At 64.4% G+C, this 55,963-nt stretch carries 52 protein-coding genes, 1 other RNA gene and 1 pseudogene (1 of these 54 cut by a window edge); 17 read left to right on the top strand and 37 right to left on the bottom strand.

What is annotated here, in order from left to right; genetic code table 11:
- From CCOS865_RS27725 to CCOS865_RS27715, 3 genes are all read left to right on the top strand, one after another.
- Nucleotides 1-318, top strand: the 3' portion of a protein-coding gene (locus CCOS865_RS27725; RefSeq protein WP_119146959.1) for a hypothetical protein. It extends 9 nt beyond the left edge of the window; only the last 318 of its 327 coding nucleotides appear in the window; the start codon falls outside the window, past its left edge; its stop codon occupies nucleotides 316-318.
- A gap of 205 nt (nucleotides 319-523) precedes the next feature.
- Complete coding sequence (locus tag CCOS865_RS27720) at nucleotides 524-2,203, top strand: GspE/PulE family protein (RefSeq protein WP_119146957.1); 1,680 nt, start codon at nucleotides 524-526, stop codon at nucleotides 2,201-2,203.
- Between the two features lie 89 nt (nucleotides 2,204-2,292).
- Nucleotides 2,293-2,607 (top strand): DUF2388 domain-containing protein, encoded by a 315-nt coding sequence (locus CCOS865_RS27715; protein WP_119146955.1) that lies wholly within the window; start codon nucleotides 2,293-2,295, stop codon nucleotides 2,605-2,607.
- Nucleotides 2,608-2,722: 115 nt separating this feature from the next.
- Here CCOS865_RS27715 and gcvP read toward each other — a convergent pair whose 3' ends face one another.
- From gcvP to CCOS865_RS27665, 10 genes are all read right to left on the bottom strand, one after another.
- A complete protein-coding gene (gcvP, locus tag CCOS865_RS27710) occupies nucleotides 2,723-5,596 on the bottom strand; it encodes an aminomethyl-transferring glycine dehydrogenase (protein WP_119146953.1) in 2,874 nt (957 codons plus the stop codon).
- Nucleotides 5,597-5,674: 78 nt separating this feature from the next.
- Complete coding sequence (gene gcvH / locus CCOS865_RS27705; protein WP_119146951.1) at nucleotides 5,675-6,058, bottom strand: glycine cleavage system protein GcvH; 384 nt, start codon at nucleotides 6,056-6,058, stop codon at nucleotides 5,675-5,677.
- A gap of 52 nt (nucleotides 6,059-6,110) precedes the next feature.
- The gene (gene gcvT / locus CCOS865_RS27700; protein ID WP_119146949.1) at nucleotides 6,111-7,193 is read right to left on the bottom strand and encodes a glycine cleavage system aminomethyltransferase GcvT; all 1,083 of its coding nucleotides are present in this window, start codon (nucleotides 7,191-7,193) and stop codon (nucleotides 6,111-6,113) included.
- A 124-nt stretch (nucleotides 7,194-7,317) separates the two neighbouring features.
- A complete protein-coding gene (locus CCOS865_RS27695; protein ID WP_119147023.1) occupies nucleotides 7,318-8,940 on the bottom strand; it encodes an ABC transporter permease in 1,623 nt (540 codons plus the stop codon).
- 120 nt (nucleotides 8,941-9,060) lie between these two features.
- Nucleotides 9,061-10,062 (bottom strand): extracellular solute-binding protein, encoded by a 1,002-nt coding sequence (locus tag CCOS865_RS27690; RefSeq protein ID WP_119146947.1) that lies wholly within the window; start codon nucleotides 10,060-10,062, stop codon nucleotides 9,061-9,063.
- Nucleotides 10,063-10,162: 100 nt separating this feature from the next.
- Nucleotides 10,163-11,380, bottom strand: coding sequence for a 2-octaprenyl-3-methyl-6-methoxy-1,4-benzoquinol hydroxylase (locus tag CCOS865_RS27685; RefSeq protein ID WP_208644576.1), 1,218 nt, complete (start codon nucleotides 11,378-11,380; stop codon nucleotides 10,163-10,165).
- 9 nt (nucleotides 11,381-11,389) lie between these two features.
- Nucleotides 11,390-11,872: a DUF4442 domain-containing protein gene (locus CCOS865_RS27680; protein ID WP_119146943.1), complete on the bottom strand. Its 483-nt coding sequence runs from the start codon at nucleotides 11,870-11,872 to the stop codon at nucleotides 11,390-11,392.
- Nucleotides 11,869-13,068, bottom strand: a complete 1,200-nt coding sequence (gene ubiH / locus CCOS865_RS27675; RefSeq protein ID WP_119146941.1) for a 2-octaprenyl-6-methoxyphenyl hydroxylase — start codon at nucleotides 13,066-13,068, stop codon at nucleotides 11,869-11,871. Before ubiH ends, CCOS865_RS27680 begins: the two co-directional genes overlap by 4 nt.
- Nucleotides 13,065-14,399: a Xaa-Pro aminopeptidase gene (pepP, locus tag CCOS865_RS27670; RefSeq protein ID WP_119146939.1), complete on the bottom strand. Its 1,335-nt coding sequence runs from the start codon at nucleotides 14,397-14,399 to the stop codon at nucleotides 13,065-13,067. The genes ubiH and pepP overlap by 4 nt, the downstream gene beginning before the upstream one ends.
- Nucleotides 14,400-14,425: 26 nt before the next feature.
- Nucleotides 14,426-14,980 (bottom strand): YecA/YgfB family protein, encoded by a 555-nt coding sequence (locus CCOS865_RS27665; RefSeq protein ID WP_119146937.1) that lies wholly within the window; start codon nucleotides 14,978-14,980, stop codon nucleotides 14,426-14,428.
- Nucleotides 14,981-15,133: 153 nt separating this feature from the next.
- On the opposite strand from CCOS865_RS27665, the gene CCOS865_RS27660 reads away from it, so the two are divergent.
- From CCOS865_RS27660 to CCOS865_RS27645, 4 genes are all read left to right on the top strand, one after another.
- Entirely contained in the window at nucleotides 15,134-15,343 is a 210-nt protein-coding gene (locus tag CCOS865_RS27660) for a TIGR02449 family protein (RefSeq protein ID WP_119146935.1), read from the top strand.
- Nucleotides 15,340-15,657 (top strand): cell division protein ZapA, encoded by a 318-nt coding sequence (locus tag CCOS865_RS27655; RefSeq protein WP_119146933.1) that lies wholly within the window; start codon nucleotides 15,340-15,342, stop codon nucleotides 15,655-15,657. Before CCOS865_RS27660 ends, CCOS865_RS27655 begins: the two co-directional genes overlap by 4 nt.
- 17 nt (nucleotides 15,658-15,674) lie before the next feature.
- A non-coding RNA gene (ssrS, locus tag CCOS865_RS27650) (6S RNA) lies at nucleotides 15,675-15,854 on the top strand.
- Between the two features lie 82 nt (nucleotides 15,855-15,936).
- Nucleotides 15,937-16,545: a 5-formyltetrahydrofolate cyclo-ligase gene (locus CCOS865_RS27645; protein WP_119146931.1), complete on the top strand. Its 609-nt coding sequence runs from the start codon at nucleotides 15,937-15,939 to the stop codon at nucleotides 16,543-16,545.
- An 18-nt stretch (nucleotides 16,546-16,563) separates the two neighbouring features.
- Here the strand turns inward: CCOS865_RS27645 and CCOS865_RS28265 are convergent, their stop codons facing one another.
- Complete coding sequence (locus CCOS865_RS28265; protein WP_167469117.1) at nucleotides 16,564-16,713, bottom strand: hypothetical protein; 150 nt, start codon at nucleotides 16,711-16,713, stop codon at nucleotides 16,564-16,566.
- A gap of 175 nt (nucleotides 16,714-16,888) precedes the next feature.
- Between CCOS865_RS28265 and CCOS865_RS27640 the strand changes: the two genes are divergently transcribed.
- Nucleotides 16,889-17,341, top strand: a complete 453-nt coding sequence (locus tag CCOS865_RS27640) for an EVE domain-containing protein (RefSeq protein WP_119146929.1) — start codon at nucleotides 16,889-16,891, stop codon at nucleotides 17,339-17,341.
- An 80-nt stretch (nucleotides 17,342-17,421) separates the two neighbouring features.
- On the opposite strand, the gene CCOS865_RS27635 is transcribed toward CCOS865_RS27640, so the two are convergent.
- Nucleotides 17,422-17,826 carry a flagellar basal body-associated protein FliL gene (locus CCOS865_RS27635; RefSeq protein ID WP_119146927.1) on the bottom strand — a complete coding sequence of 135 codons (405 nt, stop codon included), beginning with the start codon at nucleotides 17,824-17,826 and terminating at the stop codon, nucleotides 17,422-17,424.
- Nucleotides 17,827-17,983: 157 nt separating this feature from the next.
- Between CCOS865_RS27635 and CCOS865_RS27630 the strand changes: the two genes are divergently transcribed.
- On the top strand, nucleotides 17,984-18,961 hold the full coding sequence (locus CCOS865_RS27630; RefSeq protein WP_119146925.1) for an NADPH:quinone oxidoreductase family protein: 978 nt from the start codon (nucleotides 17,984-17,986) through the stop codon (nucleotides 18,959-18,961).
- 111 nt (nucleotides 18,962-19,072) lie between these two features.
- Here the strand turns inward: CCOS865_RS27630 and CCOS865_RS27625 are convergent, their stop codons facing one another.
- From CCOS865_RS27625 to trxA, 5 genes are all read right to left on the bottom strand, one after another.
- The gene (locus CCOS865_RS27625; RefSeq protein ID WP_119146923.1) at nucleotides 19,073-19,723 is read right to left on the bottom strand and encodes a gamma-glutamylcyclotransferase; all 651 of its coding nucleotides are present in this window, start codon (nucleotides 19,721-19,723) and stop codon (nucleotides 19,073-19,075) included.
- 255 nt (nucleotides 19,724-19,978) lie between these two features.
- Nucleotides 19,979-20,947: a CDP-6-deoxy-delta-3,4-glucoseen reductase gene (locus CCOS865_RS27620; RefSeq protein ID WP_119146921.1), complete on the bottom strand. Its 969-nt coding sequence runs from the start codon at nucleotides 20,945-20,947 to the stop codon at nucleotides 19,979-19,981.
- Entirely contained in the window at nucleotides 20,947-22,413 is a 1,467-nt protein-coding gene (ubiD, locus tag CCOS865_RS27615; protein WP_119146919.1) for a 4-hydroxy-3-polyprenylbenzoate decarboxylase, read from the bottom strand. The genes CCOS865_RS27620 and ubiD overlap by 1 nt, the downstream gene beginning before the upstream one ends.
- Before the next feature lie 167 nt (nucleotides 22,414-22,580).
- On the bottom strand, nucleotides 22,581-23,840 hold the full coding sequence (gene rho / locus CCOS865_RS27610; RefSeq protein WP_119146917.1) for a transcription termination factor Rho: 1,260 nt from the start codon (nucleotides 23,838-23,840) through the stop codon (nucleotides 22,581-22,583).
- 228 nt (nucleotides 23,841-24,068) lie between these two features.
- On the bottom strand, nucleotides 24,069-24,398 hold the full coding sequence (gene trxA, locus CCOS865_RS27605; RefSeq protein ID WP_119146915.1) for a thioredoxin TrxA: 330 nt from the start codon (nucleotides 24,396-24,398) through the stop codon (nucleotides 24,069-24,071).
- Between the two features lie 244 nt (nucleotides 24,399-24,642).
- On the opposite strand from trxA, the gene ppx reads away from it, so the two are divergent.
- Nucleotides 24,643-26,145, top strand: coding sequence for an exopolyphosphatase (gene ppx / locus CCOS865_RS27600; RefSeq protein WP_119146913.1), 1,503 nt, complete (start codon nucleotides 24,643-24,645; stop codon nucleotides 26,143-26,145).
- Here the strand turns inward: ppx and ppk1 are convergent.
- Together ppk1 and hemB are read right to left on the bottom strand one after the other, a co-directional pair.
- Nucleotides 26,132-28,399 (bottom strand): polyphosphate kinase 1, encoded by a 2,268-nt coding sequence (ppk1, locus tag CCOS865_RS27595; protein WP_119146911.1) that lies wholly within the window; start codon nucleotides 28,397-28,399, stop codon nucleotides 26,132-26,134. The genes ppx and ppk1 overlap by 14 nt on opposite strands.
- A 19-nt stretch (nucleotides 28,400-28,418) precedes the next feature.
- The gene (gene hemB / locus CCOS865_RS27590; protein ID WP_119146909.1) at nucleotides 28,419-29,429 is read right to left on the bottom strand and encodes a porphobilinogen synthase; all 1,011 of its coding nucleotides are present in this window, start codon (nucleotides 29,427-29,429) and stop codon (nucleotides 28,419-28,421) included.
- 207 nt (nucleotides 29,430-29,636) lie between these two features.
- Here hemB and CCOS865_RS27585 point away from each other — a divergent pair, with 207 nt between their 5' ends.
- Together CCOS865_RS27585 and elbB are read left to right on the top strand one after the other, a co-directional pair.
- On the top strand, nucleotides 29,637-30,281 hold the full coding sequence (locus CCOS865_RS27585; protein ID WP_119146907.1) for a DedA family protein: 645 nt from the start codon (nucleotides 29,637-29,639) through the stop codon (nucleotides 30,279-30,281).
- A gap of 130 nt (nucleotides 30,282-30,411) precedes the next feature.
- On the top strand, nucleotides 30,412-31,080 hold the full coding sequence (elbB, locus tag CCOS865_RS27580) for an isoprenoid biosynthesis glyoxalase ElbB (RefSeq protein ID WP_119146905.1): 669 nt from the start codon (nucleotides 30,412-30,414) through the stop codon (nucleotides 31,078-31,080).
- 51 nt (nucleotides 31,081-31,131) lie between these two features.
- Here the strand turns inward: elbB and CCOS865_RS27575 are convergent, their stop codons facing one another.
- Both CCOS865_RS27575 and CCOS865_RS27570 read right to left on the bottom strand, forming a co-directional pair.
- Entirely contained in the window at nucleotides 31,132-31,584 is a 453-nt protein-coding gene (locus CCOS865_RS27575; protein WP_119146903.1) for a YaiI/YqxD family protein, read from the bottom strand.
- A gap of 145 nt (nucleotides 31,585-31,729) precedes the next feature.
- Nucleotides 31,730-33,289 (bottom strand): annotated as a pseudogene (locus tag CCOS865_RS27570) (FTR1 family protein); the annotation flags it as partial.
- A 273-nt stretch (nucleotides 33,290-33,562) separates the two neighbouring features.
- Here CCOS865_RS27570 and CCOS865_RS27565 point away from each other — a divergent pair.
- From CCOS865_RS27565 to CCOS865_RS27550, 4 genes are read left to right on the top strand one after another with little or no spacing between them, the layout of a single operon-like run.
- Nucleotides 33,563-34,960, top strand: coding sequence for a COG3014 family protein (locus tag CCOS865_RS27565; RefSeq protein WP_119146899.1), 1,398 nt, complete (start codon nucleotides 33,563-33,565; stop codon nucleotides 34,958-34,960).
- Between the two features lie 15 nt (nucleotides 34,961-34,975).
- Nucleotides 34,976-35,344 (top strand): YcfL family putative periplasmic lipoprotein, encoded by a 369-nt coding sequence (locus CCOS865_RS27560; protein ID WP_119146897.1) that lies wholly within the window; start codon nucleotides 34,976-34,978, stop codon nucleotides 35,342-35,344.
- A gap of 21 nt (nucleotides 35,345-35,365) precedes the next feature.
- Complete coding sequence (lpoB, locus tag CCOS865_RS27555) at nucleotides 35,366-35,953, top strand: penicillin-binding protein activator LpoB (protein WP_119146895.1); 588 nt, start codon at nucleotides 35,366-35,368, stop codon at nucleotides 35,951-35,953.
- A gap of 3 nt (nucleotides 35,954-35,956) precedes the next feature.
- Nucleotides 35,957-36,700 (top strand): penicillin-binding protein activator LpoB, encoded by a 744-nt coding sequence (locus tag CCOS865_RS27550; protein ID WP_119146893.1) that lies wholly within the window; start codon nucleotides 35,957-35,959, stop codon nucleotides 36,698-36,700.
- 134 nt (nucleotides 36,701-36,834) lie between these two features.
- On the opposite strand, the gene CCOS865_RS27545 is transcribed toward CCOS865_RS27550, so the two are convergent.
- From CCOS865_RS27545 to CCOS865_RS27500, 10 genes are all read right to left on the bottom strand, one after another.
- Nucleotides 36,835-37,533 (bottom strand): nucleotidyl transferase AbiEii/AbiGii toxin family protein, encoded by a 699-nt coding sequence (locus CCOS865_RS27545; protein WP_119146891.1) that lies wholly within the window; start codon nucleotides 37,531-37,533, stop codon nucleotides 36,835-36,837.
- A gap of 1 nt (nucleotide 37,534) precedes the next feature.
- Nucleotides 37,535-38,200, bottom strand: a complete 666-nt coding sequence (locus tag CCOS865_RS27540) for a MarR family transcriptional regulator (RefSeq protein ID WP_208644575.1) — start codon at nucleotides 38,198-38,200, stop codon at nucleotides 37,535-37,537.
- Nucleotides 38,201-38,305: 105 nt separating this feature from the next.
- Complete coding sequence (locus CCOS865_RS27535; RefSeq protein WP_119146887.1) at nucleotides 38,306-38,554, bottom strand: DUF3077 domain-containing protein; 249 nt, start codon at nucleotides 38,552-38,554, stop codon at nucleotides 38,306-38,308.
- 25 nt (nucleotides 38,555-38,579) lie between these two features.
- Nucleotides 38,580-38,828 (bottom strand): hypothetical protein, encoded by a 249-nt coding sequence (locus tag CCOS865_RS27530; protein ID WP_119146885.1) that lies wholly within the window; start codon nucleotides 38,826-38,828, stop codon nucleotides 38,580-38,582.
- 485 nt (nucleotides 38,829-39,313) lie between these two features.
- A complete protein-coding gene (locus CCOS865_RS27525; RefSeq protein ID WP_119146883.1) occupies nucleotides 39,314-40,735 on the bottom strand; it encodes an efflux transporter outer membrane subunit in 1,422 nt (473 codons plus the stop codon).
- Entirely contained in the window at nucleotides 40,732-41,607 is an 876-nt protein-coding gene (locus CCOS865_RS27520; protein ID WP_119146881.1) for an efflux RND transporter periplasmic adaptor subunit, read from the bottom strand. The genes CCOS865_RS27525 and CCOS865_RS27520 overlap by 4 nt, the downstream gene beginning before the upstream one ends.
- Nucleotides 41,604-41,816: a DUF1656 domain-containing protein gene (locus CCOS865_RS27515; RefSeq protein ID WP_119146880.1), complete on the bottom strand. Its 213-nt coding sequence runs from the start codon at nucleotides 41,814-41,816 to the stop codon at nucleotides 41,604-41,606. The genes CCOS865_RS27520 and CCOS865_RS27515 overlap by 4 nt, the downstream gene beginning before the upstream one ends.
- The gene (locus tag CCOS865_RS27510) at nucleotides 41,813-43,900 is read right to left on the bottom strand and encodes an FUSC family protein (protein WP_119146878.1); all 2,088 of its coding nucleotides are present in this window, start codon (nucleotides 43,898-43,900) and stop codon (nucleotides 41,813-41,815) included. Before CCOS865_RS27510 ends, CCOS865_RS27515 begins: the two co-directional genes overlap by 4 nt.
- On the bottom strand, nucleotides 43,897-44,349 hold the full coding sequence (locus CCOS865_RS27505) for a MarR family winged helix-turn-helix transcriptional regulator (RefSeq protein ID WP_119146876.1): 453 nt from the start codon (nucleotides 44,347-44,349) through the stop codon (nucleotides 43,897-43,899). Before CCOS865_RS27505 ends, CCOS865_RS27510 begins: the two co-directional genes overlap by 4 nt.
- Before the next feature lie 211 nt (nucleotides 44,350-44,560).
- Nucleotides 44,561-45,373 (bottom strand): tetratricopeptide repeat protein, encoded by an 813-nt coding sequence (locus CCOS865_RS27500; protein WP_119146873.1) that lies wholly within the window; start codon nucleotides 45,371-45,373, stop codon nucleotides 44,561-44,563.
- A gap of 206 nt (nucleotides 45,374-45,579) precedes the next feature.
- On the opposite strand from CCOS865_RS27500, the gene CCOS865_RS27495 reads away from it, so the two are divergent.
- The gene (locus CCOS865_RS27495; RefSeq protein WP_119146871.1) at nucleotides 45,580-46,137 is read left to right on the top strand and encodes a WCX domain-containing protein; all 558 of its coding nucleotides are present in this window, start codon (nucleotides 45,580-45,582) and stop codon (nucleotides 46,135-46,137) included.
- A gap of 109 nt (nucleotides 46,138-46,246) precedes the next feature.
- Here CCOS865_RS27495 and CCOS865_RS27485 read toward each other — a convergent pair whose 3' ends face one another.
- The 6 genes from CCOS865_RS27485 to CCOS865_RS27460 form a co-directional block, all read right to left on the bottom strand.
- A complete protein-coding gene (locus CCOS865_RS27485; protein WP_119146868.1) occupies nucleotides 46,247-47,110 on the bottom strand; it encodes an ABC transporter permease in 864 nt (287 codons plus the stop codon).
- 12 nt (nucleotides 47,111-47,122) lie between these two features.
- Nucleotides 47,123-47,986, bottom strand: coding sequence for an ABC transporter ATP-binding protein (locus CCOS865_RS27480; RefSeq protein WP_119146866.1), 864 nt, complete (start codon nucleotides 47,984-47,986; stop codon nucleotides 47,123-47,125).
- Nucleotides 47,987-47,992: 6 nt separating this feature from the next.
- The gene (locus CCOS865_RS27475; protein WP_119146864.1) at nucleotides 47,993-49,015 is read right to left on the bottom strand and encodes an ABC transporter substrate-binding protein; all 1,023 of its coding nucleotides are present in this window, start codon (nucleotides 49,013-49,015) and stop codon (nucleotides 47,993-47,995) included.
- Between the two features lie 18 nt (nucleotides 49,016-49,033).
- Nucleotides 49,034-49,933 (bottom strand): TauD/TfdA dioxygenase family protein, encoded by a 900-nt coding sequence (locus CCOS865_RS27470; protein WP_119146862.1) that lies wholly within the window; start codon nucleotides 49,931-49,933, stop codon nucleotides 49,034-49,036.
- Between the two features lie 197 nt (nucleotides 49,934-50,130).
- Nucleotides 50,131-50,472 (bottom strand): tryptophan synthase subunit beta, encoded by a 342-nt coding sequence (locus CCOS865_RS27465; protein WP_119147021.1) that lies wholly within the window; start codon nucleotides 50,470-50,472, stop codon nucleotides 50,131-50,133.
- Between the two features lie 249 nt (nucleotides 50,473-50,721).
- The gene (locus CCOS865_RS27460; protein WP_119146860.1) at nucleotides 50,722-55,875 is read right to left on the bottom strand and encodes an immunoglobulin-like domain-containing protein; all 5,154 of its coding nucleotides are present in this window, start codon (nucleotides 55,873-55,875) and stop codon (nucleotides 50,722-50,724) included.
- Between the last annotated feature and the right edge of the window lie 88 nt (nucleotides 55,876-55,963).

The following is a 55,963-nucleotide window of genomic DNA, read 5'->3' as shown; positions in this document are numbered from 1 at the left end:
CTCGAACGGCCCCATACCCTACCCCGCGCCGATGCCTGGGCCGCCAGCGCCGCCCATAGCAACGTGCGCTATCGCCTGCTGGCCGAGGCTGAGCCCGACAGCCTGTGCCGGGTGCTCAACCTGTTTGCCCTGCAATTTCTCACGCCCAACAGTGTGCAGATGAGCCAGCAGGGAGAATGGCTGGACCTGGAGATTGGTATCGGCGGGCTGAGCTGGCACCGCGCCGAGGTGATCGCGCAGAAGTTGCGTAACCTGGTGTGTGTGGCGGATGTGCAGTTGGCCAACCTGCCCCAGCTGCAGGAGCTGGCCACGGGTTGATCTACTGCGCCAGCACCGGCCTCTTCGCGGGTAACCCCGCGCCTACAGGGACCGAGCAAATCTCCAGAAAAACGCCATCCCTGTGGGAGCGGGTTTACCCGCGAAAGGGCCAGCAGTTGCACCGAAAAATCCAGCAACCCTTCACTGCCTCCCTGCGCCCACCGTGCGGCTAGCCTTCCAGCAACCCCTGGCAAGGACGCCGCTCATGCACACCGCCGACCACCACGACCTCGACCTCAACCGCCTGCTCGACGCACTGCTGGCCGATCACCGCCTGCAGCCGAGCGACGCCCTGCTGATCCTCGAACGCGCCTCGGAGCCACCCGAACACCCGCTCGAGGCCATCGCCACCCTGGCCTTGGCAGACCGTCAGCACCCCGGCCAGCGTCTGGACCTGGACACCCTCTGCCAATGGCTCGCCGACAAGGTCGGGCAACCCTTCCTGCGCATCGACCCGCTGCAACTCGACCTGGCGCAGATCAGCGGCCTGATCCCCCGCGGCTTCGCCAACCGCCACGGGATTCTGGCCGTTGCCGTCGATGCGCACAGCGTCACCGTCGCCAGCGCCCAGCCGTACCAACGCGAATGGGAGGCCGACCTGACCCGCAGCCTGGGTAAAGCCGTGCGCCGCGTGCTTGCCAGCCCGGTGCAGATTCGCCAGCTCGGCCACAGCCTGTTTCGCCTGGCGCACTCGGTGCAGGGCGCAGGCCAGCAAGCACACACCGGCCTGGGTGACCTGGAGCAGCTCCTGGAACGGGGCAAGCGCCAGGCCGAAACCAGCGCCGACGACGCCCACATCGTGCACATCGTCGATTGGCTGCTGCAGTACGCCATCGAGCAGCGCGCCAGCGATATCCACCTCGAGCCGCGCCGCGAACAGGGCCAACTGCGCTATCGCATCGATGGGCTGCTGCATACCGTGTATGCCTTTCCGGCAGGCGTCACCCTGGCCCTGGTCAGCCGTCTCAAGCACTTGGCGCGCATGGACGTGGCCGAAAAACGCCGGCCCCAGGATGGCCGCCTGAAGAGCCACCTGGCCGGCGATATCGAGGTGGAGCTGCGCCTGTCGACCTTGCCCACGCCGTTTGGCGAAAAACTGGTGCTGCGCCTGTTCGACCCGCAGCAACTGCACGAGGACTTCGACCGCCTGGGCCTGGATGGCGAAGTGCTGGAGCAATGGCAAGGGCTGCTGCGCCAACGCCAGGGCATCATCCTGCTCACCGGCCCGACCGGCTCGGGCAAGACCAGCACCCTCTATGCCAGCCTCAAGCGGCTGGCCACCCCGCAGGTCAACCTGTGCACCATCGAAGACCCGATCGAGCGCCTGGAGCCGGCCTTCAACCAGTTGCAGGTGCAGCCAGGCCTCGACCTGGGCTTCGCCAATGGCGTACGCGCGCTGCTCCGGCAAGACCCGGACATCATCATGATCGGCGAGATCCGCGACCGCGAGACCGCCCAGGTGGCGGTTCAGGCAGCGCTCACCGGGCACTTGGTGCTGTCGACCTTGCACACCAACGACGCCTGCGGCGCGATCACGCGCCTGCAGGAGCTGGGTGTCGCCGATTACCTGATCAAGGCCACCTTGCTCGGGGTCATGGCGCAGCGTCTGGTGCGCACCTTGTGCCCAGGCTGCCTGGGCTCGGTGATCGATCAAGGCAGCACCTGCCGCCAGTGCCGGGGCACCGGCTACCACGGCCGCACCGGGCTGTTCGAGTTGCTGATACCCAGCGAAGCCTTGCGCGCGGCAATTGGCCCGCAGACCGACCTGGCCAGCCTGCGCCAGCATGCCCTGCGGGAAGGGTTGCACGATCTGCGGCACAACGGCGAGGCCAAGATCGCCCGCGGGCTGACCAGCCTGACGGAGCTGCTGAGGGTCTGCGGTTGAGGAAAAAACCCTTGTAAATAGGGAACTTGCGGTACTCGAACAGGATCGAATCGGGCATTCTCAGCCCTCACCATTCGAGGTGATTCACCATGCGTCTCAAAACAGCCATCGTCGCCGCTGCCCTGCTGTCACTGCCCGTCGGCGCCGCCATGGCCGACCCGTTCTGGCGCAACGTCATTTCCTCCGGTGCGACCACCGCATCGACCTACCTGACGTTCAAGGACCACAAGATGATCGTCGCCGCGCAGGACGATGCGGGCAGCTTCGTGGCCAGCGAAGGCGCTATTCGCGGGCCGTTCCTGGAAGCCGCGATGCGTCAGGTACGTGCGGACAACCCAGGGGTTGAGGCCAGCGACATGGAGCTGGCCAACGCGATCCTGGCGAAGAACGCCGTCGCCGAATAAGGCTGCGGAACCTGCGAGGGCTTCGCCCTCGTTTCGCGACACAGGGCCGCTCCCACAGGGATCAGCGCCAGGCTTTGTGTCGCGATGGGCCGCAGAGCGGCCCCAGGACCGTGCCTCAGCGATAGGCCTCGACCGGCACGCAGGCACAGAACAGGTTACGGTCGCCGTACACGTTGTCGACCCGGTTCACTGCCGGCCAGTACTTGTGCTGACGCACATGGGCACTCGGCGCAATGCCCTGCTCCAGGCTGTACGGCCTGTTCCACCCCGCCAACACATCCGCCAGGGTATGCGGTGCATGCTTGAGCGGGTTGTCCTCGACCGGCCAGGTGCCCTCCTGTACCTGGGCGATCTCTTCGCGAATCGCCAGCATCGCCTCGATGAAGCGGTCCAGTTCGGCCTTCGACTCACTCTCGGTCGGCTCGACCATCAGCGTACCCGGCACCGGGAACGACATGGTCGGCGCATGAAAGCCGTAATCCATCAGGCGCTTGGCCACATCCTCCTCACTGATCCCGGTCTGCGCCTTGAGCGGTCGCAAGTCGAGGATGCACTCATGCGCGACCCGCTGGTTACGCCCCCGGTAAAGCACCGGGAAGGCCCCGCCGAGCTGGCTGGCCAGGTAGTTGGCCGAGAGAATCGCCACCTCGCTGGCATCGGCCAGCTGCGGGCCCATCATGGCGATGTACATCCAGCTGATCGGCAGGATGCTCGCGCTGCCCCAGGGCGCCGCGCTGACCGCGCTGTTGTTCGGGTCCAGGCCAGGCACCGGTACCACCGGGTGGCTGGCGACGAACGGCGTCAGGTGCGCACGCACGCCAATCGGCCCCATGCCGGGGCCTCCGCCACCGTGCGGGATGCAGAAGGTCTTGTGCAGGTTCATGTGCGAAACATCCGCGCCAATGTCGGCCGGCCGCGCCAGGCCGACCTGGGCATTGAGGTTGGCACCGTCCATGTACACCTGGCCGCCGTGCTGGTGGACCACCTCGCAGATCTCGCGAATGCCTTCTTCGTAGACACCGTGGGTCGACGGGTACGTGACCATCAGGCAGGACAGCCGCTCCCCGGCCGCCTGAGCCTTGGCCTTGAGGTCGGCAAGGTCGATGTTGCCGTCCTCGTCGCACTCGACGATCACCACCTCCATGCCGGCCATCTGCGCCGACGCCGGGTTGGTGCCATGCGCCGACGAAGGGATCAGGCACAGCGTGCGCAGCGGTTGCTGGCGGCTGCGGTGATAGCGGGTGATCGCCATCAGCCCGGCGTACTCACCCTGGGCACCGGAGTTGGGCTGCATGCAGATGGCATCGAAGCCGGTGATCGCGCACAGCCAGCACTCCAGCTCGTCGATCATCGCCTTGTAGCCCACCGCCTGCGCGGCCGGGACAAACGGGTGCAGGTTGGCGAACGCCGGCCAGGTAATGGGGATCATCTCGCTGGTGGCGTTGAGCTTCATGGTGCACGAGCCGAGCGGGATCATCGACTGGTTGAGGGCCAGGTCCTTGTTTTCCAGCTGCTTGAGGTAGCGCAGCATCTCGGTTTCGCTGTGGTGCAGGTTGAACACCGGATGCACCAGGATCGGCGTCCGCCGCACCAGCGCCCCCGGGATGCCTTCGGGGTGCGCCAACCGGTCGAGCGTGGCGATGTCCAGGCCATGGTCGACGCCGAGGAAGACGTCGAACAGGCGCAGCACCGTGGCTTCGTCGCAGGTCTCGTCCAGGCTCACGCCCAAGTGCCCGCGGCCCAGGATGCGCAGGTTGATCTGCGCCGCTTCGGCGCTCTCGATGATCGCCGCCTGGGTGCCACCGACGTCGAGCGTCAGGGTATCGAAGAAGTGCTGGTTGAGCCGGGTGATGCCCTTGGCCTCAAGGCCCGCGGCCAGGATGAACGTCAGCCGGTGCACCCGCTGGGCAATCCGCTGCAGGCCTTCAGGGCCGTGGTAGACAGCGTAGAAGCCGGCGATGTTGGCCAGCAGCACTTGCGCGGTGCAGATGTTGGAGTTGGCTTTCTCCCGGCGGATATGCTGCTCGCGGGTCTGCAGCGCCATGCGCAGCGCAGTGTTGCCCCGAGCATCGCGGGACACACCGATGATGCGCCCGGGCATGGCCCGCTTGAATTCGTCGCGACAAGCGAAATACGCCGCATGCGGGCCACCGTAGCCCATCGGCACGCCGAAGCGTTGGGTGGAGCCGAGCACCACATCGGCGCCCAGTTCGCCCGGCGGCGCCAGCACCACCAGGCTGAGGATGTCCGCAGCCACGCAGGCCAGCGCCTGCTGCGCATGCAATTGATCGATCAGCGGGCGCAGGTCGCGCACCTCACCGTGGGTGTCAGGGTACTGCAGCAACGCACCGAACACCTGGTGCTTGGCCAGGTTATCCACCGCGTCGACGATCAGTTCGAAGCCAAAGCCCTCGGCACGGGTCTTGAGCACCGACAAGGTCTGGGGATGGCAGTGCTCGTCGGCGAAAAACGCATTGCTCTTGCTCTTCGCCACGCGCTTGGCCAGGGCCATGGCCTCTGCGGCGGCAGTGGCCTCGTCGAGCAGCGAGGCATTGGCCAGGGGCAAGCCGGTCAGGTCGATGACCATTTGCTGGAAGTTCAGCAAGGCTTCCAGGCGCCCTTGGGCGATTTCTGGCTGATAAGGCGTGTAGGCGGTGTACCAGCCGGGGTTTTCCAGCACGTTGCGCAGGATCACCGTAGGCGTGACCGTGGCGTGGTAACCCATGCCGATCAGGCTGGTCCATAACTGGTTGCGGGCCGCGTGGGCAGCGAGCTTGGCCAGGGCAGCCTGTTCATCCAGGGCCGGCGGCAAGTCGAGGGGGCGGTTGAAGCGAATGCCGGGCGGCACGGTCTGCTCGATCAGCTCGCTGCGGCTGGCGACACCCAGGGCGTCGAGCATGGCCTGCTGCTCCGAGGCATCGGGCCCCAGGTGACGGTGCAGAAACGGGTTGAGCGCTTGCAGTTGACTCAGGGATGGCGACTGGGACATGGCGACGATCTCTTCCTGGACCAGGCTCTCATGGAGACTTACAAGTCTAGGAAGGGATCGTCGATGCTGCGGGAAAACTTACTCGCCGATGGCGGCGGCGTAACCTGCAGCGTCCAGCAGTTTTTCCAGCTCAGCCGGGTTGGCAGGCTTGAGCTTGAAGATCCACGCGGTGTACGGCGCGTCGTTGAGCTGCTCCGGGCTGTCGGCCAGGTCTTCGTTGACCGCGATCACTTCGCCGCTGACCGGCGCATAGATATCCGAAGCGGCCTTGACCGACTCGACCACGCCCGCAGCGTCGCCTGCGGCGAACACCTTGCCGACTTCTGCCAGTTCGACGAAGACCACGTCACCCAAGGCTTCCTGGGCGTGGTCGCTGATGCCCACGGTGATCGTGCCATCGGCTTCCAGGCGTGCCCATTCGTGGCTTTCGGCAAAACGCAGGTCGGCGGGGATGTTGCTCATGTCGTGTAGTCCTCGGTATTGGGGTCAGCGGTCGGGCCGCCAGAAAAAGGGTTCAGATCAGAATCTTGCCCTGGCGCACGAAGGTCGGCTTGACCACCCGCACCGGGTACCACTTGCCACGAATCTCGACCTCGGCTCGGTCGCCGGTGGCCATCGGTACGCGCGCCAGGGCAATGGATTTGCTCAGCGTAGGAGAGAAACTACCACTGGTGATCTCCCCTTCGCCAATCCCCGCGACACGGACCACCTGATGAGCGCGCAATACACCGCGCTCTTCGAGCACCAGGCCGACCAGTTTTTCCTGCACGCCGTGCTCGATTTCCGTGAGCAGGCCGGCGCGGCCAATGAAGTCGCGCGCGGCCGGCTCCCAGGCGATGCACCAGCCCAGGTTGGAGGTTTGCGGGGTGTGCTGTTCGTCGATGTCCTGGCCATACAGGTTCATCCCGGCTTCCAGGCGCAGCGTATCGCGGGCGCCGAGGCCACTGGGGGCAATGCCGGCGCCGACCAGGTCGTTGAAGAAGGCCGGGGCCTGATCACCCGGCAGGATGATCTCCAGGCCATCTTCACCGGTGTAGCCGGTACGGGCGACGAACCAGTCGCCTTCGACCACGCCTTCGAACGGCTTCAGCTCGCGGATCACCGCGGCCCGCGAGGCGCTGACCAGCTCGGCGACCTTGGCCCGGGCGTGCGGGCCCTGGATGGCGAGGATGGCCAGCTCGGCGCGCTCCTCGAAGCCGACCGCAAAATCGCTGCTGTGTGCCTGCAGCCACGCCAGCACCTTGTCACGGGTCGCCGCATTGACCACCAGACGGTAGCCACCCTCGGTGCGGTAGACGATCAGGTCGTCGACCACCCCACCCTGTGCATTGAGCATGGTGCTGTAGAGCGCCTTGCCGGTGCCGTCCAGGCGGGCCACATCATTGGCCAGCAAATATTGCAGCCACGGCGTGGCCGCACGGCCGTCGACATCGATCACCGTCATGTGCGAGACGTCGAAGACGCCGCAGTCACTGCGCACCTGATGGTGCTCGTCGACTTGCGAGCCATAGTGCAGGGGCATGTCCCAACCACCGAAATCGACCATCTTGGCGCCTAGCGCCAGGTGCAGGTCGTACAGAGGCGTGCGCTGTCCCATGGGTTTCTCCTTCCGGGCGTGGCGAAGCGGCGGCGGTCGGCGACGTTGATGTGTCACCTGTTGTTGTAGGAGCCGCCGCAGCGAATGCCGCGCATTGTAGCGGCAAGGGCGCGGGCTGGCATCCTCAGTGAGTGTGACCGGCACGCCGCGCCGAACGGCGAATCAGGCCGATGACCGGCAGCAGGCCGACCAGCACCAGGGTCAGTGCCGGCAGCGAGGCGCGGGCCCACTCGCCTTCGCTGGTCATCTCGAACACCCGTACCGCCAGGGTGTCCCAGCCGAACGGGCGCATCAGCAGGGTCGCCGGCATCTCCTTGAGCACGTCGACGAACACCAGCAATGCGGCGCTCAATGCCCCAGGCACCAGCAGCGGCAGATAAACCTTGAAAAACAATCGCGGCCCACCGACCCCGAGGCTGCGCGAGACTTCGGGCAATGACGGCCGGATGCGCTCCAGGCTGCTTTCCAGCGGGCCGTAGGCGACCGCGATAAAGCGCACCAGGTAGGCCACCAGCAAGGCCGTCAGGCTGCCCAGCAGCAACGGTTTACCCGCGCCGCCGAGCCACTGCGACAGCGGCACCACGAGCTGGTTGTCGAGGTAACTGAACGCCAGCATGATCGACACCGCCAACACCGAACCCGGCAAGGCGTAGCCGAGGTTGGCCAGGCCGACCCCGGCACGGATCCCGGCAGTGGGCGCCTGGCGGCGGGCGAACGCCAGCAGCAAGGCCACGCTGACCGTGATCAACGCGGCCATCGCGCCCAGGTACAGGGTGTGCAGGACCAACCCGACATAGCGTTCGTCGAGGTCATGCCGACCGCGCTGCCAGAACCACACCAGCAATTGCAGCAGCGGGATGACAAAGGCGCAGGCGAACACCAGCAGGCACCAGCCACTGGCCGCCAGCGCCTTGACCCCACGCAAGTGGTACAGCGCCTGGCCGCGCGGGCGCTCGTTGGCAGTGCGGCTGGCGCCGCGCGCACGGCGCTCGCCGTACAGCACCAGCATCACCACCAGCAGCAACAGGCTGGCCAGCTGGGCCGCGCTGGAGAGGCTGAAGAAGCCGTACCAGGTCTTGTAGATCGCCGTGGTGAAGGTGTCGAAGTTGAACACCGCCACGGCGCCGAAATCCGCCAGGGTTTCCATCAGCGCCAACGCGATGCCGGCACCGATGGCCGGCCTGGCCATGGGCAGCGCCACCCGCCAGAACGCTTGCAGCGGCGACAGGCCGAGGACCCGTGCAGCTTCCATCAGGCCCTTGCCCTGGGCGAGAAAAGCGGTGCGCGCCAGCAGGTAGACGTAGGGGTAGAACACCAGCACCAGGACGATGATCACCCCGCCGGTGGAGCGCACCCGCGGCAGGCGCAGCGGCCCGAACACCTCGCGCAGCGCGCTTTGCACCGGCCCGGCAAAGTCCAGCAGGCCGACGAAGACGAACGCCAGCACGTAGGCCGGGATGGCGAACGGCAGCATCAGCGCCCAGTCCAGCCAGCGCCGCCCCGGGAACTCGCAGAGGCTGGTGAGCCAGGCCAGGCTTACCCCGAGCAGGGTCACGCCGATGCCGACCCCCAGCACCAGGGTCAGGGTGTTGCCGAGCAGGCGGCTCATCTGCGTGTCGAGCAGGTGCGACCAGATCTGCACGTCGATCGACTGCCAGGACAGCAGCAGCACGCTCAGCGGCAGCAGGACCAGGGCGGCGACCAGGGCGACAGGGAGGTACCAGCGGCGTTGCGGGGCGTGGGACAAATCTAGGATCTCGGTTGCGATGGCGCGTTCGCGGGTCAACCCCCTCCCACAAGATCCCTGCAGGAGCGGGCTTGCCCGCGAAAGGGCCCTAAAGAACCCCAGAAGGATAAAGCCTGGTGCTTAGTTCCAGCCAGCCCGATCCATCAAACGGATCGCCTCGGCCTGACGCTTGCCTGCGACTTCCACCGGGATGCTGTCGGCCTTGAAGCTACCCCAGGCCGCGACTTCGGCGGAGGGCTTGACCTTCGGGTTGGCCGGGAACTCCTGGTTGATGTCGGCAAACAGCTTCTGCGCCTCTTCGCCGGTCATCCACTCCACCAGCTTTTTCGCCGCCTCAGGGTGCGGCGCATGCTTGGTCAGGCCGATACCCGACAGGTTGACGTGCACGCCACGGTCCGCCTGGTTAGGCCAGAACAGCTTGATCGGCAGGCTCGGCTGCTGCTTGTGCAGGCGACCGTAGTAGTAAGTGTTGACCACACCGACGTCGCACTGACCCGCTTCGATCGCCTGCAGCACGGCGGTATCGTCGGAGAACACATCGGTGGACAGGTTGTTGACCCAGCCCTTGATGATCGCTTCGGTCTTGGCCTCGCCATGGTTCTCGATCAGGGTGGCGGTCAGCGACTGGTTGTAGACCTTTTTCGCGGTGCGCAGGCACAGCCGGCCTTCCCAGTGCTTGTCGGCCAGGGCCTCGTAGGTGCTCAGCTCTTCAGGTTTGACCCGATCAGTGGCGTAGGCGATGGTCCGCGCGCGCAGGCTCAGGCCGGTCCAGTCATGGGACGCGGCGCGGTACTGGGCGGGGATGTTGGCGTCGATCACGTCCGACTTGATCGGCTGCAGGATGCCCATCTGCTCGGCCTGCCAGAGGTTGCCGGCATCGACGGTGAGCAGCAGGTCGGCCACGCCGTTGTCGCCCTCGGCCTTGATGCGCTGCATCAGCGGGGCTTCCTTGTCGGTGATGAACTTGATCTGCACACCGGTCTTGGCGGTATAGGCGTCGAACACCGGCTTGATCAGCTCGTCGATGCGCGAGGAATACACCACCACTTCGTCCGCCGCCTGGACGGTGCCGCCGAACAGGGTCAGGGCCAGGGCGGCCAGGAGGGGCTTGCGTGGCAACATCGGGAATTCCTCGCGGGTTTGAGAGGTGCAAATGGTAGTGAATACCATTAAGCAGCTCACCCACCTAGCCGTTACCGGATGTTGCCAATACGGCCAACGCTCAGGCTTTGGCCAGTTCCGGCAGATCACCCGACAAGCCCAGCGCCTGACGCACGAACAGCGCCTTGGCCTCGGGCATCTGCTCGACCAGCTTCAGGCCACTGTTACGCAGCCAGCGCAGCGGCAGCGGATTGGCCTGGAACAACCGCTCGAAGCCCTCCATCGCCGCCATCAGCGCCAGGTTGTGCGGCATGCGCCGGCGCTCGTAGCGGCTGAGCACCTTCACATCCGCCAGGCGCTCACCGCGCTCGCAGGCATGCGCCAACTCCTCGGCCAGCACCGCCGCATCGAGAAAGCCCAGGTTGACACCCTGCCCGGCCAGCGGGTGAATCACATGGGCCGCATCGCCGATCAGCGCCAGCCCTTCATCCACATAGCGCTTGGCATGGCGCTGACGCAACGGCACGCAGACCCGCGGATCAGCCTCCAGGACCTGCCCCAAGCGCCCTTCGAAGGCCCGCTCCAGCGCCGCACAAAAGCCTTCGTCATCCAGCGCCATGACCTGCTCGGCCTGCTCCGGCGTGGTCGACCAGACAATCGAACACCAGGTTTGGCCGCCGTCGCGTGCCAGCGGTAGAAACGCCAGCGGGCCCTCGTCGGTAAAGCGCTGCCAAGCCGTGGCCTGGTGCGCCTCGGAGCAGCGCACACTGGTGACGATGGCTTGGTGCAGGTAGTCCCACTCGCGGGTTTCGCAGCCGGTCAGGCGCCGTACGGCGGAGTTGGCGCCATCAGCGGCGACGACCAGCGGCGCACGCAAGCGGCGGCCGTCGGCCAGGGTCAGCAGCCACTCGTCACCGGAGCGGCGCATCTGCTCCAGGCGGGCATTGGGCAGCAGGCCGATGTCGCTGTCGTGCAAGCGGTCCAGCAGCGCGTCCTGGACCACCCGGTTCTCGACGATGTGGCCCAGCACCTGGGCATGCACGCTGGCGGCCGAGAAGTGGATCTGGCCGGTACCGCTGCCGTCCCACACGTGCATGTCCGAATACGGCGACGCGCGCCGCCCGGCTATCCCTTCCCAGGCGCCGAGGCGCTCGAGGATGCGCTGGCTGGCCGCCGACAGGGCACTGACCCGCGGCTCGAACGGCGACTGCGGGTCAAACCGCTTGACCGACAGCGGGCCGCCGTCGAGCAGGAGAATCTCCAGGCCGCTGTGGCGCAACGCCAGGGCCAGTGCGCTGCCGACCATACCGGCACCGACAATCAATAGATCTGCGCGCATTTCCATGCCTTACGCCTGCCTCGCTTGCGGCTTGAGCCGTACATAAAGGGTTTTATCGACCCGCGCCACCAGCTCGCCGGTACCGTCACGGATGTCGACCTGCAGCCGGGGCAGGTACTTCTTGCCGCTGGCGGTCTGCTGGCGGATGTCGTCGAGCAACCCGTCATCGACGTGGAACTCGGCATACACCGGGCCTTTGCCCGGGGAGATGAAGTCGATGCTGGCGGCCTTGTCCCAGACGATGTAGCCGCTGCCCAGCCGCTCGATCAGCAGGAGCATGTAGAACGGGTCGACCATCGAATACAGGCTGCCGCCGAACTGGGTGCCGACGTAGTTGCGGTTCCAGCGGGTGAGCTTCATGCGCACCTTGATGCTGCTCATGTCCGGGCTGATGTGCTGCACGCGGATACCGGCACCGAGGTAAGGCGGGTAGCAGTTGAGCAGCCAACGCAGCATGCGGGCCTTGCGCGCGAGCTTGCGCGAGTCGCTCATGCGCGACCCCGCAGGTCGGGCCGCGTGCCCAGGCCCATCGCCTGGCGCGCGAACCAGCGCTTGGCCGGTGGCAGCAGGTCAAGGCCGAGCAGGCCGAGGTTACGCCCCGCCGCCAGCAGTGGCTGGCCGCTGCCGAACACCCGCGTGACCTGGTCGGAGAAGCCGATGGTCAGGGCCTGGTCCAGCCGTTGCCGTTGGTGATAGACGCGCAGGGTCGCCAGGTCACCGGGGTGCTGCGGGCCCGCCAGCAGGCCTTCGGCCAGCGACTGCACATCGCGCAGGGACAGGTTGAAGCCCTGCCCGGCAATCGGGTGCAGGCTGTGCGCGGCGTTGCCGAGCACCACCAGGTGCGGGCGCACCTGTTCGTCGGCCTCGACCAGCGCCAGCGGATACAAGTGGCGCGCGCCGACCTGGCGCAGCGCACCGAGGCGGTAGCCAAAAACGTCCTGCAACTCGCGCAGGAAACTCCGCTCGTCAACCTCGGCGAGGCGCTGGGCGTCCATCCCCTGGCGGGTCCAGACCAGCGCGCAGCGGTTTTCCGGCAAGGGCAGCAAGGCCATCGGGCCCTGTTCGGTGAAGCGCTCGAAGGCTTGGCCGCCATGCGCTTCGCCCGGGCTGATATTGGCGATCAGCGCGCTCTGCTGGTAAGGGCGGCGATGCACATGGATGCCCAACTGCTCGCGCAGGCCCGAGCGCCCGCCGTCGGCCAACACCGCCAGATCGCACTCAAGGCTGGTGTCGTCATCCAGTTGCAGGCGGTAGCCGCCCTCTATCGGCTGCATCGCCTTGACCTCGGCCGGGCACCGCCAGCTGACCACGTCGGCGTCCAGGCCTTGCCACAGGCACTGGCCCAGCCAGGCGTTTTCCACCACATAACCCAGCGCCGGCACCCCTTCTTCGCTGGCATCCAGGCGGGTCATGCCAAAGCGGCCACGGTCAGACACATGGATCTGCCGGATCGCTTCGGCGCGGCGCTCGATGGCCTGCCACAGGCCCAGGTGTTCGTAGATCTGTCGGGTACCGAATGACAATGCCGAGGAGCGCGCATCGTAGCTTGGCTGAAAGCTGTCGCCAGGAGCGAACGGCTCGATCAGCAGGATCTTCCAGCCGCGCGCCTTGGCCCCGGCCTGCAGCGCCAGGGCCAGGCTGGCACCGACCAGGCCACCGCCGATGATCGCCAGGTTGACCCGGCTCATGCCACGGCCCTGCGCGCATCGGCCATCAGCGCCTCGATCTCGGCGACCGTGCGCGGCACGCCCGAGGTAAGAATTTCACAGCCCTGCCGGGTCACCACCACGTCGTCCTCGATTCTGATGCCGATGCCGCGCCATTTCTTCGCCACGGCCTGATTGTCGGCGGCGATGTAGATGCCCGGTTCGACGGTCAGCGCCATGCCCGCTTCGAGCACCCGCCACTGGCCGCCGACCTTGTACTCGCCGACATCGTGTACATCCATGCCCAGCCAATGCCCGGCACGGTGCATGTAGAAGGCGCGGTAGGCCTCGCTGTCGATCAGCGCCTGCACCTCGCCCTTGAGCAGCCCCAGTTCCACCAGGCCCTCGGTGATGACCCGCACGGTCGCCTCGTGGGCGTGGTTCCAGTGCTTGCCCGGGGCGATCTCGGCAAACGCCGCTGCCTGGGCCTTGAGCACCAGTTCGTAGATCGCTTTCTGCTCGGCCGAAAAACGCCCGCTGACCGGGAAGGTGCGGGTGATGTCGCTGGCATAGCAGTCGATCTCGCAACCGGCGTCGATCAGCACCAGGTCACCGTCCTTGAGCAGCGCGTCGTTCTGCTGGTAGTGCAGGATACAGCCGTTGCGCCCAGCGGCGACGATCGAGCCGTAGGCTGGCATCTTCGCCCCGCCCTGGCGGAACGCGTAGTCCAGCTCGGCTTCCAGGCTGTACTCGTGCAGGCCCGCACGGCAGGCCTGCATCGCCCGCACATGGGCGCCCGCGGAAATCTCTGCGGCGGCGCGCATCACTTTTACTTCCGCCGCTGACTTATACAGGCGCATGTCGTGCAGCAGGTGATCCAGGGCAACGTATTCGTTCGGCGGCTGGGCGCCGAGGCGCGCCTTGGAGCGGATCACGTTGATCCAGTCCATCAGCCGACGGTCGAACTCGGGGTTGCTGCCCATGGCGGTGTACACCCGGTCGCGACCTTCGATCAGGCCCGGCAGGATCTCGTCGATGTCGGTGATCGGGAAGGCATCGTCGGCGGCAAAATCGCGCACCGCGCCTTCCTGGCCGGCCCGCAGGCCATCCCATTGCTCGCGCTCCGGGTTGCGCTCACGGCAGAACAACACGTACTCGCCATGCTCGCGCCCAGGGATCAGCGCGATCACCGCCTCAGGCTCGGGAAAGCCGCTGAGGTACTGGAAATCGCTGTCCTGACGGTACACATGCTCGACGTCGCGGTTGCGGATGGCAACCGCGGCGGCCGGCAGGATAGCGATGCTGTTGGGGACCATCTGCGCCATCAGCGCCTTGCGCCGACGGGCATACTCGGCCTTGGGTATGTGGCTCATGGGCAGGACTTACCCCCAGGGGTTGATCAGTGCAGCGATGGCTTGGGCGCGGGCGCGGCAGGCGCGTTCAGCTCGGTGAACAGCAGCAGCGGTGCGACGCGCAGGTATTCGGTGACTTCCATGTAGTCGCTCTCGCCGTCCTCGGATTCCTCCAGGGCGTCCTGGACCTGGGAGATGGACACCAGGTCCTGGAGGACTTCCTTGGCATCGCTGGAGAGGTCCTTGCCACCGACGTTCAAGCCAAAGCCGGTGATGAAGCCTTGGCACCACTGGCCAAGGGCGGCGGCGCGATCGGTCAGCGCTTCCTCGTCGCCGGGCAGCAGCAGGACCAGGGCGACGTCATCGCCGGTCAGCTCGGCCTTGACCATTTCTTGCAGGCCGATCAGGGCGTTGCGCACGGCGTCGGCGGGGTCGTTTTCGAGCACACCGGCGGCGTCAGCCAGCCAGGCGTCGGCATCGAAGCCGGCACCGGCGCAGCTGCGGCCGATCAACAGGCCGTGCAACTCGGCGGGGGAGACAGGGTGGCCATTGCTGGAAAGCAGCGTGGCGAAGGCGGTATACGGCGATTGGGTATTGGGCATGGGCTGCTAGGCGCCAGACGGCGCAATGTCTAGAATGAAGACCTTGTATCCTAGCACCGGCAGGCGCGCCAAGACCATCGGCACTGGCCTCCGGGGGCTCGGCACAGGCATGATCGCCAGGCCGTCAACGAGGGAGCGAACCGAGTGCAACCCATGCAAGACAACGACCTGCAAGCGCTGATGAGCCGATTCGAGTTGCTGATCGAACGCGTCGAGCAACTTAAACGGCAAAATGCACTCCTAGTAGCGCAGGAAAAAACCTGGCGCGAAGAGCGCGCCCACCTCATCGAAAAGAATGAGATCGCAAGACGCAAGGTCGAATCGATGATCGTGCGGCTCAAGGCCCTGGAGCAAGACTCATGAGTTCAAGCAATAGCGTCACCGTGCAGATCCTCGACAAGGAATACTCGATCATCTGCCCGCCCGAAGAGCGCAACAACCTGGTCAGCGCCGCGCGCTACCTGGACGGCAAGATGCGCGAGATCCGCAGCAGCGGCAAGGTGATCGGCGCCGATCGCATCGCGGTCATGGCAGCCTTGAACATCACCCATGAAATGCTCCATCGCCAGGAAACCCCTGACGTGGTCAGCGGTGGCACTACCCGCGAGCAGGTGCGTGACCTGCTGGAACGGGTCGACAACGCATTGGCCGACGACACGGGTACCAAAAACGTCTGAGATTGGTATACTGGCGCCACTCCCTGGGAGATGCGCCAGTCGGTTATGTCCCTGAGCCGATACGCACAACCACGGGGGTTGCACGCTGGGGCCGGTGTGCATGTCCGCCCGACGGAAAGCCTTAACGCCCCCTGCAATCTCCACCTTGAACTTTCGGGTTCAAGGGCTACGCCGATAGCGGTCTTATCGGGGAGCCTGAATTGTCCATTGCCCGCCTCCCCAGGCGGGCAATTTGTTTGGCCGCCACGGCGGCCGACACCTCTGGGAAACGCCTGTGCCATGACCGACACCGCGCCGCTCACCCGCCCCCAGTTGCGCCGCCTGCTGCGCAATGCCCGTCGTGCCCTCACCCCTGCCGAGCAACGCCAGGCCACCCTTGGTCTGTACCGCCAGCTGGCACAGCACCCGCTGTTCCGTCGAGCCAAGCACATTGCCCTGTACCTGCCCAACGATGGCGAGATCGACCCGCGCCTGTTGCTGCGCGAGGCCCAGCGGCGTGGCAAGCGCACCTACCTGCCGGTGCTGCATGCCTGGCCGGCGACGCGCATGGTGTTTCAACGCTTCGAACAGGGCGAACGGCTGCGGCCCAACCGTTTCCGCATCCCGGAGCCGGTGATCGAGCGCAAGCGGCAACGGCCGATCTGGGCGCTGGACCTGATCCTGCTGCCATTGGTGGGGTTCGACGAGGTGGGAGGCCGGCTGGGCATGGGCGGCGGCTTCTATGACCGCAGCCTGGCGTACCTGGCGCGCCGCAAGGCGTGGAAGAAACCGCTGCTGCTGGGCTTGGCCCATGAGTGCCAGAAGGTCGAGCGGCTGGCTCAGGCCAGTTGGGATGTACCGCTGCAGGGGACGGTCTCGGACCGCGGCTGGTACCTGGCGCGCAACTGAGGCGTGCCGGGGTGGGTGTCAGCGCTGTTGCGGCGCGGCTTCAACCGGGGTCTGGTAGGCGACATCCAGCTTTCGCTCCAACAAACTCTGCGCATAACCGGTGGTCACCACGCCCAGGCCAAAGATGAAGGCCAGGATCCACAGCAGGTCCGGTTTACGCTTGTTCATTGATTGCCCCCCTACGGCAATGGTGCTGGCTCGACAGCTTTTTCAGTGCTGACGGAGCATGTCGCTTAAAATCGGCGCATTTTCCGCCAACGGGCGCTCACACGCAAACGTTGACGCCAGCCGGCTGTCGGTTTCATGCAACAGGTTATTTCAAACATTGTCAGGAGCAGCATCCATGGCCTATTGGCTGATGAAATCCGAGCCCGATGAACTGTCCATCGAAGACCTGGCCCGCTTGGGCGAGGCGCGCTGGGACGGCGTGCGCAACTACCAGGCGCGCAACTTCATGAGGGCCATGAGTGTCGGCGACGAATTCTTCTTCTACCACTCCAGCTGCCCGCAACCGGGCATCGCCGGGGTCGCGAAGATCGTCGCGGCGGCGTATCCCGACCCGACCGCACTCGATCCCGAGAGCCATTACCACGACGCCAAGGCAACCCACGAGAAGAATCCGTGGAGCGCGGTCGACGTGGCCCACGTGCGGACGTTCAAGCGGGTGCTGGGGCTGGGCTTGCTTAAACAGCAGAGCGCCCTGGAAGAACTGCCGCTGGTGCAGAAAGGCACGCGGCTGTCGGTGATGCCGGTTACCCCGGAGCAATGGGCGGCGATCATGGCGCTGGCTGGCTAAGCCAGGTGCACCTCACAGGTTTGCGCTGAACCCCGAGAGCAGGCTCAGCGCAGCCGCACCCCATGCGATGCGCTATCAGATCACTGCACGATCAGGTTATTGAACAGCAGGTCCTCGACGATCGGCTTGCCTTCCTCGGTCTCCATGACCTGCTGCACCTGCTTCAGAGCTTCCTGACGCAGCTTCTCCTTCGCCTCGACGTTGCTCAGGTTATCCACAGACTGCTGGGTGAACAGCGCCACCAGCTGGTTGCGGATCAGCGGCTCGTGGTGCTTGACCGCCTTGGCGGCCTCGTCGCCGGTCACGCGCAGGGCGACATCGGCCTTGTACACGCGCAGCTTGGGGCTGCCATCGAGGGCATAGTTGCCGACGAAGGGCGGGGTGAGGCTGATGTAGGAGACCTTGGGCTCCCCTTCCTTGGCTTCTTCGGCCATGACCGCCGCTGGCAGCATCAGGGCCAGTACCATCAAGATCCACGCTTTCACGAATTCGCTCCTCAATACAGTTGGCGCCAGCTTACCCAGCACTTCGCTCAAACCCAAGCCCGGGCTTATGCCAGCCCATCAGGGCGGGCCATGCTCGTTGACCCGGCAGCTGGCCCTCTTACACTTATCGGCCACCACACGCAAAGGAATAGCCCCGATGAAAGCTGTGTTGTGCAAAACCTTGGGCCCGGCGCGCGACCTCGTACTGGAAGAGACCGCGAGCCCTGTACCGAAGAGCAACGAAATCCTCATCGACGTGCATGCGGCCGGGGTCAACTTCCCCGACACCCTGATCATCGAAGGCAAATACCAGTTCCAGCCGCCCCTGCCCTTCTCACCGGGTGGCGAGGCCGCTGGGGTGGTCGCCGCTGTGGGCAGCAAAGCCGGCGGCCTCAAGGTCGGCGACCGGGTCATGGCGCTGACCGGCTGGGGCGCCTTTGCCGAACAGGTGGCCGTGCCGTTCTATAACGTGCTGCCGGTGCCCGAGAGCATGGACCTGACCACCGCCGCTGCGTTCAGCATGACCTACGGCACCTCGATGCATGCCCTGTGCCAGCGCGGCAACTTGCAGCCGGGGGAAACCCTGCTGGTGCTCGGCGCCTCGGGCGGCGTAGGCCTCGCAGCCGTGGAGATCGGCAAGGCCATGGGCGCCAAGGTGATCGCCGCGGCCAGCAGTGCCGAAAAGCTGGCAGTGGCCAAGGCGGCAGGGGCCGACGAGCTGATCGACTACAGCCAGGCCAGCCTGAAGGAAGAGATCAAGCGCCTGACCGCGGGCAAGGGTGTGGACGTGATCTACGACCCGGTCGGCGGTGAGCTGTTTGACCAGGCGGTGCGGGGCCTGGCCTGGAATGGCCGGCTGCTGGTAGTGGGGTTCGCCAGCGGCACCATCCCGCAGTTGCCGGTTAACCTGGCACTGCTCAAGGGGGCTGCGGTGGTCGGGGTGTTCTGGGGCTCGTTTGCCCAGCGCCAGCCTGAGGACAATGCGGCCAACTTCAGGCAGTTGTTCGCCTGGCATGCCGAGGGCAAGCTGAAGCCGTTGGTGTCGCAGACGTATCCACTGGCTGAGGCCGGGACTGCGATCGAGCAGTTGGGGCAGCGCCGGGCTGTGGGTAAGTTGGTGGTGTTGGCGAGGTAAGCGACTCGCCGGTGCTGGCCTCATCGCGGGCAAGCCCGCTCCTACAAGGCATGCGCAAACCCTGTAGGAGCGGGCTTGCCCGCGATAAGGGCGGCACCGGCGCCAAAGCGATCAAACCTCGCGAAGGTTATGGCAGCGCCTGAACCTGGCTTCCAGGTTGCGATCCGGCATCTGGTGGCTACGCAGTGCGTTCAAGGTCTGCTCGACATAATCGCGCGTGGTGCCATAGCGCCCGGTGGCACTGGCCAGGATATGGCTAAGCAGCCCATCCGGCAGCTCGCCGGCGTAACACGGCAGGTGCCGCTCGAGCACGAACCCCAGCGCCTGGACCTTGCTGCCGTCATCCAGCCGACACGTCAGCCAGTGCGGGCGATACGCCGGATACGGCATCTCGCGCTGCCACAAGGCCATCAAGGAATCATCCAGGCTGCTCTCGTCCAGGCGATAAGCGAAGCCGCTGCACGAACCACCGCGATCGAGCCCGAACACCAGCCCAGGGCATTCCGGGGTGCCACGGTGCTCGTGCGACCACAGATACAGCCCGCGATGATACCCATGCACCCGCGCCCGCTGGCGTTCGACCGAATTGCATTCCGGGCGCCAGATCAGCGAGCCGTAGGCAAACAACCACACCGGCCCGCCGTCGTGGCGCGCCATGGTCGACTGCATCGAGGTGAACAGTTGCTCGCGCGTCAGTTGCTGACCGAAGTCGAGCGACGGAGGATAGGACATCTTCCAGGATAGACTTTCCAGTGCCGACATATGCTGCCGCCATTATTCCCCGAGAACTAAACAAGAGCGCCACTGTAACTCAGCGACGCTCCGCTGGACTTACCGTACGGCAGAAAGTCTGCCTGGCACAAGCCCCCCATGCACACGCAGACCGCCGAACTACGGGCCCTGCGCGTAATCGCATGGTTATGTTCCGAGTATAGTGAAGGCTATTGGCAGCGGCGGTAATAATTACCGCCTTATAATCAACGTCGACAACTTTGGTTATTAGCCACTTGCGGCTATTCAGCCACGCGGCGCATACGCGAAAACATCGGCGCGCATGCGATGCGCATCCATGCCGGCTTCGACCAACGCATCGAGGGTGGCATAGACCATGTTCGGCGAGCCGCTGGCATACACGTACACATCATTCAGATCGCCGATGTCTTCGCACACGGCTTCGTGCAGCATGCCGCAACGCCCTTCCCACCCGCACAGGTCGCTCACCACCTTGTGCAGGAACAGGTTGGGCAGGCGCTGCCACTCGTCCCAGTGCTCGATGGCGTAGAAGTCTTCAGGCCGGCGCACGCCCCAGTACAGGTGCACCGGGTGCTTGAAGCCGTTGGCCCGGCAATGCTCGACCAGGCTGTGCATCTGGCCCATGCCGGTGCCGGCGGCAATCAGCACCAGCGGCCCGTCTGGCAGCTCGGCCAGGTGCGTGTCGCCAAAGGGCAGTTGAATCCGCGCGAGGCCGTTGCGCTGCAATTGCTCGATCAGCGCCACCGAGCTGGGCTCGCGCGCAAGCACGTGCAGCTCCAGGTCGCGGCCGCCATGCGGCGCCGACGCCAGCGAGAAGGCCGCCTTGTCGGCGCCGTCGCGTTCGATCATCAGGTACTGGCCGGCGTGGTAGCGCAGCGGCTTGCCGGCCGGCGCACGCAGGCGCACGCGCCAGACATCGCCACCCACCTCGACGCACTCGCTGACCGTACAGGCCAGCGTGCGCACCGGCAGCTCACCCAGGGCCAGCACACCGTCCCAAAGCAAGATACAGTCCTCCAGCGGCTCGGCGATGCAGGTGAACAGCTCGCCGTGGTCACGCACCTCGCCGTCCTGACGCACCCGGCCTTCGACCAGCAACGCCGCGCAGACATGGCAGTTGCCGTTGCGGCAGCTGCTTGGGCAGTCATAGCCCAGGCGCCGCGCGCCTTCCAGAATTCTCTCGCCGGGCTCGAGTGTCAGTACCGCCCCGGACGGCTGCAACGTTACCTGCATCAATCTATTCCCAACTGATCCCACAGCTCATCGATACGGCGGGTGACGGCCTCGTCCTTGACGATGACCCGGCCCCATTCGCGTGTAGTCTCGCCCGGCCACTTATGGGTCGCATCCAGGCCCATCTTCGACCCCAGCCCCGACACCGGCGACGCGAAGTCCAGGTAGTCGATCGGGGTATTGTCGATCATCACCGTATCACGCTTGGGGTCCATGCGCGTGGTGATGGCCCAGATCACGTCGTTCCAGTCGCGGGCGTTGACGTCGTCGTCGGTGACGATAACGAACTTGGTGTACATGAACTGTCGCAGGAACGACCACACACCCAGCATTACCCGCTTGGCGTGGCCGGGGTACTGCTTCTTGATGGTCACCACCGCCATGCGGTACGAGCAGCCTTCGGGCGGCAGGTAGAAGTCGATGATCTCCGGGAACTGCTTCTGCAGGATCGGCACGAACACTTCGTTGAGCGCCACGCCGAGAATCGCCGGCTCATCCGGCGGACGGCCGGTGTAGGTGCTGTGGTAGATCGGTTTGCGCCGATGGGTGATGCGCTCGATGGTGAACACCGGGAAGCTGTCCACCTCGTTGTAGTAACCGGTGTGGTCGCCATAAGGGCCTTCCGGGGCCATCTCGCCCGGGTGGATCACGCCTTCGAGAATGATCTCGGCGGTCGCGGGCACCTGCAGGTCACTGCCGCGGCACTTCACCAGCTCGGTGCGGTTGCCACGCAGCAGGCCGGCGAAGGCATACTCGGAAAGGGTGTCCGGCACGGGCGTCACAGCGCCGAGAATGGTCGCCGGGTCTGCACCCAGGGCCACGGCCACCGGGAACGGCTGGCCAGGGTGCTTCTCGCACCACTCGCGGTAGTCCAGCGCGCCGCCACGGTGGCTCAGCCAGCGCATGATGACCTTGTTGCGGCCGATCACCTGCTGGCGGTAGATACCGAGGTTCTGCCGCTCTTTGTTCGGCCCACGGGTGACGGTCAGGCCCCAGGTGATCAGCGGCGCCACATCGCCCGGCCAGCAGTGCTGGATCGGCAACTGGCTGAGGTCGACGTCTTCGCCCTCGATGATGGTCTCCTGGCAGACCGCGTCCTTGACTACCTTGGGCGCCATCGACACGACCTTCTTGAAGATCGGCAGCTTCGACCAGGCGTCCTTGAGCCCCTTGGGTGGCTCAGGTTCCTTGAGGAAGGCCAGCAGCTTGCCGATCTCGCGCAGTTCTTCGACCGACTCCGCGCCCATGCCCATGGCAACCCGCTCCGGGGTGCCGAACAGGTTGCCGAGCACCGGAATGTCGAACCCGGTAGGTTTTTCGAACAGCAACGCCGGGCCCTTGGCGCGCAAGGTGCGATCGCAGACTTCGGTCATTTCCAGGACGGGAGAAATCGGAACCTGGATGCGCTTGAGTTCGCCGCGCTGCTCCAAGCCACGGATAAAGTCGCGCAAATCGCGATACTGCATGCGTGAGCCTCGTGTTGGCCGTATCGGTCGGGGGTGCAGAGTGTAGCGCTTAAGGGGGGAAAATGGCCAAGGGAGTCTCTGCCGGGGGCTCTCTCAACGCCTGCGAATCTTTTGTGCCAGACAGCAAAAAGCCGGGTTTCCCCGGCTTTTGCTTGGTGCGGCGAAGCTTACTTGCGCTTCATCGACAAGAAGAACTCATCGTTGGTCTTGGTCTGCTTGAGCTTGTCGGTCAAGAACTCAATGGCCGCGATCTCGTCCATCGGGTGCAGCAGCTTGCGCAGGATCCACATGCGCTGCAGCTCGTCGTCGGCGGTCAACAGCTCTTCGCGACGGGTGCCCGACTTGTTGATGTTGATGGCCGGGAACACACGCTTCTCAGCGATGCGGCGATCCAGCGGCAGCTCCATGTTGCCGGTACCCTTGAACTCTTCGTAGATCACTTCGTCCATCTTCGAGCCGGTCTCGACCAGCGCGGTGGCGATGATGGTCAGCGAACCGCCTTCCTCGATGTTACGCGCGGCACCGAAGAAGCGCTTCGGCTTCTCCAGGGCGTGGGCGTCGACACCACCGGTGAGGACCTTGCCGGAGCTCGGGATCACGGTGTTGTAGGCACGCGCCAGACGGGTGATCGAGTCGAGCAGGATGACCACGTCCTTCTTGTGCTCGACCAGGCGCTTGGCCTTCTCGATGACCATCTCGGCAACCTGCACGTGGCGGGTCGGCGGCTCGTCGAAGGTCGAAGCAACCACTTCGCCGCGCACGGTGCGCTGCATTTCGGTCACTTCTTCCGGGCGCTCGTCGATCAACAGGACGATCAGGTGGCACTCGGGGTTGTTACGGGTGATGTTGGCCGCGATGTTCTGCAGCATGATGGTCTTGCCCGCTTTTGGCGGGGCGACGATCAGGCCACGCTGGCCTTTGCCGATCGGGGCGCAGAGGTCGATGACGCGGCCGGTCAAGTCTTCGGTGGAACCGTTGCCGGCTTCCATCTTCAGGCGCTTGTTCGGGAACAGCGGCGTCAGGTTCTCGAAGAGAATCTTGTTTTTCGCGTTTTCCGGACGGTCGAAGTTGATCGTGTCGACCTTGAGCAGCGCGAAATAACGCTCCCCTTCCTTCGGCGGGCGGATCTTGCCAACGATGGTGTCGCCGGTCCGCAGGTTGAAACGGCGGATCTGGCTAGGCGAGACGTAGATATCGTCTGGGCCGGCCAGATAGGACGCATCAGCCGAACGCAGGAAACCGAAACCATCCTGGAGAATCTCCAGTACGCCGTCACCCGAGATCTCTTCGCCGCTCTTCGCGTGTTTTTTCAACAGGGCGAAAATCACGTCCTGCTTGCGCGAACGGGCCATGTTTTCAATGCCCATCTGTTCGGCCATTTCTAGCAGATCAGTAATCGGCTTTTGCTTGAGTTCAGTCAGGTTCATAAGGGGAGTGACGTAATCATGTAAGAAGGGGGAATTAAGCTTCTGGCTTAATGAAGCCGCGCCGCAAGAAGGCGACAGGATCGCGTACTGATTCGAATTAGGGATGCTTCGGCGACGGCATGCAGGGGGCACTGGAGAATCAGTGCGAGGCCGAATGTAACACTTGCTTTTTTCCGCGTCTAGTGTTCGGAAAAAGAAAAGCCCCGGGGTTTCCGGGGCCTTTTCACATCACAGGTTGGCGTCGATGAACGCGGCCAACTGCGACTTCGACAGGGCGCCGACCTTGGTCGCCTCGACGTTGCCGTTCTTGAACAGCATCAGCGTCGGGATGCCACGCACGCCGTGCTTGGCCGGGGTTTCCTGGTTGTCGTCGATGTTCAGCTTGGCGACGGTCAGTTTACCCTCGTAGGTCGAAGCGATGTCGTCCAGGACTGGAGCGATCATCTTGCACGGGCCGCACCATTCTGCCCAGTAGTCGACCAGCACCGGGCCAGCGGCCTTCAGGACTTCTTCCTCGAAGGTGGCGTCGGTGACGTGTTTGATCAGGTCGCTGCTCATGGATATCTCCAGGTGGTAAGCAAAAAAAACGTGGCCCATCATAGCCGCACCGGCTGCCTACAGGAAGTCGCGGACGATTGAGTGTAACTATAGTTGTGCAAGACCCGACGAATCGAAACTGTCACACAAGTGTCATAGGATCCGTCGACCCCTTGCTTTGCATCAACCCTTGCCGTGCCATGCGTTGGCGTCTGCCCGCGATCGTGTCACGATTGCCGGGTAATCGACCGAGAATCTCGAAATCATGCCGCAGAACTCCGCGAAGAACCTGTCCCTGATCGCCGCCATCGACCTGGGCTCCAACAGTTTCCACATGGTCGTGGCCAAGGCCCACCATACGGAAATCCGTATTCTCGAGCGGCTTGGGGAAAAAGTTCAGCTCGCCGCTGGCATCGACGACGACCGCCGCCTCAGCGAAGAAGCCATGCAGCGCGGCCTCGAATGCCTCAAGCGCTTTGCCCAGCTGATCAATGGCATGCCCGATGGCGCGGTACGCATCGTCGGCACCAACGCCCTGCGTGAAGCCCGCAACCGCAACGACTTCATCCAGCGCGCCGAAGCCATCCTAGGCCACCCGGTGGAGGTCATCTCCGGCCGCGAAGAAGCGCGCCTGATCTACCTCGGCGTCTCGCACACGCTGGCCGACAACCCCGGCAAGCGCCTGGTCGCCGACATCGGCGGCGGCAGCACCGAGTTCATCATTGGCCAACGCTTCGAGCCGCTGCTGCGCGAAAGCCTGCAGATGGGCTGCGTCAGCTTCACCCAGCGCTATTTCCGCGACGGCAAGGTCACCCCGGCGCGCTACGCCCAGGCCTACACCGCCGCGCGCCTGGAGCTGATGAGCATCGAAAACGCCCTGCACCGGCTGACCTGGGACGAGGCCATCGGCTCCTCGGGCACCATCCGCGCCATCGGTGCGGCGATCAAGTCCGGCGGCCTGGGCACTGGCGAAGTCAACGCCGAGGGCCTGGCCTGGGTCAAGCGCAAGCTGTTCAAGCTGGGCGAGACCGACAAGATCGACTTCGAAGGGGTCAAACCGGACCGCCGGACCATCTTCCCGGCCGGCCTGGCGATCCTCGAGGCGATTTTCGACGCCCTCGAACTGCAACGCATGGACCACTGCGACGGCGCCCTGCGCGAAGGCGTGCTGTTCGACCTGCTCGGCCGTCACCACCATGAAGACGTGCGTGAGCGCACCCTGAACTCGCTGATGGAGCGCTACCACGTCGATCAGGGCCAGGCGGCCCGTGTCGAGCGCAAGGCGCTGCACGCGTTCGATCAAGTGGCGAAGGATTGGGGGCTGGCAGAGGGTAACTGGCGCGATCTGCTGAGCTGGGCGGCGAAAGTGCACGAAGTCGGGCTGGATATCGCCCACTATCACTACCACAAGCACGGCGCCTACCTGATCGAGCACTCCGACCTCTCCGGGTTCTCCCGCGAAGACCAGCAAATGCTCGCGCTATTGGTGCGCGGCCACCGCCGCAACATCCCCAAGGACAAGTTCGCCGAGTTCGGCGACGAAGGCATCCAGCTGATTCGCCTGTGCGTGCTGCTGCGCTTCGCCATCCTGTTCCACCACATCCGCGGCACCCAGCAGATGCCCAAGGTGGTGCTGCAGGCCGGCGAAAACAGCCTGGAAGTGCTGTTCCCGGATGGTTGGCTGGAGCAGAACCAGCTGACCCAGGCCGACTTCGCCAATGAGGCGGAGTGGCTGGCCCGGGTCGGCTTCGTCCTCAGCGTACGTTGAGGACCGGGTTGCTCAGGCGCTCCAGCAGGGTCGCCTGGGCACTGCGCGCGTTCTGGTTGCCGGTCGGCGAGCTGCGCACGTAGCGGCCGTCCGACTGCAGCGTCCAGGCCTGGGTGTTGTCGGTCAGGTAGCTTTCCAGCTCCTTCTTGACCCGCAGCAAGAGCTTCTTGCCCTCGACCGGGAAGCAGGTCTCGACGCGCTTGTCGAGGTTGCGCTCCATCCAGTCGGCACTCGACAGGAAGATCTGCTCTTCACCGCCATTGAGGAAGTAGAACACCCGCGTGTGCTCGAGGAAGCGGCCAATGATCGAGCGCACCTGGATGTTGTGCGACACCCCGGCAATGCCCGGCCGCAAGCAGCACATGCCACGCACCACCAGGTCGATGCGCACGCCCGACTGGCTGGCCTTGTACAACGCGCGGATGATCTTGGCGTCGGTCAGCGAGTTGAACTTGGCGATGATGTGCGCCGGCTTGCCCTCGAGGGCGAACTGGGTCTCGCGGGCAATCATGTCGAGCATGCCCTTCTTCAGCGTGAACGGCGCGTGCAGGAGCTTTTTCATGCGCAGCGTCTTGCCCATGCCGATCAACTGGCTGAACAGCTTGCCGACGTCTTCGCAGAGCGCGTCGTCGGAGGTCAGCAGGCTGTAGTCGGTGTACAGGCGGGCGTTACCGGCGTGGTAGTTACCGGTGCCCAGGTGCGCATAGCGGACGATCTCGCCGTGTTCGCGGCGCAGGATCAGCATCATCTTGGCGTGGGTCTTGAAGCCGACCACGCCGTAGATTACCACCGCGCCCGCGGCCTGCAGGCGGCTGGCCATCTGCAGGTTGGACTCTTCGTCGAAGCGCGCGCGCAGTTCGATCACCGCGGTGACCTCCTTGCCGTTACGCGCCGCGTCCACCAGAGCGTCGACGATCTCCGAGTTGGCACCGCTGCGGTACAGGGTCTGGCGCACGGCAAGCACGTGCGGGTCCTTGGCGGCCTGACGGAGCAGGTCGACGACCGGCGTAAACGACTCGAACGGGTGCATCAGCAGGATGTCCTGCTTGCTCACCACGCTGAAGATGTTCTCGGCGTTCTGCAGCAGCTTGGGGATCGCCGGGGTGAACGGCAGGTACTGCAGCTCCGGGTGGCTGTCCAGGCCGGTGATGCTGAACAGGCGGGTCAGGTTGACCGGGCCGTTGACCTGGTACAGCTCGCTCTCGCTCAGGCTGAACTGCTTGAGCAGGTAGTCGGACAGATGTTTCGGGCAGGTGTCGGCGACTTCCAGGCGCACGGCGTCACCGTAGCGGCGCGAGAACAGCTCGCCGCGCAAGGCCCGGGCAAGGTCGTCGACCTCTTCCGAATCCAGCGCCAGGTCGGCGTTACGGGTCAGGCGGAACTGGTAGCAGCCCTTGACCTTCATGCCCTGGAACAGGTCGTCGGCGTGCGCGTGGATCATCGACGACAGGAACACATAGTTGGCACCCGGGCCACCGACCTCTTCCGGCACGCGGATGACCCGCGGCAACAGGCGTGGCGCCGGGATGATCGCCAGGCCCGAGTCGCGGCCAAAGGCGTCGACGCCTTCGAGCTCGACGATGAAGTTCAGGCTCTTGTTGACCAGCAACGGGAACGGGTGCGTCGGGTCGAGGCCGATCGGGGTGATGATCGGCGCGATCTCGTCGCGGAAGAAGCGCCGCACCCAGGTCTTGATCTTCGGCGTCCAGTGGCGACGACGAATGAAGCGAATATGGTGCTTCTCCAGCTCCGGCAGCAGCACATCGTTGAGGATCGCGTACTGGCGATCCACCTCGTAGTGCACCAGCTCGCTGATCCGCGCCAGCGCCTGGTGCGGCTGCAGGCCGTCGGCGCCGGCCAGCTCACGGGCAAAATTGATCTGCTTCTTCAGGCCCGCGACGCGGATCTCGAAGAATTCGTCGAGGTTGCTGGAGAAGATCAGCAGGAACTTCAGACGCTCCAGCAGCGGGTAGGACTCATCCAGCGCCTGCTCCAGCACGCGGATGTTGAACTGCAGCTGCGAGAGCTCGCGATGAATGTACAGGCTGCTGTCGTCCAGGCTCGGCAGGTGGACCGCCGGCGCCGGCGCAGGGGCCGGCACTGCAGCTTCCACCGGCGCTTCCACAGGCGCCTCGACGACCGCCTCTACCACCGGCTCGTCCACGGGCGGCAGGTCGGGTGGCGTCTGCGTCAGCTCTTGCGGCAGCGCCTGGGCATCCTTGATCTCGACAGGGGTTAGCACTTCGTTATTCATCTGACGTTCCTGGAGGGCGTTACTGCCCTCTCAACAATTGGGCGGCGCGAACGGCGAAATAAGTGAGGATGCCATCGGCACCTGCTCGTTTGAAAGCGGTCAGCGATTCGAGGATTACCGCCTCGCTCAGCCAGCCATTCTGGATCGCGGCCATGTGCATGGCGTACTCACCGCTGACCTGGTAGACGAAGGTCGGTACCTTGAACTCGGTCTTTACCCGGTAAACGATGTCCAGGTACGGCATGCCGGGTTTGACCATGACCATGTCCGCGCCTTCGGCGAGGTCGGTGGCCACTTCATGCAGGGCCTCGTCGCTGTTGGCCGGGTCCATCTGGTAGGAGGCCTTGTTGGCCTTGCCCAGGTTCAACGCCGAGCCCACCGCGTCGCGGAACGGGCCGTAATAGGCGCTGGCGTACTTGGCCGAGTAGGCCATGATACGCACATTGACATGGCCGGCTGCCTCGAGGGCTTCGCGGATCGCCCCGAGGCGGCCGTCCATCATGTCCGAAGGGGCAACCACCTGGGCACCGGCATCGGCGTGCGACAGCGCCTGGCGCACCAGGGCGTCGACGGTGATGTCGTTCTGCACGTAACCCTCTTCGTCGAGGATGCCGTCCTGGCCATGGGTGGTGAACGGGTCGAGGGCGACGTCGGTGATCACCCCCAGCTCCGGGAACTGCGCACGCAGCGCGCGGGTAGCGCGCTGGGCGATGCCTTCAGGGTTCCAGGCTTCGGCACCGTCGAGCGACTTCTTCTCGACCGGGGTCACCGGGAACAGCGCCAGCGCCGGGATCCCCAGCTCGACCCAGCCCTGCGCGGCTTCCAGCAGCAAGTCGATGGACAGGCGCTCGACGCCTGGCATGGACGGCACTTCCTCACGGCGATTTTCACCGTCCAGCACGAATACCGGCAGGATCAGGTCATCGACGGTCAGGGTGTTTTCGCGAACCAGACGGCGGGAAAAATCGTCCCGGCGGTTGCGACGCAGACGGGTGGCAGGAAACATACGGTTGGCGGGGGTAAAGCTCACGGCAGACTCCTGAGCCCGCGCAGGCGGGCAGCGCGACAGTTATAAGCGGCCATTATGACGCCTGTGTTACACCCAAGGGCAACCCTGCGACTTGTGGCCGCAGGCATTCTCCTTGTAGGAATTGTTCACGTCGAGACACATTTGGACACTTTCCCCCGCGCCCGCGAAGGGGTAGGCTGCGCGTTCATTTCGCCAGCACCCTAGAAAATGCTTGGACAATTCCTGCAGGATTTCGGCTACTTCGCCCTTTTTCTCGGCACATTTTTCGAAGGTGAGACCATCCTGGTTCTCGCAGGATTTCTTGCGTTCCGCGGATACATGGACATCAACCTGGTGGTACTCACGGCGTTCTTCGGCAGCTATGCCGGCGACCAGCTGTGGTACTTCATGGGCCGCCGCCACGGCCGCGCGATCCTGGCGCGCAAGCCGCGCTGGCAGGCGATGGGCGACCGCGCGCTGGACCACATCCGCCGCCACCCGGACATCTGGGTACTGAGCTTCCGCTTCGTCTACGGCCTGCGCACGGTCATGCCGGTGGCGATCGGCTTGTCGGGCTATCCACCCCGGCGCTACCTGCTGCTCAACGGCATCGGCGCGGCGATCTGGGCGATTGCCCTGGGCGCCGCCGCCTACCATTTCGGGGCGATACTCGAAGGCCTGCTGGGCAACGTCAAGAAGTACGAGCTCTGGGTGCTCGGCGGCCTGCTGGTACTGGGCCTGCTGCTGTGGCTGCGCCGGCGCTTCCGCACCTTGCGCGCCGAGCGCAAGGCGGCCGCCGCCGAACAGGCTGCCGCGGCGGAACAGGCAGTGGCCGAGAAGCCCGCCCCGGGCGAAGGCCCTGACCGCCCCTGATACACCCCTGCCGAAGAATGAACACCCTGCAGTGGTTGCGTTCCAACCCTGTAGGTTGTGAGCACGCCGCGTCATAGCCACATCTGCCAAACTAGAGGACATTAAGCGCCTCGACACTGGAGTAATGAGCATGACGAAAAAAGTTGCGGTGATTCTTTCCGGCTGTGGCGTCTACGACGGCGCCGAAATCCATGAAAGCGTGATCACCCTGCTGCGCCTCGACCAGCGAGGCGCACAGGTGCAATGCTTTGCACCCAACATCGCGCAGATGCACGTGATCGATCACCTCACCGGCGAAGCGACGCAAGAGTCGCGCAACGTGCTGGTGGAGTCGGCGCGCATCGCCCGCGGCGAGGTCAAGGACATCCGTGAAGCCGACGCCAAGGATTTCGATGCGTTGATCGTGCCGGGCGGCTTTGGCGCCGCGAAAAACCTCTCCAACTTTGCCGTCGAAGGCGACAAGTGCACGGTGCAGCCGGATGTCCTGGCGCTGGCCGAAGCCTTTGCCGAGGCCGGCAAGCCGGTCGGCCTGATGTGCATCTCGCCGGCGCTGGCTGCCAAGATCTACGGGCCGGGCGTGGTCTGCACCATTGGCAACGACGCGGGCACCAGCGCGGCCGTGGTGAAGATGGGCGGCACCCATGAAGAGTGCGATGTGCATGACATCGTCGAAGACACCCAGCGCAAGCTGGTGACGACCCCGGCGTACATGCTGGCCACCTCGATCAGCGAGGCGGCGGGCGGGATCTACAAGCTGGTGGACCGGGTGCTGGAGCTGACCCACGAAGGCGACCATTAAGTAAGGCCACTGCCCAAGCAGCCCGCAAAGCGTGGGCTGCCCCCTGCCCTGCTAGCCCTTGGCCAAGCGCGTGATGATGCGGTCGAGGGCATTGGCGAACTCCTGCTTCTCCTTCTCGCCGTAGGGCGCCTGCCCGCCACTGACCTGGCCCTGCTCGCGCAGATCGGTGAACAGGTTGCGCACCGCCAGCCGGTCACCCATGTTGCGCTCGTCGAACTCGCGGCCACGGGGGTCGAGGGCGGCAACCCCCTTCTTGATCAGGCGATCAGCCAGCGGGATATCGCTGCAGATCACCAGCTCGCCGGGGACGGCGTTTTCCACCAGGTAATCGTCGGCCGCGTCCGGGCCGCTGGGCACGACGATCAGCCGTACACAGGCGAACGCAGGCTTGATCTGCGCCTGCCCGGCGACCATCACCACCTCGAACTTGCGCTTGAGGGCGAACTTGACGATCAGGTCCTTGGCTTGCTTGGGGCAGGCGTCGGCATCGATCCATATACGCATGTAGCTGTGTCCATTGTTCGGATTGAATGATCGTTATGGTGCCAGTTCTGGCCTCTTCGCGGGTAAACCCGCTCCCACAGGGTTCTGCGGCGCAGCTCAAAACCCCTGTGGGAGCGGGTTTACCCGCGAAGAAGACACCGCCGATCTAGCTGGCTGCCGCCCGGCGCTTCTCGGCCAGCCACGAGCGCCCATACAGGCAGACAATCGCCGTCAACGCCACGGCCTGCGCCGCCAGCGAATACGCGTCGGCATGAATCCCCAGCCAGTCGAACTCGAAGAACGCCACCGGCCGCGTGCCCAGCACGCCAGCCTCCTGCAGCGCCTTGACCCCGTGCCCTGCAAACACTACCGACAAGGCACACAACAACCCCGCATTGATGCTGAAGAACAGCGACAGCGGCAGCTTCGCCGAACCGCGCAGGATCACCCAGGCCAAGCCCACCAGCAGCACCAGCGCCGTCGCGCCACCCGCCAGCACCGCGTTGTGCCCAGCCGGCCCGGACTGCAGCCAGAGGGTCTCGTAGAACAGGATCACCTCGAACAACTCGCGGTACACCGAGAAGAACGCCAGCACGGCAAAGCCAAAGCGCCCGCCGCCGCCGAGCAGGCTGCTTTTGATGTAATCCTGCCAGGCCGCCGCATGCCGGCGGTCGTGCATCCACACCCCAAGCCACAGCACCATCACCGCGGCGAACAGCGCCGTACAGCCTTCCAGCAGCTCGCGCTGGGCACCGCCGACATCAATCACGTACGCCGCCACGGCCCAGGTGGCAAAGCCCGCAACCAGGGCCAGGGCCCAGCCGATATTGACGCTGCGCACCGCCGACTGCTGGCCGGTGTTACGCAGGAAGGCGAGGATAGCCGCCAGTACCAGGATCGCCTCCAGGCCTTCGCGCAGCAGGATCAACAGCCCGGAAATGTAGCTCAGCGACCAGCTCAGGCCATCGCTGCCGAGCAGCTTGGAGGCCACCTCGAGCTTGCCCTTGGCCTCGGCCAGACGCTGCTCGGCCTGGGCCAGTGGCAGGCCATCCTGCAGCGCCTGACGGTAGGCCATCAGGGCCTTCTCGGTGTCCTTGCGGACCTGCGCGTCGATGTTGTCCAGCGAGCTTTCGACCAGTTCGAAGCCTTCCAAATAAGCCGCCACCGACAGGTCGTAGGCCTGGTCATGCTCACCTTCACGGTAGGCTGCCAGGCTCTTGTCCAGTGTACTGACGGTGTATTCGATCAACTGCGCCGGGCCGCGTTTGACCTGCGGCGGCTGCGCACGCTGGGCGCGGAACGCTGCCAACGCCTCGACGCCCTGACTGGCAGCCACACTCGCCGGGGTCTGCCGCGCGAGGTCGGCAAGGGGCCAGGTCTGGGCGCCCTTGGCCGCCTGCGGGTCGGCCGTAAAGCTGGCGATATAGGCCGCCACATCCCAGCGTTCACGCTCGTCGAGCTGATCGGCGAACGACCCCATATCAGTGCCTTCGACGCCCAGGCTGAGGGTGTTGTAGAGGTCCAACAGACTCAGCTGATCAAGCCGCTCGACACTGCGCAGGTTACTCGGAGGCGGCTCCAGCCCAAGCCCGGCCGGACCATCACCGGCACCACTGTCGCCATGGCAGATCGAGCAGTGCTGTGCATACAGCACCCCACCACGGACCGGGTCCGGGGTAATCACCGGCGCTTGGCCGGGTAACGCATCGGCGACAGCGAGGGTGCTGCACAGCGCCAACGCCAGCGCCGGCCACAACAGCCAGGCGAGTAAACGGGGACGGGAAGTCATGGCCGGTCTCGAGGGAATACGAAAGCGAACATTGTTCACTTCCACTCTGCACTGCTCAAGGTGCTCGGGCGGATTTCATGAAAAATCTTGTAACAGTTAGGGGCCTTGGACGGCTCGAAGAAAATCACCCACACACTGCCACCAAATTGCCATCGTCGGCCAGTATAATGCCGCCCCCGCCGTCCATCCATTCAGGGAAGAACACCACCGATGGTCCCCCGCGCCCTTACCCTGGCTGCGCTTGTCGCCGCCTTGCAGCTGACCGGCTGCGCCGCGTTCCGCAGTTACGACAGCGAGCTCCAGGAAACCAACCAGCAACTGGCCGCCGGCAACCTCGACGCCGCCCTGACCTTGCTCGAAAGCAACAACAAGGGCGAGCGCAAAGACCTGCTCTACTACTTCGAAAAGGGCGAGCTGCTGCGCTCCAAGGGCGACTTCCAGGGCAGCCAGCAGGCCTGGCGCGCCGCCGACGGTGTGGTCTTCCAGTGGGAGGAGTCGGTCAAGCTCGACACCGCCCGCTACCTCAGCCAGTTCGGCAGCTACCTGGTCAACGACAAGGTTCGCCGCTACGAAGGCTACGACTACGAAAAGGTCATGCTGACCACCCAGATGGCGCTCAACCTGCTGGCAGTCAACGACTTCGACGGCGCCCGCACCGAGATCAAGAGGACCCACGAGCGCGAAGCGCTGATCGCCGAGCTGCGCGACAAGCAGTACCTCAAGCGCGAAGAGGAAGCCGAGCAACAAGGCGTCGCCACCGAGTACAAGGACCTCAAGGGTTACCCGGTGGCCAGCCTCGATGCGCCGGACGTGGTCGGCCTGAAAAACAGCTACCAGAGCGCCTTCAGCCATTACCTGTCCGGTTATGTCTACGAAGCCCTGGGCGAAAAAGGCCTGGCCGCGCCGGGCTACCGCACCGCCGCCGAACTGCGGCCGAACACCCCGCTGCTCGAGCAGGCCTTGCTCGACCTCGACAAGAGCACCGCCACCACCGGCGAAAGCGACGTGCTGATCGTGGTCCAGAGCGGCCTGGCGCCGGCCCGCGACTCGGTGCGCATCCCGCTGCCGCTGTCGATCGACGGCAACCTGGTGATCACCCCGCTGTCGTTCCCGGTGATCAAGGAAGACACCAGCACCGCGCATTTCAGCGAGCTCTACCTGAACGACAAGGCGCTCAGCCTGACCGCCCTCAACAGCACCAGCGCCATGTCGCGCCGGGCGTTGCGCGACGACATGCCCGGCATCATCCTGCGCACCAGCGTGCGCGCGGTGAGCCGCGGCGTGGCGCAAAAGAAGATGAACGAGGTCAACCCGCTGGCCGCCCTGATCATGGGCATCGCCTCGGCCGTGGTCGAAGGCGCCGACACCCGCACCTGGCGCACCCTGCCCAACGAGACCCAGGTCGCCCGGGTGCACCTGGCCAACGGCGAGCACACCCTCAATTTGCCACCGAGCCTGGGCGGCAACCGGCTCACGGTAAAGATCGACCGGCCGTTCCAGGTCGTCAGCCTGCGCGTGGTCGGCAACCGGGTGTTCGCCGGCGGCCCCGCCATCGCCACCCCGCCTGCCGCCACCCCACAACCCCAGGCCGTTGCCAGCCTCAAGTAACCCCAAGGACCGCACATGCGCTTTACCTGCATTGCCCTGTTCGCCGCCGCCCTCCTGGCCGGCTGCGCCACACCGCCCCCCGCACCGGACAGCGCCGCCAGCAAGGTGGTGACCATGGGCCAGCTCGATGACTTCGAGCTCGGGCCGATGCGCGTCGCCCGCGAAAACGGCTTTCTCACGGTCAAGGTCGGCGTCAACAACACCAGCCGCAGCAACCAGACCCTGTACTACCGCTTTGCCTGGCTGGGCAACGACGGCTTCCCGGTAGCCGACGAAGAAAGCTGGAAGACCCTCACCCTGTACGGCAAGCAGGCCAGCGTCCTGCCCGCCATCGCCCCGGTCCCGCAGGCGAGCGACTTCCGCCTCGAAGTCCACACCCGGTAATTTTTTTCAGGAGCAGTCTCGATGTTTGCACGTATTTCCCTCGCCGCCCTGGCCATTGCCCTGGTCAGCGGTTGCAGCACCCCGTCGCCGGTCCTTGGCGGCAAGAACATCAGCTACGGCGACAGCAAGGCCGTGGAGCTGGTGACCAACGAGTTCGGCTCCACCGACCTGCAGATGATCGCCGAGAGCATGACCCGCTCGCTGGCCCAGTCCGGCGTGCTGCATGGCCGCCCGGTGGTGCAGGTGTATGACGTGAAGAACAAGACCAGCGAGTACATCGATACCCGCGAGATCACCACCACCATCAAGACCCAGTTGCTGAAGACCGGCGTGGCCCGCTTCGCCAGCGACAACACCGACATGCAGAGCCAGGTCGATCAGCTCAAGCTGCAGAACCAGAGCGGCCTGTACAAGAAGAACACGGTGGCCAAGACCGGCAACATGATTGCCGCGCAGTACCGCCTGGAAGGCTCGATCAGCTCGATCGTCAAGCGCAGCAGCGACTACAAGGACGTGTTCTACAAGTTCAGCCTGCAACTGGTCGACGTCGAGAGCGGCCTGGCCGAATGGATGGACGAAAAAGAAATCCGCAAGACCACGGAGCGCTAAGCGATGCGTACATGGATGGCAATCATCGGCCTGGCCTGCGCGGTGTCCGCGCAGGCGGCCCCCAAGGTCGCGGTCACCGACCTGGCGTACGAGGCGCGGCTGGAAGCGTACGTGCACACCGTCAACGCCCAGCAAAGCGGCCAGGCCAGCGCTTACAACGCCAGCCACTCGGCGAGCTACAGCGAGTACGAGAGCAGCACCAGCTACATCCAGCAGACCGAACTGCGCGCGTTCAGCGCCGAAATCAAAGGTGCGCTGATCAAGGGCGGCCAGTTCCAGGTGGTGCAGGCCAAGCCGTACACGGCTGCGTCCAGCGAGGACGTGCATGACGTGATCGCGCGGATCAAGAGCGGCGCGTTTCCCGGTGCCGACTACGTGCTGTTCGGCACCCTGTCGGACATCGACTTCCAGCGCGATACCACCGCCCTGGACCACACCGACAGCTATTCGGCGGTACTGGGCCTGAGCCTGGTGGCCGACTTCAGCCTGGTCAACACCCGCACCTACGAGATCACCTCGGCGTTCACCGCCATGGGTGAGGGGCAGGACACCAAGCTGGTCAACAGCCAGGATGCCCGCGTGACCCTCAACCGCCCGCGGGTGGTGCGCGAAGTGTCCAAGGCGCTGGGTGAAGACGTGGCGCGGCAACTGGCCGAGCAACTGGGTGGCGAGGTGGCTGGGCAGCCGGGGCGCCAGGGTGGGCACAGTGACTTGCCGCCGGATGAGCCGGCGCGGGTCTTGCGCTGATACCTGAAAACGCCCGGTTGAGAGACCGGGCGTTTTTTAGTGGCCGTCGTGATCTGTTAGCGAAAAACCAGAAGCGAGTGACCAGGCATCGTTGGCCGCTCGACGTCGACCTTTTGTCGACCTCGTCGTGGATCTCATACGCTGGCGAGGTCCCGCATGCGTTTTTGGATGATACGACCCCGGCCTGGGTTAGCCACCACTGATCCCGAGCTTTCAATGACATAGTCGATACCACTCAAGGCCGACAGCGCTCGAACCTGCGCGATGATGTATGCCTTGATCTCGGGTTCGGCCTGACGCATCTCTTCCAGCAGCTGCGCCCTGCCATCGATCAGGATGATGATGTCCTCGACATCCTTGTGGTAAGGGTCGCCCTGACCCCGACCACGAAATGCCTCCAGCTTGGTTGCGAGGAAATAGGTTGGCTTGAAGACTTGAATGCTGATGCCGCTGGGGAGGACGAACCAGTCGGCTTGTGCCAGTCCTTCTACATACCAACGGTTCGCATAGCCCAGGATATCGGGATCCGACGGCATGAAGTCGACTTTCACACCCTTGAAGCGGAAGCGACAGTTGACCTCATCCTCTCCGGTGATCTTGAAGCCCTGAGCAGCCAAGCGCTCTGTCAGACGTTGCCACGCACCAATGCCTGCCAGCTCGATCACCAGGTCTACGTCATCAGTGAAGCGGATGTCGTCCAGCACCGCAGCGTCGGTGACCAACAATGCCGTCGTGCACCCTCCTACGAATGCCACTTCCTTCAGGAGGTCCTGGCCCAGACCCTTCGCGACAACTTCTATGAGTTCATAATTGTGTTCCGCGTTTGAAACCATGCTATCCAAGCCCCATCCCTGTTTTCAGGATATTGAGTGCAACACCGCTTTCCCTCGGGCCGCCAAGGCGAATCGCGTCGACGAGCGCAAGATAATGATAGAGAACCCTGTCGTGCTTGACCGCGTGCGGAACGGTCTTGTAGAGCGGTTCTACTGCCTGACCACGCTCACTACCGACTGCGTCTGGCCAGACCAGAATCAGGTTGCCACTGCTCTTGATGCTTTTCGACAGCGCCGGTGCTGCAAAACCTGTAGGAATTCCCCTAACCATAGGCCCCGGTTTAACGGGGAAAAAGTACTTCAGCGCATGCTCGGCAATTTTCAGCAGCTCGCGACGATTTACTTTCGGTAAGCCGGTGTCATAGTCATAGGTCAGCAGGCCGGATCCTCGACATCTGGCCATCGCATTCGAAATCTCGCTCTTGCTCAGCCCTAGCGCGGCAGACAATGCCCGTAATGAGTAACTGTCGCTCCAGCTGGATAGAGGGGTCGACGCGGCCGGGTCCGACCATCCTTCCCAGTTGCCTGGCTCATCGGCTGGATCATCAGGATTGGCTGGAATCATTTGCCAAGAGAGATTTTCCTCTTGGGCATGAAGGCTGACCATTTTGAACAAAAGCAAAATGTCTTGACTTTTCATGAGAGCAAAACCTTCAAGTGTCCACATTCCATAAAACGTGGACACTTATGGCATGACCAATCTCACCGTGTCAATAGCCAGCTGGATGTCGGCATGAATGCCCGACGCTACCGCCGGGCGCTCATCCAACCATTACCGCAGCCGGTTGATCCCCGACTCCATGTCGTTGATCAACGCCTTGGCGAGGCTGCTGAGGATGCGGGCGGCGCTGCCGGCCTGGAGGTCGCCTTCCATCTCGGCTTCGTCGGTCAGGTGGCGGATGCAGCCCAGCAACACCGACAGTTCGTCGAACGCCTGGGCGAGCGGGATGCCGGGGCGGACGGTGAACAGGTCGGTTTGCTCCACCCCTGCGGTGGTGAGGGGCTCGAAGTCATCAGTCATTGCTTCTCTCCTTGAACCGTCAGGGTCACAGCCTGGACAGGGCGTGCTCGACCAGCGTGCGGGCCATCTTGGTGGCGTGTGCGGCGCTTGCGATGGCATTCGGGTCGGGGGCGTCGGCCTGCTCGCTGCAGTGCGTTTCGAGGGTTTCGATGACGCCACTGAGGAACTCGCTGGCCAGGGTCAGGGAGTCGGGCGGGGTCATGTCGCTGTGGGCGGAGAAATGGGGAGAGATGATGAGCTTGAGACGAGGGGGGTCGGGGACGATCTTTTTCATGACGGTACTCCGTATGGCGGACAGGAACTGCCGTCCTCCTCGTCTCACGGAATTGGGTGGCAGTCGTACGCGGGGTGAGACCCGGGCCATACGGTAACCCGACCAAGCCGAAGCTTGCCCGCGCACGACCGCCATAAGCGGTGCCGTCGTATGAAACCGGGTGTCTCACGCCCGATCGCCCTCTTCAGGCGACCCGAGGACGTTATCCCTGGAGCTTTTCCCCGGCAACATGGAAGCTTCCGCAAGGCGTGTAGGATACTTCCGAAGCGGATTTGAGCTGAAGGGGTTGGCGGGTAGCTTCAGAAAGGTCTTACGTCTGTGGGATTGCCGGGGCTGCTTTGCAGCCCATCGCAGGCAAGCCAGCTCCTACAGGATTTGCGCTGTTTTCAGGAGCAGTGGCGGGCGTAGAACAGGAGCGCGACAACGCCGCCGACCCCTGTAGGAGCGGGCTTGCCCGCGAAGGGCTGCGAAGCAGCCCCAACGATTCACTGCCTGGCCGCAGCCTCCTTCCACCCCCCACCCAACGCCAGGAACACACCAATCTGCCCCATCGCCACCTGGCTATTGGCCGCCGCCAACTGCCCACGCATGTCGGTATAGGTCCGGGTCGCCTGCAGATCCGCCAGGAACGACTCACGCCCCGCCTGGAAATACCGGTGAGTCTGGTCCGCCGCTTCCTTGGCCGACTTCTCGGCCTCGGCCAGCGCATCGCGCCGGTCGAGCAGCGCGCTGTACTGGGCGAGGCGGGTCTGGGTCTCGCGGATGGCGTTGAGCACCACCCCGTCGAAGTGCGCCAGGGCCGCCTGGGTCGAGGCCTCAGCCTCGCGAATGCGCGCGCGGGTGCCGTTGGTGGGGATGGTCCAGCTCACCAGCGGGCCGAAGCCCCAACGGTTGGTCGAGGGCTCGCCAAGGTTCTCGAGAATGCCAATGGTGCCTACCTGGGCGCCAATGCTGATGTTCGGGTACAGCGCACCGGTCGCCACGCCGATGGTCGCGGTGGCAGCCGCCAATTGGCGCTCGGCCTGGCGTACGTCGGGCCGGCGCTTGAGCAGGGCCGCGCCATCGCCGACCGGGATCAGTTGGGCCAGCTGCGGCAGCTCGGCGCACTCGGCGGTGCCAGCGGGCAACTGCTCGACCGGCTTGGCCAGCAGCGCTGCGAGGGTGTACAGCCCGGCCTCGCGCTCAGCCTGGAAGCGCGGCAGCTCGGCACGCAGCGACTTGAACTGGGTCTGCGAACGGGTCACCTGGGTTTCATCACCCCGGCCGGCATCGCGCAGGCGCTGGTTGAGCTGCACGCTCTGCTGCTGCAAGCCCAACGATTGGTGGGCGATGTGCAGCTCTTCGTTGGCCGAGCACACCTGGGTATACGCCTTGACCACATCGGCCACCAAGGTGATGCGCGCGGTATCTGCGGCGGCCTGTACGGCATCGGCATTGGCCTGGGCCGCTTCGCTGCCGCGCTTGAAGGTGCCCCACAAGTCGAACTGGTAGGAGGCACTGAGGATCGCTTCGCCAATGTTCGCCACCGGCACTTTGTCGGGCTGCAGGAAGGCTTCGCCAGACTCCTGCAAGCGCTGTGCGGCCACCTTGGCGCCACCGCCGAAGCCGCCCTGCGACTGGGCCACCTCGAGCTGGGCGCGGGCCTTGGCGATGTTGGCGGCGGCCACGCGCAGCTCAGTGTTGGCTCCCAGCGCGTCGCGCACCAGGGTGTTCAGGCGCGGGTCCTGGTACAGCTGCCACCAGTCCTCCGGCACCGGCGCCGACACCACGCTGGCGGCATCCTGGCGCAGCGGGCCATTCAGGTCGCCGCGCTGGACCGCCGCATCCCCAGGCACCTGGTAGTCGGGGCCGACCATCTGGCAGGCACCCAGGGACAGCGCAAGGCCGAGCAGCATCAGGCGTTTCATGGCCGCTGGCCCTCGATGATCGAGACGGTGGCGGTGCGCCCGGCGATCATGCGGAAGTCTTCAGGCACGTCATCGAAGGCAATACGCACCGGGATCCGCTGGGCCAGGCGCACCCAGCTGAACGCCGGGTTGACGTTGGGCAGCAGGTTGGCGCCGCTGCTGCGGTCGCGGTCTTCGATGCCGGCGGCGAGGCTCTCGACGTGGCCGCGCAGGCGGGTGTCGTCGCCCATCACGCGGATGTCGACGGCATCGCCGATATGGATGCCGCCCAGCTTGGTCTCTTCAAAGTAACCGTCGACGTGGTACGAGGCGCTGTCGACCACCGACAGCACGGCGCGGCCGGCCGTGACGAACTCGTGGGCACGCGGTGCACGGTCGTTGAGGTAGCCATCGACAGGGCTGCGCACCACCGAGCGGTCGAGGTTGAGCTGGGCGCTGTCGACCGCCACCTGGGCTTCATTGACCGCAGAGCGGGCGCGGGCCTCGCGCGACTGGCTCTCTTCGAGCTGCTCGGCCGCGACCAGGTTGCCCAGCTGCTTGTTGCGGCGCGCTTCGCGGGCGGCCTGGGCGAGGGTCTCCTGACGCTCGCTGAGGGTCGCCTGGGCATGACGCAGGGCCAGGCTGAAGCGGTCCTGGTCGATGGTGAAGAGCACGTCGCCGCGCTTGATCAGCTGGTTGTCGCGCACCTCGACCTGCTGGATCAGCCCGGAAACATCCGGGGCGATCTGGATCACGTCGGCGCGGATATGGCCGTCGCGGGTCCAGGGGGCGAACATGTAGTAGACGACCATCTGCCAGACCAGTACGGCTGCGAAGGTCACCACCAGTAAAGTCAGGACCACGCGGCCCAAGGTCAACAAAGGTTTTTTCATGGCAGCATCAGGCTTCGGCAAAAGTGATCCACCGCACCAAGCAGCACGGCATACAGGGCAACATTGAACAACGCCCGGTGCCAGACCAGGCGGTAGAAATTCAGGCGCACCAGCACAGCGTGCACGCCCAGAAACAACACATAGGTGCAGACCATCATCACCAGCAGCGTGGGCAGGAACACCCCGCTGATATCCAGTTCACCGATCACAGCGGGGCTCCGTCGATGCCTTGCGGCAGTTGCGCGTGTTCGCTCGGCTCGAGCATCACTTCGACCCCCGGCAGCAGCGCCAGGCGCAGGCCGCTCAAGGCGTGCAGCAGGTGCACGCGGGCATCGCCACGGTCGTGCAGGTCGTCCAGCGCCAGGCCCTGGCGGGCACGCTCCATGTTGCGCAACAGCGCAGGCGGGGCGTGCAGGCGTTCACCGGCGCGCAGGCACTGGGCGTAGTGCGCACCGACGTCTTCGATGACGCTTTGCAGGCGCTCGCGGGCCTGCTGGCCGACTCGCGGCAGGTAGGCCTGCAGGTCCAGCAGGTTGAGCCCGACGCGCAGGTCGCGCAGGGCCACGCCGCTGTCCTGGCCGGTCTGCGACAGGCGTGGCAGGTGCTGCATCAGGCGGTCGAGCATCTGCACGCCGACCTGGCGCTGTTCGGCGAGGGTGGCGGGCTGGGTCATCTCGACGATGTCGCGCCAGGCGAAGCGGGTCATGCGCTTGGCCGCCAGCTCCACGCCGAACGGGCGCAGCAGCAGGGTCCAGATAAAGGCGAAGAGCAAGCCTGCGGGGCCGGCCAGGTTGGCATTGAGGAAGGTGAAGAAATCAGCGTCGTAGGCGCCCTGGATGCTGATGAAGGTGGCCGTGTTGACGATGGTCAGCAAGGTGCCGAGGTAGAAGCGCGGCTGCACGGTCAGCGTGCCCACGCAGATGAATGGCACCGCGAAGGCCAGGACCAGCATCGGGAAGTCGTGCAGGTTCGGCAGCACCAGGAACAGGTACACGCTGGAGAAGATCACCGAGAGCATGGTCCAGAAGAAGAACCGGTAGATCTGCGGCGCCGGGTCGTCCATGGCAGCGAAGAAGCTGCACGCCACGGCGGCAAGGATCACCGCACTGGCGCCGTCGTTCCAGCCCAGGCCGATCCACAGGCCGCAGGCGACGATGATCGCGGTCACCGTGGAGAACACCGAATAGAGCATCAGGCCGCGGTCGAAGAAGGGCGTCAGCCGGCCCAGCCGCCAATGGCGATAGGTGGCGCGCCACGGCGTGGCGTCGTCCTCGCGCAGGGCGTGCTGCAGGCTGCAGCAGTCTTGCCAGAGGTCGAGCCATTCGGTGAGCCGGTAGAGGGCGTTGGACAGCAGCAGCTCGGCGCGCTGATCCAGCGCGGCGGCGCTCGGTTGCAGGCGTTCGATCTTGTCGCGCAGCGCGCTCCAGCGCGCCACCGGGGCGTCGACGGCGCTGGCCTGGAGCCATTCGCGGGCCTCTGCGAGCAGCGGCTGGATCTGCGCGAACTGCGCCGGGGCGCGGCCTTCGAGGGCGACCAGGGCGTCGTCCAGGGCATCGATCACCGGCAACAGGTGGATCATCCGCCCACGCAGCTCGCGGGCGTTCTTCAGGGTATGCGGGCCGGCGCCTTCGTGGCCGAGCTGGCCGATCATCAACTCGAGGCTGTTGAACGTGGCGACCATCGCCGCGCGCATGGCGCCGACCTTGTCGACCGCGACGTCGCGGGCCAGGTAGGTGTCGCTGTAGCGGATCGCTTCAGTGAACCAGCTACCGGTAGAACCGACCACCACTGGAGCCAGCCGGCGCGGCCAGAAGATCGCCCCGACCACTGCGGCGCAGACGATCCCCAGGCAGATCTCCTGGGCCCGCGACGAGGCCACGTCGAACACCGCGAGGGGGTTGTCGACCACGGCAAGGGCGATCATCGGCAGGGTGTAGCCGGCCAGCATCAGCACGTAGTTGTTGGCGGTGCGCAGGTTCAGCGAGAGGAACAGCAAGGTGCCGGTCCATAACGCGATGGCCACCGACAGCAGCAGCGGCGACTGCACCAGCGGCGGGATCAGGAAGATCGCCCCAGCGGCCCCGAGCAAGGTGCCCAGCGCACGGTACAAGGCCTTGGAGCTGGTCGGGCCGACGAACGGACTGGAAACGATATACACCGTGGCCATCGCCCAGTACGGGCGCGGCAACTGCATGAGCAGTGCGATGTACAGGGCGATCATCGAGGCGCCGAAGGTGCGCACGCCATAGAACCAGTCGCGGGCCGGCGGCATCGAGCTGAAGAAGCCGTTCATGCGAAGCCGCCCGGGGTAACCTGGCCGGCCGCTTCGAAGGCGCGAATCACCCGCAGCGTCGCCTCCAGATCAGCCTCACTGATGCCCTGCAGGACCTCACGGCGCAGGCGCACCAGCTCGGCTTCGATCGATTCGGCGAGGCGGCGGCCGTCGGCGGTCAGGCTCAGGGCCTTGGCGCGGCGGTCCAGTGGGTCTTCACTGCGGCAGACCAGGCCGGCCTTGCACAGCTGGTCGAGCAGGCGCACCAGCGACGGGCTTTCGAGACCGGCGGCGTTGGCCACCGCGACCTGATGCACGCCATCGCCGAGACGCACGATCATCAGCAACGGCACGGCGCAGGCTTCGGAGATACCGTAGCCGGTCAAGGCGGCATGGCAGATGCGCCGCCAATGCCGCGAGGCCACGACCATGCCGCTGCTGATTTGCAGGTGCAGTGCATCAAGTGTCATGAGGGGAACCGGGGATATTCATAGTTTGCTAACTATCAATATACGCCCTGCCCTCCCCCTGCCGTCAACCGCAGGTGATGAACTGGCCGGATGAAATGTTGTTCATGAGGGCAGTGATCAACCCCGCTTGGGTGCGTGGCGAGGGCTGCGCCCTCGATCGCGATACAAGGCCGCTCTCACAGGGTTTGGCAGCGCCGCGACCCAGGGATTCTCAAGGCTGGATCTGATCTTCCAGCTTCAGGGTCAAGGCCAGGGTGCTGCCCATCAGGATCGCCTGGTCGCGCCAATCCCGGTAGCGGCCCGCATCCTCCCGGCTGAAATGCACCGCCAGCTCTTCCGCCGCCTGCATCACGCCCGCCGCCGCCGCCAGCTCCAGCCAGTACAGGCCGGCCTTGGTGTCGGTCTGCACATACAGCCCGTGCAAGAACCGGTAGCCGACCTCGAAACGGCAACGGGCCTCTCCGCGCTTGGCGCCACGCATGAACCAGCGCAAGGCCTCGATCAGGTCGACCTGCCAGTCCTGGTCGCCATCGCACACCTCCTCTTCATACAGGTCACCCAAGGCTGCCGCCGCGTGCAGCATGCCGCGCTCGAAGGCCTGCCGGTAGCACTCGGCTGCCTGCACGTAGGAGATCTCGACGCCCTTGCCGAAGTAGTGCTGCTGGCCAAGGTTGAACCAGGCCGCGGCACTGCCCTGCAGCGCCGCCATGCGCAGCAGGTGGCCGGCCAGCGAGGTGTCGGCCAGCCAGTACTTGCCGTTCAGCCAGATCCAGCCGAGGTCGTTGAGTGCGGCGACGTTGCCCTCCAGGGCCCGGTCGCGCAGGTCGCTGTACACCGCTTGCAGGTCGACCGCTTCATCCAGCCGGCTGACCAGGCCAAAGCGCTCCCCCAGCGGCGCGCGCTGGCTGGGCAGGCCGACACCGGCAAACAGGCGCTGGCGACGCCGCGCAGGCGTCGGCGCCGGGACGATGCGCTCGGGTAAAAGCCGCGCGAGCAGCGAATGGATATTGCTGGCAGCAGACATGTTCATCCTCGTTGAACGACACACAAGCCCCACCGCGGCCGTGCTGAGGCGTGATTCTGCGCGACGCTACGACGAAACCTGTCGCGAACGATCCGATTCAAGGCAACCATTTGCATCTTCCTTGATCTGAGCGAGTTGTGGCTAATTGCCATCCCTCGCTTGTACCGCCATCCTGTTGCGGCAAGCCTAGACAAGGACGTTACATTTTGCCGTTCGCCACCACCCGCGCCACCCTCAGCCGTCAATGGGCGTTGTTGCGCCAGTTGCCCAGCCGCTCCCCTGGCGTTACCAGTGCCGAACTGGTGTGGCGCCTGCGCGACGTTGGCTTCAGCGTCAGCAAACGGACCGTCGAACGCGACCTCAACGAGCTGTCGCTGATCTTTCCGCTGGAGCGCAATGACAAGAGCATCCCCTTTGGCTGGCACTGGTCGGCGACAGCGGTGGGTGAGCTGAGGGGCAACTTCGATCTGCAGGGGTACCTGCGCAACGGTGCGCTGCAGCCCGTGCAGGGTGAAGGCATGGAACTGCAGGCGTGGGTCACCGATGGCCTGGCGCGGCAGTTGCGTGAAGCGCCGTTGACGGCGGACATGCAATTGACCGCGCTGGAGCAGGGGCACCGGATGCGGGCGATGGTCAGCGATGGCTGGCCGCTGCGCTGGTGGCTGTTGAGCCAGGGGAATGGGTTGGTGGTGGAGCAGCCACAGGCGCTGCGCGAGGAGATCGGGCGGACCTTGAGCAGCGCTGCTGCCCAGTACCAGGATTAAGCTGCGCGTCGCCCTTTTCGCGGGTAAACCCGCTCCCACAGGATCTGCAGCGCTGCAGATCCTGTGGGAGCGGGTTTACCCGCGAAGAAGCTGACACAACAGTTCCTGGCTAGCGCTGCATCCCCCAGCGGCGCACGGTCACCCGCTCCAGGGTATTGAACACCAGCCCTTCGACCAGCAACCCGATCAGGATCACCACCGCCAACCCGGCAAACACCTTGTCGGTGTACAGCTCGTTGCGGTTCTGGAAGATGTACCAGCCCAATCCGCCCTTGCCGCTGCTCGCCCCAAACACCAGCTCAGCCGCGATCAGTGTGCGCCAGGCAAACGCCCAGCCGATCTTCAACCCCGACAGGATCGACGGCAGCGCCGCCGGCACCAGGATATGCAGCACCAACCGCAAGCCCCGCAGACCATAGTTGCGCCCGGCCATGCGCAAGGTCTCGGAGACACCGAGAAAACCCGCATAGGTGTTCAGCGCCAAGGCCCACAGCACCGAGTGCACCAGCACGAAGATCAGGCTGTTGTCGCCCAGGCCGAACCACAGCAGCGCCAAGGGCAGCAGGGCAATGGCCGGCAGCGGGTTGAACATCGAGGTCAGGGTACCGAGCAGGTCACGCCCGAACTGGGTCGACACCGCCAGGCTGGTCAGGGCAAATGCCAACACGATGCCCAGCAGGTAACCCTTGAGCAGCACCACCAGCGACACGCCGACCTTGGCCGGCAGCTCGCCGCTGAACATCCCCTCCCAGAACGCCCTCGCCGTCTGCAGGAAGCCCGGCAGCAGCAAGTCGTTGTCGGTAAAGCGCGCGGCGGCCTCCCAGAGCACGGCCAGTACCAGCAGGATCAGCGTCTTGCGCAGCCAACCCTGCTGCCAGAGCCGCTGAGCCAGCGGCAGTTGGCGTTCCAGAGGCACACTGAGCAGCGGCTCCAGCTGCACCTCGTATTCCTGTCGTACAGGTGTAGTGGTCATGGCTGAAGCTCCTCAGTAGGCGATGCGGATGTCGTTGAAACCCAGATCAGCCGCTTGCTCCGGCTCATCGGCCTCATCGAACAGCAGCCGGTGGATACGCCGGGCACTGGCCTGGAAGTCACTGGCGCCGAGGCTGCCCAGGTCGTACTGATGGCTGTGCACCTCGGCGCGGACTCGGCCCGGATGCGGCGACAGCAGCAGGATGCGATTGCCGACCACCAACGCCTCTTCGATCGAGTGGGTGACGAACAACAGGGTGAAGCGCACCTCCTCCCACAGCTGCAGCAACTCTTCCTGCATCTTGCGTCGGGTCAGGGCGTCGAGCGCGGCGAACGGCTCGTCCATCAAGAGGATCTTCGGCTGGGTGGCCAGCGCCCGGGCAATCGCCACGCGCGCCTTCATGCCACCCGAGAGGGTATGCGGATAGGCATCGGCAAACGCCGCCAGGCCGACCTTGTCCAGGTAATGCAGGGCGCGCTCCTCGGCTTCGGCGCGCTTGAGCTGGCCCGACACCAGCAGCGGGAACATGACGTTCTGCTTGACCGTCTTCCACGGTGGCAGCTGGTCGAACTCCTGGAACACCACGATACGGTCGGGGCCGGGGCCCTTGACCGGCTGGCCCTGGAGGCGGATCTGCCCTTCGCTCGGTTCGATGAACCCGGCCACGGCCTTGAGCAAGGTCGATTTGCCGCAACCGGACGGGCCAAGCAATACAAAACGGTCAGCACGGTCCACTTCGAAGCTGACCTGGTGGGTGGCGCGCACCACGCGTTGCGCGGTGCGGTATTCGAGGCTGACGTTATCCACAGCAAGCAGCGGTGGCGTGGCGACACGGCTCAGGTTGCTGGCCGTGTGGCCTGGCAATGGGGCGGTCATCGGCGATCAGCTCCCCTGCAGTGGACGTTCGGCGTCCTGGAAGAAGTAGTCCTGCCACGACGCGGGCTTGTTCTTGATCGCGCCGACGCGGTAGAGGAACTCGGCCAGCGGGTAGGTGTTCTTCGGCGTGACGGTGAATTCGTACTGCGGGTTGTCGATCAGGCGGATCAACGCGTCGCGGTCGATCTTGGCCTTGGTCACGCGAATGTAAGTGTCCGCGGCTGCGGCCTTGTCTTTCTGGGCGAAGTCCGCCGCCTCGGCCAAGGCCTCGACAAACGCCTTGTAGGTCTTGGGGTTGTCGTTGCGGAACTTCTCGGTGGCGAACAGCAGGGTCGGCGAGTTGGGGCCGAGCAGGTCATAGCTGTTGAGCACGATGTGGACGTTCTTGTTGGCCAGCACCTGGTCCTGGAACGGCGGGTTGGAGAAGTGCCCATTGAGCTCGGTACCGCCCGCCAGCAAAGCGGCGGTGGCATCAGGATGGGGGATGGCCAGGGTGTACTTGTCGAGGCGGTTGTATTCCTTGTCGCCCCACTGCTTGGCGGCGGCGTACTGGAGGAAGCGCGACTGCACCGAGACCCCCACGGCCGGCACCGCGATGCGGTCTTTTTCCGACAGGTCGGCGATGGTCTTCACAGTGGGGTTGCTGCTGACCAGGTAGTACGGGAAGTTGCCCAGCGAGGCCACGGCCTTGACGTTCTGCCGGCCCTTGGTGCGGTCCCAGACGGTGAGCAGCGGGCCGACGCCGGCGCCGGCGATGTCCACCGAGCCCGACAGCAACGCGTCGTTGATCGCCGCGCCACCGGACAGCTGCGCCCAGTCGACCTTGATGTCGATGCCCTCTTCCTTGCCGTGTTTTTCGATCAGTTGCTGGTCACGGACCACGTTGAGCAGCAGGTAGACGATACCAAACTGCTCGGCGATGCGGATCTTGCCTTCGGCCTGGGCCGCAGTGGGTGCCGCCAGGGTGCCGACGACCAGGGTCGCGCCCAGGCCGATGCTGGCCGCCAGGCGGCTGATGGATTTGCGCATGGTGTGTTTCCTCAGTCGTCAGAACGGGGCATCGCCCTGGATGGTGGTGCGGAACAGTTTGCGGCGCAGGTGCGCGGGGCAGCCGGCGGCCAGGTGGATCAGCGAGCGGTTGTCCCAGAACACCATGTCGTGGGGCTGCCACGGGTGGCGGTAGATGTTCGCCTCGAGCACGCTCAGGGCATACAGCTGTTGCAACACATCACGGCTTTCGTCGTCGGGCAGGCCAACGATGCGGGTGGTGAAGCCTTCGCTGACGAACAGCGCCTTGCGGCCGTTTTCCGGGTGGGTGCGCACCACCGGGTGGATCACTTCCTGGACCTGCGCGAGCTGCTCGGCGGTCAAGGTCGGGCGCCAGTTGCCTTCGAACTTGGTCTCGGCATAGCGCGCGGTGTAGGAGTGCGCGGCCGCGCGGCCTTCGACTATTGTGCGCAGCGCATCGGGCACCGCGTCCCAGGCTTTGTGCATGTCGGCGAACAGGGTGTCGCCGCCTTCGCTGGGCAGCTCCTGGGCGTGCAGCATCGAGCCGAGGCTGGGGAGCTCTTTGTAGGAGAGGTCGGAATGCCAGAACTTGCCGGCATCGCCCAGGCCTACGTTGCGCCCGTCTTCGACGATGTTGGAGACGATGAGGATTTCTGGATGGCCCTGCAGCAGGAACTGTTTGAGCACATGGATCTGCAGCTCGCCGAAGCGGCGGCTGAAGGCAATCTGGTGTTCAGGGCGGATGCGCTGGTCACGGAACACCAGCACGTGGTGGTCGAGGTGGGCGCGATGGATTCGCTTGAAGTCTTCGCGGTTGACCGCTTGGGTCAGGTCCAGGCCGATGATCTCGGCGCCGACGGCACCGCTGAACGGACGGATTTCGAAGGATTGCGGCTGTGCGCTGTCGATGGCCGACAAGGCGTTAGAGGCGGCTGGCATTTCTCACTCCCACGTAGTGCGCGGTCTTCAGGGCGCGCATCGATCAGAAACGCACGGGGGACTCCCGTGTGGATTCAAGTCGTGCGGCGCGCCGATTGGTCGGCAGGTACGCAGTGGGTGAACTATAAATTCATAAGAAACAGAATTTAAATACCATTAAAGCATATACATATGAACAGGTGGGTGACCGGCCTGGGTCAGATAAGGCCGCCTTCGGCGTCTTCTTCGATCAGGTTGCTCAGGCCACCCAGCGCTTTCCGCGCGCTAGACCGGTTGAGCAGCTTGGCCCGGGCACCTTCGGGCAGGTCGGTGATGCTCAGGACGCCCTTGGTGGTGAGTACGTCGATCAGGTCTTCGAGTACCCGGATCATGTCCAGGTCGCTCTGTTTGAGCTGGTTGAGGCTGTTGCCGACGACGTCATCGGCGAACCATTCGAGGATCTCGGCATGGCTGGCTTCGAGTGTTTCGGTGTGCCCTTGATACGGGGCGGCTTCTACCCGCGACAGACGGCCGTCGGCGTCGCGCTGGACGTAGTAAATGGCGTTGTGCCTGGTCACGATGAATCCTTGTCGTCAGATAGCGGTAGGCCCAGCGCGCGAGTATGCGCTGTCGGCGGGCGGTGGAAAAGGCTCGGAACGGGAGTTGTCGGCAAGGCTGCTGTGCAGCCCATCGCGGGCAAGCCCGCTCCTACAAGGATCGCGCCATTCTGAAGCTCGGCGCGAACCCTGTAGGAGCGGGCTTGCCCGCGATGGGCCGCAAAGCGGCCCCACTCTTTCAAAAGCCCCTGATCAGCTGTTGTTGCTGTCGACCTTGATCAAAGGATCGGCACCGCTGATCAGCGAGTTGATGGTGCTGCTCGACCAGTTGTTGCCCTGCAAGGTGATGGTGGTGTCGACGTGGTTGGCACCGTCGTTGACGTTGAGCTTGCCATCGCTGCTGACCTGCAGAACGGTTTCACCCTGGACGGTGATCATCTTCAGGTAGTTGTCGATGGTGCTGCCCTTCTCGCCCTGGAGCAGGTCGCTCAGGTCGAGGCGGTCGCCCTCGGCTGCCTTGAAGTCGGTGATCACGTCGTTGCCGGTGTGACCTGCCTTCCAGAGGAAGGTGTCCGCGCCACTGCCGCCGGTGAGGGTGTCATTGCCCTTGCCGCCGGTCAGGTAGTCGTTACCCGCACCGCCGAAGATGATGTCGTTGCCATCGGTACCCAGCAGGTTGTCGTTGCCGGAGGTCCACACGGGTGCCAGGCCGGTAGCCCCTGGGCCGGCGCCCTGAAGGGTGACGTACAGGTGCGCGGTGTCGGTGTCGCCATCGGCTTGGGTCAGCTTGTACTCGAACTGGTCCACATGGCCGATGTTGTCCTTGCTGGCCACTGGGGTGTAGGTGTACGAGCCGTCCTTGTTGATCACCAGGCTGCCGTACTCGCCATTGACGGTAGTGCCAGCGCTCGATGCATCGACCCAGACGCCGTTGACCTTGACCGACAGGGTCGAGGTTTCGCCACTGGTGCCCAAGGTGTCGTTGTCCAGTACCGAACCGACGACCGCAGCGGCAGTCCAGACGATGCTCGAGGTGCCAGGTACGGTGACCTTGAAGTCGTCGAAGGTGACCGAGGCGTTAGAGTTGGTCCAGGTGTTGTCATTGACGTCCAGCAGAATCCGGTACTGGGTATTGGCATCCAGCGCATTGGTGGTGATCGTCGACGAGCCCGAGCCGATCATACCGCTTTGCGCAATAGTCCAGTTGTTGCCGCCATCGGTGCTCTTGTACAGCGTCCAGCTCGCAGTATCGGTTCCGGAGTCGTACCAGGGGGTCGATGCGAACGACGTCACCGCCGTGAACGACAGGACTTCACCCGCTGCGCCGCCCGTCTTGTAGACAGGGGTCAACGCTTGGCCATCACCGTAAGAGCTGCCGTTGGTGTCGGTCAGCGTCAGTTTGTTGCTGCTGTTGCGTTGCGCATCCTGGTTGTTGCTGTTACCCGCCAGCGAGCTGGACTGCCAGCTGGAGAGGTTATCCTTCAGGACGCTGTTGCTGCTCAAGTCCGCCCAGTCGCGGTCTACCGAAGAGAACTTCCACGGGTTGCTCTCATTGCTGGTGAAGGTCGCCAACGTGCTGGTGGTGGCGGCCGTAGTCACAGTCTGCGAGCTGATCGTAGCGGTGTGGTCGTCATTTTTCGCAACCGGATCACCGCGGTCAGTCACAGTCAACGTCAGGGTCGACGACGCCGTGGTGCCGTTGGCGTCCTTGACGGTGAACTTGACCACCGTCGACAGCGAATCGGCCGTGTCGAAGTTGTCTTTGCCGGAGAAGGTGTAGCTACCGTCGCCTTTGATCACCAGCTTGCCGACATTGCCCAGGTCGATGGTCTTGCTGTCGGAGGCACTGGTGAGGTTGTAGGTAACGCCGTTGTACTCGACCGCGGTCAGTTTCCAGCCATTGGCCGCCCAGCCGGCGGTGCCAGCACTGGCGTTGCTGGTGACGTCACCGGACGTGGCGCTGCCGCCCACGCTACCGACCAGTGCCTGAGTCAAGGCGCTGACGTTGGTGCCGACTACCAGGACGTGGTTGTCGTTTACACCCTGGGTGATGGAGCCGACCGTCTCACCTGGCTTCCAGGCGATAGGCTCGAGGTAGTTCTTGTCGGTGTTGCTGAGCCCGCCAAAACCTACCGCGTAGGAATCATCGAAGCCTTTGTTGTTAAGGAAGTTGATCCAGGTGCTTTCGTTGGCCGATGCGTCGTTAGGTACGCCGTCGGACATGAACACACTGACCAGCTTGCTGCCACCTGCAGGCGGCGCCGTGTAGTTGTTGATCACCGAGTTGAGCGCGGAGGCGTAGTTGGTGTTGCCGCTAGCCGCGAGTTTATCGATGGCCGCATAAGCGTCGGTCAGGTTGGTGAACCAGCCGCCGTCTTTGCCCGAGTTGGCGAAGGTGGCACTGCTGGCGAACGAAACGATGAACACCGAATGCACGGTGCCGGAATCGAACAGGTTCTTCACCGCTTCCTTGAGCATCTGCAGGCGCGACGTGTACGGGCCGCTGCCATCCGGATCGCTGCCCTGCTGGCCGTTGCCGGCCGGCCCCATGCTGCCGGACCGGTCGAGCACCAACACCACGTCGGCGCCGCCAGCGGTGCCGCTTTCGACGATCGTGGCGCTGTCGTTGCCAGTGAAGGTCGGGCCCTTGTCGTTGTCGACGATGGAGCCGGTCGCGGTTTTCTGGCTGCCGATGTCCACCTTCTCGAAGACGTTGCTGCTGTCGTTCACCTTGTTGATGGTGGCGATCAGCGTCTCGGTGCTCTCGATCTTGATGTCGTCGAAGGTCTGGACCTGGAACGTCGTGTTGCTGCTGTTGCCGGAGATGGTGACGCTGGTCGGCAGGTTACCGGTGACGTCAGTCGCGTCGGCGGTGCCGCTCCAGGTCAGGTCCACGGTCACCGACTTGCCAGCCGGAACGCTGACAGCGTTGCCGGACTTGTCCACCAGTTCGACCTTGTAGGTCAGCGTGCCGCCTTCGGTGACCGAGCTGTCGCCCACGATGCTGATCTTGGCGTAGACGGTGTCGATGGTGTCAGCGATGTTGGCAGTGGCCGTTGCGCCGGTGAGGTTGACGTTCTCGTAGTTGCCGCCGGTGACACTCACGACCGTGGCCGTCAGGTTGCTGGCGTCACGGTAGACATCTTCGGCGTTGGTGTTCGGCACGGCCAGGGTGTATTTGCCGGTCGCGTCCACGGTCACGTTGTAGATCGTACCGCCCACGTCCACCTTGAGGATGGTCGTGCTGCCGGGAGCCGGTGGGTTGCTCAGCTGGAAGTGGAAGAAGACGCTGGCGTCACCTTCCTTGGCCGCATCCGCGGTGACCTGTACGAAGGTGTCGTTGATGGTATCGACGATATTGGCGGTGTCCTGGGCACCCGTGACATCGGTTGCTTCGAAGTTGCCGCCGTTGATCGACACGACTTTCGCAGTGACCTGACTGCTGTCCTTGTAGAAGTCTTCAGTGTTGGTGTTGTTGATCGCCAAGGTAGCCGAACCGTCAGCGAGCACAGGAACGATGTAGAGACTCTCGCCGACCTTCACGGTCAGGGTGGCCGGGTAGCCTTCCTGAGGGACGGTGCTCAGCTGGAAGCTGAAGTTAACCTTGGCATCCGCTTCGGTCCCCGAATGAGCGGTCACGGCTACGGTGGTCGCGTTCAAGGTGTCACGGACTTCAACGGTGCCGGACGATGGGCTGATCTTCTCGTAGCTGCCACCGGTACCGCCCTGCACGGACAGGGTCAGGGTCTGAGGATCCAGATACCCGTCTTCGGTATTCGGGTTCGCCACGGTCAGCGAGGCGTGGCCCTTGTCGTCCAGAGTGATCTGGTGTTGCTGGCCGTTGAAGGTGTAGGTCAGCACGACAGGCGCACTGCCCGCCTTCGGTGCGACGCTCATCTGGAAGTTGAAGGTGATGTCCTGGCCTTCGTTGACTGGGTTAGCAGTCACGATCGCGGTGACCGGTGTCTCCGTGTCATTGACCTGAACGGTGCCAGCCGAGGTACCGATCTTCTCGTAACCGCCGCCAGTGCCGCCCTGAACTTGGAGCGTCAGGGTGCCAGCGTCGACATAGACGTCTTCACCGTTCGGGTTGGCAACAGTCAGCGAGCCGTGGCCGGTAGCGTCCAGGGTGATCTGATGTTGCTGGCCATTGAAGGTGTAGGTCAGCACAACAGGATCGCTGCCTGCCTTCGGCGCGGAGCTCATGGCGAAGTTGAAGGTGATGTCTTGGCCTTCGTTGACTGGGTTAGCAGTCACGATCGCGGTTACTGGGGTCTCGGTATCCGAGACGACCACGGTGCCATTCGACGTACCGATCTTCTCGAAACCGCCGCCAGTGCCGCTGTCTACGGTCAGGGTCAGGCTGCCAGCGTCGACGTAAACGTCTTCACCGTTCGGGTTCGCTACGGTCAGCGAGCCGTGGCCGGTAGCGTCCAGGGTGATCTGGTGCTGCTGGCCGTTGAAGGTGTAGGTCAGCACAACAGGATCGCTGCCTGCCTTCGGCGCGGAGCTCATGGCGAAGTTGAAGGTGATGTCCTGGCCTTCGTTGACTGGGCTAGCAGTCACGATCGCGGTGACCGGCGTTTCGGTATCCGAGACGACTACGGTGCCATTCGACGTACCGATCTTCTCGAAACCACCGCCAGTGCCGCTTTCTACGGTCAGGGTCAGGCTGCCAGCGTCGACGTAAACGTCTTCACCGTTCGGGTTGGCAACGGTCAGCGAGCCGTGGCCGGTAGCGTCCAGGGTGATCTGATGTTGCTGGCCATTGAAGGTGTAGGTCAGCACCACAGGATCGCTGCCTGCCTTCGGCGCGGAGCTCATGGCGAAGTTGAAGGTGATGTCCTGGCCTTCGTTGACTGGGTTAGCAGTCACGATCGCGGTGACTGGAGTCTCGGTGTCATTGACCTGGACGGTGCCAGCCGAGGTACCGATCTTCTCGAAACCACCGCCGGTGCCGCTGTCTACGGTCAGCGTCAGGCTGCCAGCGTCGACGTAAACGTCTTCACCGTTCGGGTTCGCTACGGTCAGCGAGCCATGGCCCTTGTCGTCCAGGGTGATCTGATGTTGCTGGCCATTGAAGGTATAGGTCAGCACAACCGGATCGCTGCCTGCCTTCGGCGCGGCGCTCATGGCGAAGTTGAAGGTGATGTCCTGACCTTCGTTGACTGGGCTAGCAGTCACGATCGCGGTGACCGGTGTTTCGGTATCCGATACGACTACGGTGCCAGCCGAGGTACCGATCTTCTCAAAACCGCCACCAGTGCCGCTGTCTACGGTCAGGGTCAGAGTGCCGCCATCGACGTACACATCTTCGCCGTTAGGGTTAGCTACGTTCAGCGAGCCGTGGCCTTCGTCGTCCAGGGTGATATGATGCTGCGGGCCGTTGAATGTGTAGGTCAGCACAACAGGATCGCTACCCGCTTTCGGCGAGGAGATAATCTGGAAGTTGAAGGTGATGTAATGGAATTAGTTGAAAGGGTTAGCAGTCACG

The organism is Pseudomonas reidholzensis, assembly GCF_900536025.1.
Classification (GTDB): domain Bacteria; phylum Pseudomonadota; class Gammaproteobacteria; order Pseudomonadales; family Pseudomonadaceae; genus Aquipseudomonas; species Aquipseudomonas reidholzensis.
Note: the sequence above shows the minus strand (reverse complement) of the source record. Positions and strands in the feature narration are given on the sequence as shown.

Bases quoted from the DNA above. Each gene is read 5' to 3' on its own strand.
- CCOS865_RS27690 (WP_119146947.1), bottom strand. From the start codon at position 10,062: ATGTTGCCACGCAAGCCCCTCCTGGCCGCCCTGGCCCTGACCCTGTTC.
- CCOS865_RS27550 (WP_119146893.1), top strand. From the start codon at position 35,957: ATGCGTACATGGATGGCAATCATCGGCCTGGCCTGCGCGGTGTCCGCG.
- CCOS865_RS27655 (WP_119146933.1), top strand. From the start codon at position 15,340: ATGAGTTCAAGCAATAGCGTCACCGTGCAGATCCTCGACAAGGAATAC.
- CCOS865_RS27680 (WP_119146943.1), bottom strand. From the start codon at position 11,872: ATGAGCGACTCGCGCAAGCTCGCGCGCAAGGCCCGCATGCTGCGTTGG.
- ubiD (WP_119146919.1), bottom strand. From the start codon at position 22,413: ATGCAGTATCGCGATTTGCGCGACTTTATCCGTGGCTTGGAGCAGCGC.
- ppx (WP_119146913.1), top strand. From the start codon at position 24,643: ATGCCGCAGAACTCCGCGAAGAACCTGTCCCTGATCGCCGCCATCGAC.
- ppk1 (WP_119146911.1), bottom strand. From the start codon at position 28,399: ATGAATAACGAAGTGCTAACCCCTGTCGAGATCAAGGATGCCCAGGCG.
- elbB (WP_119146905.1), top strand. From the start codon at position 30,412: ATGACGAAAAAAGTTGCGGTGATTCTTTCCGGCTGTGGCGTCTACGAC.
- CCOS865_RS27470 (WP_119146862.1), bottom strand. From the start codon at position 49,933: ATGCCAGCCGCCTCTAACGCCTTGTCGGCCATCGACAGCGCACAGCCG.
- CCOS865_RS27715 (WP_119146955.1), top strand. From the start codon at position 2,293: ATGCGTCTCAAAACAGCCATCGTCGCCGCTGCCCTGCTGTCACTGCCC.
- CCOS865_RS27475 (WP_119146864.1), bottom strand. From the start codon at position 49,015: ATGCGCAAATCCATCAGCCGCCTGGCGGCCAGCATCGGCCTGGGCGCG.
- CCOS865_RS27505 (WP_119146876.1), bottom strand. From the start codon at position 44,349: ATGACACTTGATGCACTGCACCTGCAAATCAGCAGCGGCATGGTCGTG.
- gcvT (WP_119146949.1), bottom strand. From the start codon at position 7,193: ATGGGACAGCGCACGCCTCTGTACGACCTGCACCTGGCGCTAGGCGCC.
- CCOS865_RS27685 (WP_208644576.1), bottom strand. From the start codon at position 11,380: ATGCGCGCAGATCTATTGATTGTCGGTGCCGGTATGGTCGGCAGCGCA.
- CCOS865_RS27520 (WP_119146881.1), bottom strand. From the start codon at position 41,607: ATGAAAAAACCTTTGTTGACCTTGGGCCGCGTGGTCCTGACTTTACTG.
- gcvH (WP_119146951.1), bottom strand. From the start codon at position 6,058: ATGAGCAACATCCCCGCCGACCTGCGTTTTGCCGAAAGCCACGAATGG.
- CCOS865_RS27535 (WP_119146887.1), bottom strand. From the start codon at position 38,554: ATGACTGATGACTTCGAGCCCCTCACCACCGCAGGGGTGGAGCAAACC.
- CCOS865_RS27665 (WP_119146937.1), bottom strand. From the start codon at position 14,980: ATGCCCAATACCCAATCGCCGTATACCGCCTTCGCCACGCTGCTTTCC.
- CCOS865_RS28265 (WP_167469117.1), bottom strand. From the start codon at position 16,713: ATGAACAAGCGTAAACCGGACCTGCTGTGGATCCTGGCCTTCATCTTT.
- CCOS865_RS27545 (WP_119146891.1), bottom strand. From the start codon at position 37,533: ATGGTTTCAAACGCGGAACACAATTATGAACTCATAGAAGTTGTCGCG.
- CCOS865_RS27485 (WP_119146868.1), bottom strand. From the start codon at position 47,110: ATGACCACTACACCTGTACGACAGGAATACGAGGTGCAGCTGGAGCCG.
- CCOS865_RS27480 (WP_119146866.1), bottom strand. From the start codon at position 47,986: ATGACCGCCCCATTGCCAGGCCACACGGCCAGCAACCTGAGCCGTGTC.
- CCOS865_RS27640 (WP_119146929.1), top strand. From the start codon at position 16,889: ATGGCCTATTGGCTGATGAAATCCGAGCCCGATGAACTGTCCATCGAA.
- lpoB (WP_119146895.1), top strand. From the start codon at position 35,366: ATGTTTGCACGTATTTCCCTCGCCGCCCTGGCCATTGCCCTGGTCAGC.
- CCOS865_RS27565 (WP_119146899.1), top strand. From the start codon at position 33,563: ATGGTCCCCCGCGCCCTTACCCTGGCTGCGCTTGTCGCCGCCTTGCAG.
- CCOS865_RS27500 (WP_119146873.1), bottom strand. From the start codon at position 45,373: ATGTCTGCTGCCAGCAATATCCATTCGCTGCTCGCGCGGCTTTTACCC.
- CCOS865_RS27660 (WP_119146935.1), top strand. From the start codon at position 15,134: ATGCAAGACAACGACCTGCAAGCGCTGATGAGCCGATTCGAGTTGCTG.
- CCOS865_RS27575 (WP_119146903.1), bottom strand. From the start codon at position 31,584: ATGCGTATATGGATCGATGCCGACGCCTGCCCCAAGCAAGCCAAGGAC.
- pepP (WP_119146939.1), bottom strand. From the start codon at position 14,399: ATGAGCCACATACCCAAGGCCGAGTATGCCCGTCGGCGCAAGGCGCTG.
- CCOS865_RS27625 (WP_119146923.1), bottom strand. From the start codon at position 19,723: ATGTCGGCACTGGAAAGTCTATCCTGGAAGATGTCCTATCCTCCGTCG.
- CCOS865_RS27620 (WP_119146921.1), bottom strand. From the start codon at position 20,947: ATGCAGGTAACGTTGCAGCCGTCCGGGGCGGTACTGACACTCGAGCCC.
- CCOS865_RS27510 (WP_119146878.1), bottom strand. From the start codon at position 43,900: ATGAACGGCTTCTTCAGCTCGATGCCGCCGGCCCGCGACTGGTTCTAT.
- ubiH (WP_119146941.1), bottom strand. From the start codon at position 13,068: ATGAGCCGGGTCAACCTGGCGATCATCGGCGGTGGCCTGGTCGGTGCC.
- CCOS865_RS27585 (WP_119146907.1), top strand. From the start codon at position 29,637: ATGCTTGGACAATTCCTGCAGGATTTCGGCTACTTCGCCCTTTTTCTC.
- CCOS865_RS27630 (WP_119146925.1), top strand. From the start codon at position 17,984: ATGAAAGCTGTGTTGTGCAAAACCTTGGGCCCGGCGCGCGACCTCGTA.
- CCOS865_RS27525 (WP_119146883.1), bottom strand. From the start codon at position 40,735: ATGAAACGCCTGATGCTGCTCGGCCTTGCGCTGTCCCTGGGTGCCTGC.
- CCOS865_RS27560 (WP_119146897.1), top strand. From the start codon at position 34,976: ATGCGCTTTACCTGCATTGCCCTGTTCGCCGCCGCCCTCCTGGCCGGC.
- trxA (WP_119146915.1), bottom strand. From the start codon at position 24,398: ATGAGCAGCGACCTGATCAAACACGTCACCGACGCCACCTTCGAGGAA.
- CCOS865_RS27540 (WP_208644575.1), bottom strand. From the start codon at position 38,200: ATGTGGACACTTGAAGGTTTTGCTCTCATGAAAAGTCAAGACATTTTG.
- CCOS865_RS27645 (WP_119146931.1), top strand. From the start codon at position 15,937: ATGACCGACACCGCGCCGCTCACCCGCCCCCAGTTGCGCCGCCTGCTG.
- rho (WP_119146917.1), bottom strand. From the start codon at position 23,840: ATGAACCTGACTGAACTCAAGCAAAAGCCGATTACTGATCTGCTAGAA.
- CCOS865_RS27720 (WP_119146957.1), top strand. From the start codon at position 524: ATGCACACCGCCGACCACCACGACCTCGACCTCAACCGCCTGCTCGAC.
- gcvP (WP_119146953.1), bottom strand. From the start codon at position 5,596: ATGTCCCAGTCGCCATCCCTGAGTCAACTGCAAGCGCTCAACCCGTTT.
- CCOS865_RS27530 (WP_119146885.1), bottom strand. From the start codon at position 38,828: ATGAAAAAGATCGTCCCCGACCCCCCTCGTCTCAAGCTCATCATCTCT.